The 57,671-nt window shown below is 43.6% G+C and carries 51 protein-coding genes and 1 pseudogene (2 of these 52 cut by a window edge); 24 read left to right on the forward strand and 28 right to left on the reverse strand.

Going from position 1 to position 57,671, the window contains the following annotated elements:
• From EGC80_RS03160 to EGC80_RS03170, 3 genes are all read right to left on the reverse strand, one after another.
• Nucleotides 1-103, reverse strand: the 5' end (the start) of a protein-coding gene (locus tag EGC80_RS03160) for a NapC/NirT family cytochrome c (RefSeq protein ID WP_101033150.1). The gene continues 461 nt to the left of window position 1, outside the view; the window shows 103 of its 564 coding nt (coding positions 1-103); it begins with the start codon at nt 101-103; its stop codon lies off the left edge, out of view.
• A 397-nt stretch (nt 104-500) separates the two neighbouring features.
• Complete coding sequence (locus EGC80_RS03165; RefSeq protein ID WP_124012714.1) at nt 501-1,097, reverse strand: CueP family metal-binding protein; 597 nt, start codon at nt 1,095-1,097, stop codon at nt 501-503.
• A 115-nt stretch (nt 1,098-1,212) separates the two neighbouring features.
• Nucleotides 1,213-1,659 carry a hypothetical protein gene (locus EGC80_RS03170; RefSeq protein WP_124012715.1) on the reverse strand — a complete coding sequence of 149 codons (447 nt, stop codon included), beginning with the start codon at nt 1,657-1,659 and terminating at the stop codon, nt 1,213-1,215.
• Between the two features lie 184 nt (nt 1,660-1,843).
• Here EGC80_RS03170 and EGC80_RS03175 point away from each other — a divergent pair, with 184 nt between their 5' ends.
• The 6 genes from EGC80_RS03175 (at nt 1,844) to EGC80_RS03200 (ending at nt 9,836) form a co-directional block, all read left to right on the forward strand.
• The gene (locus EGC80_RS03175) at nt 1,844-2,608 is read left to right on the forward strand and encodes a PepSY domain-containing protein (protein ID WP_206191840.1); all 765 of its coding nucleotides are present in this window, start codon (nt 1,844-1,846) and stop codon (nt 2,606-2,608) included.
• Nucleotides 2,608-3,366 (forward strand): PepSY domain-containing protein, encoded by a 759-nt coding sequence (locus tag EGC80_RS03180; RefSeq protein WP_124012717.1) that lies wholly within the window; start codon nt 2,608-2,610, stop codon nt 3,364-3,366. The genes EGC80_RS03175 and EGC80_RS03180 overlap by 1 nt, the downstream gene beginning before the upstream one ends.
• A gap of 177 nt (nt 3,367-3,543) precedes the next feature.
• Nucleotides 3,544-3,993, forward strand: coding sequence for a hypothetical protein (locus EGC80_RS03185; RefSeq protein ID WP_124012718.1), 450 nt, complete (start codon nt 3,544-3,546; stop codon nt 3,991-3,993).
• 93 nt (nt 3,994-4,086) lie between these two features.
• Nucleotides 4,087-4,782: a heavy metal-binding domain-containing protein gene (locus tag EGC80_RS22520; protein WP_206191841.1), complete on the forward strand. Its 696-nt coding sequence runs from the start codon at nt 4,087-4,089 to the stop codon at nt 4,780-4,782.
• A gap of 126 nt (nt 4,783-4,908) precedes the next feature.
• Complete coding sequence (locus tag EGC80_RS03195; protein WP_233768587.1) at nt 4,909-6,690, forward strand: efflux RND transporter periplasmic adaptor subunit; 1,782 nt, start codon at nt 4,909-4,911, stop codon at nt 6,688-6,690.
• Nucleotides 6,691-6,701: 11 nt separating this feature from the next.
• Entirely contained in the window at nt 6,702-9,836 is a 3,135-nt protein-coding gene (locus tag EGC80_RS03200) for an efflux RND transporter permease subunit (RefSeq protein WP_124012719.1), read from the forward strand.
• 159 nt (nt 9,837-9,995) lie between these two features.
• Here the strand turns inward: EGC80_RS03200 and EGC80_RS03205 are convergent, their stop codons facing one another.
• From EGC80_RS03205 to plsB, 5 genes are all read right to left on the reverse strand, one after another.
• Complete coding sequence (locus tag EGC80_RS03205) at nt 9,996-10,259, reverse strand: hypothetical protein (protein ID WP_124012720.1); 264 nt, start codon at nt 10,257-10,259, stop codon at nt 9,996-9,998.
• Nucleotides 10,256-10,519, reverse strand: coding sequence for a hypothetical protein (locus tag EGC80_RS03210; RefSeq protein WP_124012721.1), 264 nt, complete (start codon nt 10,517-10,519; stop codon nt 10,256-10,258). The genes EGC80_RS03205 and EGC80_RS03210 overlap by 4 nt, the downstream gene beginning before the upstream one ends.
• Nucleotides 10,520-10,613: 94 nt before the next feature.
• Nucleotides 10,614-11,393: a VOC family protein gene (locus EGC80_RS03215; RefSeq protein ID WP_124012722.1), complete on the reverse strand. Its 780-nt coding sequence runs from the start codon at nt 11,391-11,393 to the stop codon at nt 10,614-10,616.
• 146 nt (nt 11,394-11,539) lie between these two features.
• Nucleotides 11,540-12,796, reverse strand: coding sequence for a tryptophan permease (gene mtr / locus EGC80_RS03220; protein WP_124012723.1), 1,257 nt, complete (start codon nt 12,794-12,796; stop codon nt 11,540-11,542).
• Nucleotides 12,796-15,219, reverse strand: coding sequence for a glycerol-3-phosphate 1-O-acyltransferase PlsB (gene plsB / locus EGC80_RS03225; RefSeq protein ID WP_124012724.1), 2,424 nt, complete (start codon nt 15,217-15,219; stop codon nt 12,796-12,798). The genes mtr and plsB overlap by 1 nt, the downstream gene beginning before the upstream one ends.
• 264 nt (nt 15,220-15,483) lie before the next feature.
• Here plsB and lexA point away from each other — a divergent pair, with 264 nt between their 5' ends.
• The 6 genes from lexA (at nt 15,484) to EGC80_RS03255 (ending at nt 21,640) form a co-directional block, all read left to right on the forward strand.
• The gene (gene lexA, locus EGC80_RS03230; RefSeq protein WP_101033162.1) at nt 15,484-16,098 is read left to right on the forward strand and encodes a transcriptional repressor LexA; all 615 of its coding nucleotides are present in this window, start codon (nt 15,484-15,486) and stop codon (nt 16,096-16,098) included.
• A complete protein-coding gene (locus EGC80_RS03235; protein ID WP_124012725.1) occupies nt 16,095-16,601 on the forward strand; it encodes a cell division inhibitor SulA in 507 nt (168 codons plus the stop codon). The genes lexA and EGC80_RS03235 overlap by 4 nt, the downstream gene beginning before the upstream one ends.
• Before the next feature lie 395 nt (nt 16,602-16,996).
• On the forward strand, nt 16,997-18,598 hold the full coding sequence (coxB, locus tag EGC80_RS03240; protein WP_124012726.1) for a cytochrome c oxidase subunit II: 1,602 nt from the start codon (nt 16,997-16,999) through the stop codon (nt 18,596-18,598).
• A 9-nt stretch (nt 18,599-18,607) separates the two neighbouring features.
• Entirely contained in the window at nt 18,608-20,203 is a 1,596-nt protein-coding gene (gene ctaD / locus EGC80_RS03245) for a cytochrome c oxidase subunit I (RefSeq protein ID WP_101033165.1), read from the forward strand.
• Nucleotide 20,204: 1 nt separating this feature from the next.
• Complete coding sequence (locus EGC80_RS03250; RefSeq protein WP_124012727.1) at nt 20,205-20,768, forward strand: cytochrome c oxidase assembly protein; 564 nt, start codon at nt 20,205-20,207, stop codon at nt 20,766-20,768.
• Nucleotides 20,765-21,640 carry a cytochrome c oxidase subunit 3 gene (locus EGC80_RS03255; protein ID WP_101033167.1) on the forward strand — a complete coding sequence of 292 codons (876 nt, stop codon included), beginning with the start codon at nt 20,765-20,767 and terminating at the stop codon, nt 21,638-21,640. Before EGC80_RS03250 ends, EGC80_RS03255 begins: the two co-directional genes overlap by 4 nt.
• Nucleotides 21,641-21,647: 7 nt before the next feature.
• Here EGC80_RS03255 and EGC80_RS03260 read toward each other — a convergent pair whose 3' ends face one another.
• Nucleotides 21,648-21,866: a DUF2909 domain-containing protein gene (locus tag EGC80_RS03260; protein ID WP_124012728.1), complete on the reverse strand. Its 219-nt coding sequence runs from the start codon at nt 21,864-21,866 to the stop codon at nt 21,648-21,650.
• On the opposite strand from EGC80_RS03260, the gene EGC80_RS03265 reads away from it, so the two are divergent.
• From EGC80_RS03265 to EGC80_RS03285, 5 genes are read left to right on the forward strand one after another with little or no spacing between them, the layout of a single operon-like run.
• Nucleotides 21,814-22,641, forward strand: coding sequence for an SURF1 family protein (locus EGC80_RS03265; protein WP_124012729.1), 828 nt, complete (start codon nt 21,814-21,816; stop codon nt 22,639-22,641). The genes EGC80_RS03260 and EGC80_RS03265 overlap by 53 nt on opposite strands.
• Nucleotides 22,642-22,698: 57 nt before the next feature.
• Nucleotides 22,699-23,250 carry a hypothetical protein gene (locus EGC80_RS03270; protein WP_101033170.1) on the forward strand — a complete coding sequence of 184 codons (552 nt, stop codon included), beginning with the start codon at nt 22,699-22,701 and terminating at the stop codon, nt 23,248-23,250.
• Nucleotides 23,250-24,230, forward strand: a complete 981-nt coding sequence (locus tag EGC80_RS03275; RefSeq protein ID WP_124012730.1) for a COX15/CtaA family protein — start codon at nt 23,250-23,252, stop codon at nt 24,228-24,230. Before EGC80_RS03270 ends, EGC80_RS03275 begins: the two co-directional genes overlap by 1 nt.
• Before the next feature lie 13 nt (nt 24,231-24,243).
• On the forward strand, nt 24,244-25,155 hold the full coding sequence (gene cyoE, locus EGC80_RS03280) for a heme o synthase (RefSeq protein ID WP_124012731.1): 912 nt from the start codon (nt 24,244-24,246) through the stop codon (nt 25,153-25,155).
• An 18-nt stretch (nt 25,156-25,173) separates the two neighbouring features.
• Nucleotides 25,174-25,797 carry an SCO family protein gene (locus EGC80_RS03285; protein WP_101033173.1) on the forward strand — a complete coding sequence of 208 codons (624 nt, stop codon included), beginning with the start codon at nt 25,174-25,176 and terminating at the stop codon, nt 25,795-25,797.
• A gap of 42 nt (nt 25,798-25,839) precedes the next feature.
• Here EGC80_RS03285 and EGC80_RS03290 read toward each other — a convergent pair whose 3' ends face one another.
• Nucleotides 25,840-26,898, reverse strand: a complete 1,059-nt coding sequence (locus tag EGC80_RS03290) for a polysaccharide deacetylase family protein (protein WP_124012732.1) — start codon at nt 26,896-26,898, stop codon at nt 25,840-25,842.
• Nucleotides 26,899-26,912: 14 nt separating this feature from the next.
• Between EGC80_RS03290 and dinF the strand changes: the two genes are divergently transcribed.
• From dinF to EGC80_RS03300, 3 genes are all read left to right on the forward strand, one after another.
• The gene (gene dinF, locus EGC80_RS03295; RefSeq protein WP_101033175.1) at nt 26,913-28,259 is read left to right on the forward strand and encodes an MATE family efflux transporter DinF; all 1,347 of its coding nucleotides are present in this window, start codon (nt 26,913-26,915) and stop codon (nt 28,257-28,259) included.
• An 89-nt stretch (nt 28,260-28,348) separates the two neighbouring features.
• Nucleotides 28,349-28,516: a hypothetical protein gene (locus EGC80_RS22350; RefSeq protein ID WP_164839412.1), complete on the forward strand. Its 168-nt coding sequence runs from the start codon at nt 28,349-28,351 to the stop codon at nt 28,514-28,516.
• 36 nt (nt 28,517-28,552) lie between these two features.
• On the forward strand, nt 28,553-28,882 hold the full coding sequence (locus EGC80_RS03300) for an FKBP-type peptidyl-prolyl cis-trans isomerase (protein ID WP_101033176.1): 330 nt from the start codon (nt 28,553-28,555) through the stop codon (nt 28,880-28,882).
• 77 nt (nt 28,883-28,959) lie between these two features.
• Here EGC80_RS03300 and nfuA read toward each other — a convergent pair whose 3' ends face one another.
• Entirely contained in the window at nt 28,960-29,538 is a 579-nt protein-coding gene (gene nfuA / locus EGC80_RS03305; RefSeq protein ID WP_101033177.1) for a Fe-S biogenesis protein NfuA, read from the reverse strand.
• Nucleotides 29,539-29,768: 230 nt separating this feature from the next.
• A complete protein-coding gene (locus EGC80_RS03310) occupies nt 29,769-30,575 on the reverse strand; it encodes a ComF family protein (RefSeq protein ID WP_101033178.1) in 807 nt (268 codons plus the stop codon).
• A 43-nt stretch (nt 30,576-30,618) separates the two neighbouring features.
• On the opposite strand from EGC80_RS03310, the gene bioH reads away from it, so the two are divergent.
• Together bioH and EGC80_RS03320 are read left to right on the forward strand one after the other, a co-directional pair.
• Entirely contained in the window at nt 30,619-31,407 is a 789-nt protein-coding gene (gene bioH / locus EGC80_RS03315) for a pimeloyl-ACP methyl ester esterase BioH (RefSeq protein ID WP_124012733.1), read from the forward strand.
• Between the two features lie 77 nt (nt 31,408-31,484).
• A complete protein-coding gene (locus EGC80_RS03320; RefSeq protein WP_124012734.1) occupies nt 31,485-31,994 on the forward strand; it encodes a hypothetical protein in 510 nt (169 codons plus the stop codon).
• Here the strand turns inward: EGC80_RS03320 and EGC80_RS03325 are convergent.
• The 6 genes from EGC80_RS03325 to EGC80_RS03350 all read right to left on the reverse strand — a co-directional run bounded on the left by EGC80_RS03325 (nt 31,986) and on the right by EGC80_RS03350 (nt 41,342).
• Nucleotides 31,986-33,935, reverse strand: coding sequence for an LTA synthase family protein (locus EGC80_RS03325; protein WP_233768640.1), 1,950 nt, complete (start codon nt 33,933-33,935; stop codon nt 31,986-31,988). The genes EGC80_RS03320 and EGC80_RS03325 overlap by 9 nt on opposite strands.
• 462 nt (nt 33,936-34,397) lie before the next feature.
• Nucleotides 34,398-35,828, reverse strand: coding sequence for a sensor histidine kinase (locus EGC80_RS03330; RefSeq protein ID WP_124012736.1), 1,431 nt, complete (start codon nt 35,826-35,828; stop codon nt 34,398-34,400).
• On the reverse strand, nt 35,828-36,502 hold the full coding sequence (locus EGC80_RS03335) for a response regulator transcription factor (RefSeq protein ID WP_124012737.1): 675 nt from the start codon (nt 36,500-36,502) through the stop codon (nt 35,828-35,830). Before EGC80_RS03335 ends, EGC80_RS03330 begins: the two co-directional genes overlap by 1 nt.
• Before the next feature lie 106 nt (nt 36,503-36,608).
• Nucleotides 36,609-37,088: a diacylglycerol kinase gene (locus EGC80_RS03340; protein WP_124012738.1), complete on the reverse strand. Its 480-nt coding sequence runs from the start codon at nt 37,086-37,088 to the stop codon at nt 36,609-36,611.
• Nucleotides 37,089-37,097: 9 nt separating this feature from the next.
• Nucleotides 37,098-38,765: a phosphoethanolamine transferase gene (locus tag EGC80_RS03345; RefSeq protein ID WP_124012739.1), complete on the reverse strand. Its 1,668-nt coding sequence runs from the start codon at nt 38,763-38,765 to the stop codon at nt 37,098-37,100.
• 204 nt (nt 38,766-38,969) lie between these two features.
• A complete protein-coding gene (locus tag EGC80_RS03350; RefSeq protein WP_124012740.1) occupies nt 38,970-41,342 on the reverse strand; it encodes a Tex family protein in 2,373 nt (790 codons plus the stop codon).
• 215 nt (nt 41,343-41,557) lie between these two features.
• Here EGC80_RS03350 and greB point away from each other — a divergent pair, with 215 nt between their 5' ends.
• Complete coding sequence (gene greB, locus EGC80_RS03355) at nt 41,558-42,037, forward strand: transcription elongation factor GreB (RefSeq protein WP_124012741.1); 480 nt, start codon at nt 41,558-41,560, stop codon at nt 42,035-42,037.
• A 315-nt stretch (nt 42,038-42,352) separates the two neighbouring features.
• On the opposite strand, the gene EGC80_RS22355 is transcribed toward greB, so the two are convergent.
• The 10 genes and pseudogenes from EGC80_RS22355 to acnA all read right to left on the reverse strand — a co-directional run bounded on the left by EGC80_RS22355 (nt 42,353) and on the right by acnA (nt 56,395).
• Entirely contained in the window at nt 42,353-42,490 is a 138-nt protein-coding gene (locus EGC80_RS22355; protein WP_164839413.1) for a hypothetical protein, read from the reverse strand.
• A 34-nt stretch (nt 42,491-42,524) separates the two neighbouring features.
• Complete coding sequence (locus EGC80_RS03360; RefSeq protein ID WP_233768588.1) at nt 42,525-44,336, reverse strand: alkaline phosphatase family protein; 1,812 nt, start codon at nt 44,334-44,336, stop codon at nt 42,525-42,527.
• A gap of 127 nt (nt 44,337-44,463) precedes the next feature.
• The gene (locus EGC80_RS03365) at nt 44,464-44,832 is read right to left on the reverse strand and encodes a universal stress protein (RefSeq protein WP_233768589.1); all 369 of its coding nucleotides are present in this window, start codon (nt 44,830-44,832) and stop codon (nt 44,464-44,466) included.
• 1,476 nt (nt 44,833-46,308) lie between these two features.
• Entirely contained in the window at nt 46,309-47,343 is a 1,035-nt protein-coding gene (gene proX, locus EGC80_RS03375) for a glycine betaine/L-proline ABC transporter substrate-binding protein ProX (protein WP_124012742.1), read from the reverse strand.
• A 338-nt stretch (nt 47,344-47,681) separates the two neighbouring features.
• On the reverse strand, nt 47,682-48,713 hold the full coding sequence (gene proX / locus EGC80_RS03380) for a glycine betaine/L-proline ABC transporter substrate-binding protein ProX (RefSeq protein ID WP_124012743.1): 1,032 nt from the start codon (nt 48,711-48,713) through the stop codon (nt 47,682-47,684).
• 9 nt (nt 48,714-48,722) lie between these two features.
• The gene (locus EGC80_RS03385) at nt 48,723-49,562 is read right to left on the reverse strand and encodes an ABC transporter permease (protein WP_101033190.1); all 840 of its coding nucleotides are present in this window, start codon (nt 49,560-49,562) and stop codon (nt 48,723-48,725) included.
• Between the two features lie 26 nt (nt 49,563-49,588).
• Nucleotides 49,589-50,815, reverse strand: a complete 1,227-nt coding sequence (gene proV / locus EGC80_RS03390; protein ID WP_101034765.1) for a glycine betaine/L-proline ABC transporter ATP-binding protein ProV — start codon at nt 50,813-50,815, stop codon at nt 49,589-49,591.
• Nucleotides 50,816-51,519: 704 nt separating this feature from the next.
• Nucleotides 51,520-52,235, reverse strand: a pseudogene (locus tag EGC80_RS03395) (hypothetical protein).
• A gap of 183 nt (nt 52,236-52,418) precedes the next feature.
• Nucleotides 52,419-53,084 carry a DUF2238 domain-containing protein gene (locus tag EGC80_RS03400; RefSeq protein WP_232772098.1) on the reverse strand — a complete coding sequence of 222 codons (666 nt, stop codon included), beginning with the start codon at nt 53,082-53,084 and terminating at the stop codon, nt 52,419-52,421.
• Between the two features lie 590 nt (nt 53,085-53,674).
• Nucleotides 53,675-56,395 (reverse strand): aconitate hydratase AcnA, encoded by a 2,721-nt coding sequence (gene acnA / locus EGC80_RS03405; protein WP_101033192.1) that lies wholly within the window; start codon nt 56,393-56,395, stop codon nt 53,675-53,677.
• A gap of 92 nt (nt 56,396-56,487) precedes the next feature.
• Between acnA and EGC80_RS03410 the strand changes: the two genes are divergently transcribed.
• Nucleotides 56,488-57,671 carry the 5' portion of a lyase family protein gene (locus tag EGC80_RS03410; RefSeq protein WP_101033193.1) on the forward strand. 193 nt of this gene lie beyond the right edge of the window, so 1,184 of the gene's 1,377 nt are visible here — the first part of the coding sequence; it begins with the start codon at nt 56,488-56,490; its stop codon lies off the right edge, out of view.

The following is a 57,671-nucleotide window of genomic DNA, read 5'->3' on the forward strand; positions in this document are numbered from 1 at the left end:
GTTGTGTTGCAAAATAGCCGACTACCCCAACAATTACACCCACCACAATAAGGGCAATAATTGAGTACTTCGCGCTTGGTTTAAATAGTGCACGCCAGTTCATTGTTCAATCTCCGTAATAGCAAAAAATGGAATTCTAATATTTATTTGTCTAGTTTAGGATTTTTAGAAATTAGAAAATTGATTTTAGTCGCTATTTTGATGATTGCTTATCGAAAATATATCGAAAATGCGAGCTAGATCGCTACTTTAGTTTGTGCTGCATCAAAAAAGGAGCCGATTGACCCCTGTAGGAACTTACTTGCTAGAAAGTAGATCAAATGCAATGGCTGTAACTTGATAGCTAAACGTGCATCAAATGTAATGGTAAAAATTATCTTGTCAGTAACATCAGCCTATATCCTAAGCTGACCATGACAAAAAATGCTGGTTTTAGGTTTATGCGCCAAAGGCTGCAATTACATACAGCCTTTAGCTCCATTAACCTTTAGCGCTAATGCTTAATGATGACTGTGTTTTGACTCCGTTGCAGGCTGATCATTTTTATCCAATAACTTCATACTGGTAATGCAAGTGCGGCTGTTTTCATCCGTTGATATGACTTCTTTAGCTTCTCGGTATACGCCATTTTTGTCACCATGATGAAAAGTGAACGCTAACTTGCGATCCCTAGGGACCCAAAAATCAATAAACCCGTCGGGTTGAGTGGTGACCATTTGATTGAGAATTTCCTCTCCGGTGGCGACATCAATAGCCGACATATGCATTTTTTCGCCGACCAATTCACCAGTACATCCCGTTGGAACATGGTTGGTGCACGGGTGAGTTTGACTTAAGAAAGGGGCAATAGATAAGAAGAATTGATCTTGTGGAATAGCAACCGATGCAGAGCTGCCATTAGCAAATGAAGCCGTGATCTTATTGGGTAGCACTTTAACAACAATACCTTGATCATTTCTATATAATGAATTTGCGGTTAATACTGCTTCTTTATAATTTAATTGTTCAAAATGTTGTGCGTCCATAGGCTCTTGTGCTTGAACAAGGGTGCTAGCACCAAGCATGATGAAGCTGCTGATCAATAATTTTTTAAACATAATAGTACCTTTATACGTCATAGTTCGGGACATTGAGTGTTGAAATACACTCAGCATCCTCCCAAAAAAAGAGCTGTGTTGATTGTGAAATACGGTGTTTTTTTGGAATAAACGATTAAGGCGGTGGGGACTGATCAATTAACATAACGGAGGTGAAATTAAGCAGCGGAGTTGGGGTAAACTCCATCGCGACTTTATCGAAAGTAAATCCTATCGGCATCAATGCACAGGGCGCGCTATGCCAAATATCACAATGGCTGCATTTGTCGCAATTGTGTTTATCTGACGGTTCACATGGAGAAATAGCTTGAACCGTGGATTGCTGAGATAACGGCATTGAATCTGCTATAAATGCTTCGTTATCATGGCAATTGCAGGTACCGGCGCCGGTTTCATCAGATGTTGAAGCATGGCCCATGTGAGTCGATAACTGTTTTGCCGTCGACATGGAGACTTGGCTGTTTTCATGACAAGCAAGTGTACTATTCATCGCCATACTTGAGGACGTTAATCCTTGTAAGATGAGGGCAAACACTACCAGCAATGTTGTGGTTAGTTTCATGAATTCAACCGAGTGGATAATGACCTTTAGCCTATCATTGACCTCACTCGTGACTAAGATAAATTGCTTAAAACTATGAGTCACTTAACAGTTAATAACATTTTGATGGCCATTTATCGCCATTGGTTCCCTCGTAAACAAGGTTACAAACAAACTAATAATAACAATAATAAGGCTCATTTTAATGCATAAAACCGCAAGAACAGTTCATAAATGGCTGATGCTATTACTCGGACTGCAGTTTGTTATTTGGCCAGTGACGGGGGCATACATGGTGTTTATGCATATTGACTATATCCATGGGGATCCGCTAATAACTAACCCTCAGATAAAAATCAATCCCGATAAACTGCAGTACTCGTTGGCACAACTGTTACAGACTTACCCTCATGCTGAGCAAATCAGTGTGGGTAAGCTGATGGAGCAAGACGTATACCGTTTTTCAATCCCAAGCCAAACAGCGACTCAGCAGGTATTATTAAGCGCACAAACCGGTGAGCGTTTATCGCCACTAAATCAAACGACGGCCATTGCATTAGCCCAATATTATTACGCAGGTAATGAGCCTATCGATGAGGTGAGCTTACTGACCGACAATCCACCTTTTGAGCTGAGTGATCGACATTTACCCGCTTGGCGGATTAATTTCGAGCATTTCTCCGCACCATCAATTTATATCTCTGCCGACAGTGGACTTATCGTCGGTAAACGTCATGCCTTTTGGCGGATATTTGACTGGATGTTTCGCTTTCATGTGATGGACTATGGCGATGCTGAAGAGGTCGATAACCTGTTGTTATTTTGGATAGCATTGTTATCGACATTCGCCACTATTAGCGGGCTAGTATTAACTTACTTCAGGGTGTTTGGTCGCAAAAATAAACGTAAGCCAATGTATAGTAAGCGTAAAAATATATTTAAAAAACGCAATCACAGTGGAGCAGCCTAATGTTTTGGATCAGAAAAGTGCATAAATGGGCATCGGTCATTGTGGGCATTCAATTACTGCTTTGGTTGATCAGCGGGCTGTATTTTAATCTTATGGATCACAATAAAGCCCAAGGCCTTAGTTACCGAAGCGATGCTCACGCCGTGGTGGCGGTAGAGACTCATCGTTTGGTTGAACCTAAAATGGTTTTAGGCGCCTTTAAACCAAGCGTGTCACTCAGCTTGATTACTTTATTAGATAAACCTTACTACTTATTAACCCATGAAAAAGGCTTATATAAACATCTTCGCCATGACTACACCTTGGTTAATGCTTATCAGGGTAAACCGGTATTGATTGACGTCGAATTTGCGCAACGACTGGCCAGAGAGTCCTATTCTGGCGAGGCTCAAATCAGTTCGACAAATCTACTGATCCCGCCATTGGACGACTTTCCTAAACAGCAAAATGACACTTGGCAGATAAACTTTGCCGATGACATTGCCACCAGCGTTTATATTGAAGCCCAATCGGGCCGACTTGTCGGTCACAGTGATGAGCACAAACGTTTAGCCGAAGTGTTTTTTATGCTCCACTTTATGGATTACTTCAATGAAGGCGGTTTTAATACTATTCCTATTAAGATCTTTGCGTTTATCACCTTATGGTTAACCTTTAGCGGATTTATTTGGGTAATCGACATGTTGAAGCGCCACAAATACCGACCTAAGTGGAAACCAAAATCAGCATTGTCTACACGTGAAACCACGCTAAATTAATGAAATGGAATGTGTATCACACGATACAGACTATAAAGCGCTACCATTATGTTAAATAAAATGAGTATGATTGCTTGAAATATTTTTACTGATATAAAGGTCTGTTAAATTAGACCCTACAAACGACTTGGTTAAGGTTAAATGAGAGCAACGCTGTCAAACTATTGGATCATCGCAATGACTTTGCTGGCACTTGTCGGACAGGGGTTGCTGACTAATGACAGTTTTATGGTGCCAATGGCCCATGCAAAAATGGCTCAACAGACTGCGCCTTCAGATAGGCATGCTCACGATGATCTTGCTCAGCAGAGCATGTCGGTAAAAACCGACCTGGCAACTAACACCACAGCCGCAATGCCTCAACAGGCAACGAAAAACTGTCATGATAATATGGTCAATGATGTGAATGACCCCATTAGCGCATCGGCACCGCAAACCAGCTGTTGTGATGGTTCGGGCTTTTGCAGTCTTGATTGCCATCATTGTTTGACCATTTCACTGGTAGCTAACCTTATTGACATTCAATTGCCGATGGCCAGCACCTCAATTCATTCGACATCAATTACCATGGTTGTTAACCGTGTTTCAATCGCTTTCCCTCCCGCGTTTCGCCCACCTATCGCTTAATTCAATTGATGATTTTTGTGCATTGAGCACATCCAATATAATTATTTTTTAGTATTTATTATCATGATTATTATCATGAATATCGAGGTTGTTATGAAAAAATTCTCCTTTGCTAGTGTGCTGTTAGGCGCGTTGATTGCCGTTATGCTCCCCGTCGCTCTGACATCACCAGTGGTTTATGGCGCAGAGCACGATCATGCCCAACATCAGTCAGCGGCCAGTAAAACCTATACTTGCCCGATGCACCCTCAAGAGACCAGCGATAAAGAGGGACGTTGTTCCATCTGCAATATGTTTTTGGTCGTCAAAGATGAGCAACAAGAGTCCATCACTGACGACAGCCAACATCATTCAGCGGTCAGTAAAACCTATACTTGCCCGATGCACCCTCAAGAAACCAGCGATAAAGAGGGACGTTGTTCCATCTGCAATATGTTTTTAGTCGTCAAAGATGAGCAACAAGAGTCCATCACTAACGACAGCCAACATCATTCAGCGGTCAGTAAAACCTATACTTGCCCGATGCACCCTCAAGAAACCAGCGATAAAGAGGGACGTTGTCCCATCTGTAATATGTTTTTAGTCGTCAAAGATGAGCAAGACGAATTTACCGCTGACGACAGCCAACATCATTCAGCGGTCAGTAAAACCTATACTTGCCCGATGCACCCAGAAGAAACCAGCGATAAAGAGGGACGTTGTTCCATCTGTAATATGTTTTTAGTCGTCAAAGATGAGCAACAAGAGTCCAGCGCTGACGACATTCAACATTCAATGGCTAACATGTAAAGTGCTATTGCAATAGAACAAAGCCTAGCAGGCAAGATCAATTGATCCTTCTGTGCATCGAGCACATTCAATATTATTGTTTTTAGCGTTTTCATCATGGCTATCATGGTGAATATCGAGGTTGTTATGAAGAAATTCCCATTTTCTAGTGTGCTATTAGGCGCGATTGTTTGGGTAATGATCCCCGCAGCGCTCACATCACCAGTCGCTTATGGCGCAGAGCACGATCATGCCCAGCATCAGTCGCAAGCCAGCAAAACCTATACTTGCCCGATGCACCCTGAAGTGATCAGTGATAAAGAGGGAAGTTGTCCCATCTGTAATATGTTTCTCGTCGTCAAAGAGGATCAAGATGAGTCCAGCGTTGACGACACTCAACATCCAATAGCTAACATCAAAAGTGTCAGTCAGACAAACAAAAGCCAAGCAGACAAGGTGTTTGAGCAACCTAAGTCCGCATTACTGCCCACGGCAAATAACAAGGACAACGCTAAGGTAAAGTATGTCTGCCCAATGCATTCGCATGTGGTGTCCGATGCGCCTAGCACCTGCCCTATTTGCGGCATGAACCTTGAGAAAGTGACGGTGGCCGATGCCACCCAGAAAATCGGCAGTGCTGAGCCTAGCGGGGTGCAACCATCAATGGCTAACATGAAAAGTGTCAGTCAGACAAACAAAAGCCAAGCAGACAAGGTATTTGAACAACCTAAGCCCGCATTACTGCCCACGGCAAATAACAAGGACAGCACTAATGTAAAATATGTCTGCCCAATGCATTCGCATGTGGTGTCCGATGCGCCTGGCACCTGCCCTATTTGCGGCATGAACCTTGAGAAAGTGACGGTGACCGATGCCAGCAAAGAAATTGTGGTTGGCGTGTCTGGCGGTATGCAACAGGCACTGGGGATGCGAAGTCAGGTGGTTGAAAGAACCAGTTTATCTAGCCAAGTAAATACCATAGGCACAGTGCAATATAACGAAAATGCTATTGGCCATGTGCATACTCGTGCAACCGGATGGATAGAAACGCTTAAGGTGAATGACGTGGGACAAGAGATAAAAAAGGGCCAACTATTATATGAGCTTTACTCGCCCGAGCTAGTCAATGCCCAAGACGATTATTCCCAAGCACAAGACTACCTTAAACAAGATAACGAGCGTGGCAGTAGTTTATTGCTTAAAGCTCGTAAACGCTTAGCACTATTAGGTGTCGATAGCACGGTGATTAATCGCTTAGAAAAAACCGGTGAAACCATTTTTAAAGTGCCTTTTTATGCCCAGCAAGATGGCTTTATCAGTAAGTTAACGATCCGTCCCGGTATGTATATCCAGCCAGGCGATACCTTGTTTGAAATCGTTAACTTAGACAGTGTATGGGTCATTGCAGATGTATTTGAAAACGAGCAAAGTTGGCTACAAAAAGGCCGCAAAGTCACTGTCAGCGCCGCGGCGCTGGGACTGTTTGATATTGACTCGACGATTGACTATATCTACCCCGAATTAGATCCCGTCACCCGGGCTATGCAGGTACGGATCAAACTCAATAATCTTAACGACAAGCTCAGACCTGGCAGCTTAGTGGATGTCACCTTATTTGGCCTTCCTAAGGATAATGTGCTCACCGTCCCAACAGAGGCGCTCATTCTTACTGGCCGCGAGAACCGTATTGTGGTGCAACGCAGTGATACTAGCTTTGCTTCAGTGCCGGTAAAAATTGGCATGATAGCAGACGGTAAGGCCGAAATTTTAGACGGGCTGAATGAGCATGACAAAGTGGTCATATCTGGACAGTTTTTACTAGACTCAGAAGCCAGTATTCAAGGCAGTTTACAGCGTTTAACGAGTAATGATTCAACCACCCAAGATTCAACCCAAGATTCAACCACCACCGATGCTCACCAGCACTAAGGAGCACGCCAATGTTAGCAAAAATTATCAGTGCTTCAATAAAGCAACGCGTCATGGTGTTGATACTCACGGCCGTTATCGCGTTAGTGGGTTATCAAGCCATGCGCATGACACCTCTGGATGCGCTACCTGACTTATCAGATGTACAAGTCATTGTTAAAACCTCATACCCAGGCCAAGCCCCACAATTAGTTGAAGATCAAATTACCTACCCATTGTCATCGGCTATGCTTGCCGTGCCGGGTGCCAAAACGGTTCGCGGGTTCTCCATGTTTGGCGATTCATTCGTCTATGTCATTTTTGAAGATGGCACCGATATTTATTGGGCACGTTCACGAGTATTAGAATACTTATCACAAACCCAAGATCAACTGCCTGCTGGCGTCACGCCAAGCATTGGGCCAGATGCATCTGGTGTAGGTTGGATTTTCCAATACGCCTTAGTCGATCGCAACGGACAGTATGATTTAGCCCAATTACGTTCATTACAAGATTGGTTTTTAAAGCTTGAATTACAAAGTGTTGCAGGAGTATCAGAAGTTGCCACCGTTGGTGGCATGGAACAAACTTATCAAGTGGTTGTCGACCCGCATAAGTTGGCCCTGTATCAAATCGATTTAATGACCATTAAAAACGCCTTAGATGTCTCCAATAGCTCAACTGGTGGCTCGGTCATTGAAATGGCCGAAGCAGAATATATGATCACCTCAAGTGGTTATCGCCAAACCATTGCCGACTTTGCTGAAATCCCCTTAGGCATTTTGTCTGAAAACGGCACGCCGGTATTAATGAAAGATGTGGCCCAATTAAGAACCGGCCCGGCAGCGCGCCGTGGCATTGCAGAGCTAGATGGTAAAGGCGAAGTCGTCGGCGGCATTGTGGTGATGCGCTATGGTGAAAATGCGCTTGAAACCATTAATAATGTGAAGAAAAAACTCGAGCAAATCAGTAATGGACTCCCTGATGGTGTTGAGTTAATCACCACTTATGACCGCTCAGAGTTAATCTTGCGCTCAGTCGATAACCTTACCCATAAAGTGCTTGAAGAAATGTTGGTAGTCGGACTCATATGCCTACTGTTTTTACTGCATGCCCGCTCAACCTTAGTGGCGATTATCACCTTACCTATTTCAATTTTAGTCAGTTTTATCGCCATGAATATCATTGGGGTCAATGCCAATATTATGAGTTTAGGCGGGATTGCCATTGCCATTGGTGCCGTGGTTGACGCCTCGATTGTGATGGTCGAAAACACCCATAAACATTTAGAACATTATCGTCAAAAACACGGTAAGGCTCCTGAGGGAGAAGATCACTGGCAACTGGTGAAAGAAGCCTCAATTGAGGTTGGCCCGGCGTTATTCTTCAGTTTGCTTATCATCACCTTAAGCTTTACGCCGGTATTTGCCCTCGAAGCGCAAGAAGGACGGTTATTTCATCCACTAGCCTTTACTAAAACCTTCGCCATGGCCGCATCGGCAATCTTGGCGATCACCTTAATTCCAGTATTAATGGGTTATTTTGTCCGCGGAAAAATCCCTGATGAACGTAAGAATCCTATCAGTCGAGTATTAATTGCCATATATCAGCCATTACTTATATGGGTACTGCATTTCCCTAAAATCACCATTGGATTGGCGATTATGGTCCTATTCAGTGCTTACTACCCATTAAGCCAAATGGGCTCAGAGTTTATGCCCACCTTAGAAGAAGGTGATCTACTCTATATGCCGACCACCCTGCCTGGTGTCAGCGCAGGCAAAGCTGCAGAAATATTGCAGCAAACAGACCGTCTGATAAAAACCGTTCCCGAAGTCAAAAGGGTATTTGGCAAAGTAGGCCGCGCAATGACCGCGACCGATCCCGCGCCGCTAACCATGCTCGAAACCACCATTATGCTCAAACCCACAACTGAATGGCGTGATGGCGTAACCTTAGAAAGCATTATTGAAGAACTGCAACAAACCGTGCGTATTCCAGGGATGACCAATGCTTGGGTGCAACCGATTAAAACTCGCATCGATATGCTGTCTACCGGTGTTAGAACGCCTGTTGGCATAAAAATATCGGGATCGAATGTTGAGGAACTGCAACGGATTGGCGCTGAAATAGAAGCGGTAGTAAGCAAATTACCTGGAACAGTATCTGCATTCTCACAACGCAGTAGCGGCGGCCGTTATATTGATATTACCCCAGATCTTAAAAATGCCGCACGTTATGGCATGACCTTAAAAGACATCCAGGATGTAGTGCAAATAGCCATTGGCGGTATGACTATTGGTGAGTCGATTCAAGGTCAAGAGCGCTATCCCATCAATATTCGTTACCCACGAGAGTTACGTGACAATATTGAGAAGCTCAGAAATTTACCTGTGCTGACTAAAACGGGTAAGTACTTACCGTTAAGTTATTTAGCCGAACTCAAAATCATTGATGGCCCCCCTATGTTAGCCAGTGAAAATGGTCGCCTTATCTCATGGGTGTTTGTCGATCTAAAAGACATTTCTATCGGCGAATATATTATTGAAGCTGAAAAGGCACTCAAGCAACAAATTACTCTACCTGCGCGCTACAACTATAGCTTTGCTGGGCAGTACGAGTACATGCAACGGGTTGACGCTAAAATGAAAATGGTGATCCCATTAATGATTGCGGTGATTTTTATGCTACTGATGATGACGTTCAACTCAGTAATACAAGCATCTGTGATCATGCTAAGTTTGCCTTTTTCATTGGTGGGTAGTGCATGGCTGCTCTATGGGCTGGACTATAATTTTTCAGTCGCGGTATCGGTCGGTATGATTGCACTAGCCGGGGTCGCCGCCGAATTTGGCGTGGTAATGCAGGTCTATCTCAATAATAGTATTAAGGCCTATAAGCAAGCCGACAACTACCACAGTAAAGCGGATTTAACCGCCGCATTACTCGACGGTGCAGTAATGCGAATTCGGCCTAAAGCCATGACAGTCGCCACCATCTTTTTTGGTTTACTGCCGATAATGTGGGGTAGTGGTACGGGTAATGAAGTCATGCAAAAAATTGCCGCACCTATGGTGGGCGGCATGGTAACAGCGCCGCTATTGTCGCTATTTGTTATCCCGGCGATTTACTTGCTTATTTACGGCCGCACATTACCTAAGCAATAACGACAAACGTTAACGCTAAATACATTCACCCTAGAAACAACAATCCTCAAGTCACTCGGTGACTTGAGGATTATTTTTATGAGCGTTTATACTCATCTTATTGGTACTTACTAAATGGTTTTGATTTAGTTAACCTCTACTCAGGTTAAAAGATGGGGGTTATTGACGTTTAAGTGACTCATTTAACTGATCGACTTGATCTTGCTGCTTTTTACGGCAGGTGGCAATATCGTCTGGGTGACCATACTTGCAAGGATCGCTTGCCAGAATGGCTCTAGGAAGATTAATCACCATATAGTCAGTGTCATTTTTATTGTCATCCCCATTGCCAGCCTTACCAATACGGATTGGATTTGTTCCACTACAAGCCGTTAGCAGCACTAAACTCGATAACAATGTTAATTGAATTATCAGCTGCTTCATTGTTGTAATATCCCTTGTTTTTCACGTGCGAGAATTACCATCCGAAACATACCCCATGCCATAATGACAGCACCAGTAACCAACATAATATTGATGAGTACAGGGTTGGCTAACATAGGTAAAAAGTCTTGGTTAAATCCGGCAAATATTCCGTAAAGTCCTAGGCCAAATAGTAATGTACCGGGAACATCGGTAATGGCCACTATCAGCATACTGCGGTTAATTCGTGCTAATGCGGCTTGAGTTGTTTCTTGGGTCATAGACTCATCCTTGGGTTTTATTCATCCTTTAAAGCCACTCGCAATGACATAGTTTTTTGCTTCAAGTTCCAATTCTGACCTTTATTATCCGTGATTATGTTGTGGGATCCAATAAAGTTATAATTGAGAAAAATCCACCTTGTGGATCAGTAAGAACAGAGAAACGACCTACATCAGGAATATCGGTCGCAGGCACACAGATGGTAGCTCCTAGACTTTTGGCTTTTGCAACTGAAGCATCGCAATCGTCGACAGCAAAATAATTCATCCAATGCGCAGGAGCATCGCCCCATTCTTCAGTCATTTCCAACATGCCACCAATGGCTTGCTCGCCGACATACAATTGCGTGTATTCAAACTCAGCCATGTCAGCTAGCTTGGTTTGGTAGCCTAATACATGGCTATAAAACTGTTTCGCGCCAGCGGTATCACGACAAGCAAGCTCAACCCAACATAGGGTATTTGATTCTTGCGATCGCTTGATGCCAATATGGTCTTGGCCTTGCCACAATGCAAAACGACAGCCTTCTGGATCTGTGCATAGCGCCATTCGACCAGCATCTGCGACAGAATGAGGCCCCGCAATAATCTCACCTCCAGCTTGAATCACAGCCATAGAGGTAGCATCGACATCATCGACCGCAAAATAAATTGTCCAATGAGTAGGTAATGCCTCCATTTCTGCCGGCATTGGGTACATTGCCGCAATATCATCACCGTCTATTTGCAGCATAGTATAATGCCCTTCTGGCATGGGCATATCATCGGCTTCCCAGCCAAATAATGCCTGATAAAATGCTTTACCTGCCGCCCAATCATGAGTCGCTAGTTCAATCCAGCAAGGTTGTCCTTGTTGATACTCTTGTACCTGCATTATCATCATCCTCTATAAAAAATAGTTGCTTTTATATGGCCAACATGAAACGTGTCTCATAAGTTAAATCGATATCAGCAGAAAAGCAAAAAGCCTTCAAACGAAGGCTTTTTTGAACAATTATAATTCTATGTAACAAGTTAAGATTATTTAAATACCGGTAAGATATCCGCCATTGCCAGTAAGTGACATGTTGCTGTGATCATCCCAAACAACACCACCAGTACAATCAGCGGAGTCCCACCTGGCACCTTAAAACCGTCGGCATTGGGATATTGTTGCCTCACTTTATAAGCCAACAAAGCGGGTACAATAACGGCCCATATGGTGGCCGCAAGCGCAGCAAATCCAATCGCTAAAATAAATCCATTCGGAAATAATAAACCCAGTATTGTCGGCGGTATAAACGTAACCGCGGCCGTTTTAATCCGTCCGGTGCGTGAATCATCAAAATTAAAGAGATCGGCAAGGTAGTCAAACAGCCCGAGTGTCACCCCTAAAAATGATGATGCAACGGCAAGATTGGCAAACAGGGTTAACATGTTATCAAGCCATTGGCTGGCAATCACCCCCGACAAGGCCGCGACTAACACCCCGATATTGCCCCCTTGCGCAATAATATCGGCAAACTGGCTGCGTTGAATATTGCCCATTGTCGCCACTAACCAACACACATAAATAACCAATGCGATACTGGTTCCAGTAACGATGGCTTTCACAATCGTATTGGCATCTTTACCGTAATACTTTACTAAGCTCGGCACGTTACCGTGATAACCAAAACTGGCCAACCCAAAAGGAATAGCAGCGAGTAAATAAGGCAGATAACGCGACTCACCATCGGGTGACGCCAATTTCACCGTGTCAATGTCGATTAATAAATTACCGATAGCCAAGAAGAAAGTGATCATCATACCACCGAGCATGATGGTGGTGATCCGATCGACCGCTTTAGTACTGATAAACACCACAAGTGCCAAGACAATAGCAAAAACCAAACCCGCCACGCTCTGAGGCAAACTAACACCCAGAGCCGATAAGCTGTGATTAACAATCGACCCGCCACCACTGATATAAGCATAGGTTAAAATATACAACACAAAGGCAATAGATACGCCGTTAATCACCCGCCAAAACTGCCCTAGAGTTACGCGGGTTAAGGTGTCAAAACTATCGCCAGGTTCAAAATGCAAATTGGCTTCTAATAACAGCAAACCCGACATTAACATGCAAAACCATACACCTAACAACATGGCTAATGAATAACCAAACCACATTCCTGCACTAACGACCGGCAAGGAAAACATGCCCGCACCGACTGTGGTCCCAGCAATAATCATCGCCCCACCCAATACTGACTTACCGCTAGCTCGATGCTTTGCTGCATTCATGTGGTTGGCCATTATTGTCCGTGCTCCGCTGCCACACTATCAACAATGGTTTGTCTTACTGAAGAACTGAGTAATTTATTGGCATTATCTCGAATTCTTATCACTTCAGAACGATTCTCGACACTGCATAAATATCCCAATTCTTTTAGTTTCACGCTCAAGGTGTTATACAACTTTTTATCATAAAATTCTGGTGCGGTAATGCCATGTAGAGCCCCTAAACGTTGGGCTAACATATGACTATCGGTTTCCAATCCTGAACGCTCAAGCTCCGGATTTATCGCCAGTAAATTAAAGATAATGGCATAGCGTTGCAACGTCTCATTGATGGTTTCAGCAAGCAGTAACACTTGAGTAATATGGTGAGGCGTGATCACCAACTGATCGCTACCGCTCAACAGACCTTGTTCAACCATAAAGTCTAAAATGCAATCTACATGTTTAGGAACATCATCAATACCCATAAAAAGTTCAGCTTTAAGTAATGGGTAAAAATCCATCACTATGGCATGGATTCGGGTGCGATCGCACACATCATAGTGCACTAAACAACTGGCGATGAGTGAAGGTAATGCCATTAAATGAATAATATTATTACGGTAATAACTCATGGTAATAGCAACTTTTTCATCAACCGAAATTATCTCGCCAATAAGGTCCTTAGTACTGACAAACTTATTTAACGACAGACAATGATCAACAATTGACTTGCCATTACCCTCTGCAACGGATGCGTAATGGGTATAAGGCACTGTGTTAAGTAATGCTAAATACAAATCAAGCTGACGTTCTAACTGGCTTCTTTCTAATGCATTTTGCTCTGATGCCAATAACACTAAACTGGTCAATGTCACCGAGCTGGCCGCAGCAGCGCCGTTGATATTGGTCATTACACGATTGGCTAGTAAGTTGACCGATGGGGTAAACCATGATGGTTTCTGATCAGGATCGTTCGCAATCTCTTTACGCCATTCTGGCGCCTGCTCGTTTAAGAAATGTTGTAAATTAATCGGCTCACCAAAGTTCACATAACCTTGGCCAAAATTGCCTAATTTACGCAGAGCCCCAAATAACTGCCAAACAGATTCTTTTTTCTTTTTCTTACCGCTTAATTCTTTATGGTAAGTGGCCACTTCCATCACATGGTCATAACCTAAATACACAGGCACTAAGGTCACAGGGCGTTCAATGCCACGTAACACACTATTAATAGTCATCGCTAACATACCGGTTTTAGGCGCTAGCAAACGCCCGGTACGAGAACGACCACCTTCAGTGAAATACTCGACCGAATAGCCCTTAGCAAATAACTGATCTAAGTATTCACGAAATACTGCGGTATAGAGTTTTTTTCCATTAAAACTACGACGGATAAAGAATGCTCCGCCACGACGGAACATAGGCCCAGCAGGCCAAAAGTTAAGATTAATACCGGCAGCAATGTGCGGTGGAACCATACCCTGATAATACAAAATATATGACAACAGTAAGTAATCCATATGACTACGATGACAAGGCACATAGACAATTTCATGGCCGTCATGATGTAACTGCCTTATCTGTTCTGCACCTTTGATATTGATACCACTGTATAATTTGTTCCATAACCAAGTGAGGAAGCGCTCGGCAATGCGCACAAAACTATCAGAATAGTCAGCGGCAATTTCATCAAGGTATTCAATGGCGGTTTCACGGGCTTTCTCGACAGATACTTTTTTGTTTACCGACTCTTCTTCAATGGCTTTCTTGATTGCATCAGATTTAAGTAACGACGCAAAAAGCACTTGCCGATTCGGTAATTGCTGCCCTGTCATCACTTTGCGTTGACGGCGGAAATGCACTCGCGCAACACGGATTAATTTGTGAGCAATTCTTTTATCGGTACCGTGTTCATCAGCCATAAGACGAAGCGATAATGCATTAGAAAACTGTACAAAATTGTGGCGACCTAGAAACAAAATCATTAGCCATTTTCGCAGCCAGGTCGGGTTTTCCCTTTCAAAAAAAGCCGCTTTCATGCTGTCATCTTCTTTACCCGGTGTGCGACCCCAATAAAGGCTCACAGGCACCAACTGAATATCTAACTCAGGACATTGACGATGAAGCGCTAACAGACTGGTAAAACTATTAATAAATTTTTCACCGCTTTCGCGTTTACCAAAAAGCGGTTTGCGGCCTTCAAGACAAACGATGCGTGATACTTTGAGGCCATCCAATTGCAGTGGCTCATATGGACTGGGCATACCAAAGCTCTCAGTGATTTCGCTTAATGCAGCGGCATCACTGATTGATTCTGTTTTCATAACATAAATCAGAGGTTTAGATGGATCTAAATTAAGATCGTCAAAAGGATCATGTGGCACAACAACCGTGAGTACCATCGATTTTTGAATCCATTTTAACGCTCGTAAAAATATTGAATCTGGTTTTGACATGGTTATTTTCGCAACATAAGCCACTGTAATATTGTCGTATAGGATACCAGAAACCAGCCTGCTTACACTATCAGACCGATTTATCTTTACGCTTGAGTTCTCACTATCAGAAATAACATCAGACAATCAATACACAATAACTAATAGAAACAGGTTGTTGAATGATACTTGACCAACAATATTCAAAAAAGAGTTGGTTAATACTTGCACGAACAAAAACACTGTATATAATGACAGTCACTGTATAAAAAGACAGGAACCATCATGAGACCGTTAACGCCGCGCCAAGCAGAAATTTTAGACTTAATTAAAAACAATATCACCGAAACAGGTATGCCACCCACTCGTGCTGAAATTGCGAGTCGTCTTGGCTTTAAAAGTGCTAATGCCGCCGAAGAGCATTTAAAAGCATTAGCCAAAAAAGGTTTTATCGAGATCATACCTGGTACCTCGAGAGGTATTCGTTTACCTCATGAAGAACAGCTTGAAATCGGTCTGCCACTCATTGGACAAGTTGCTGCTGGAGAGCCTATTTTGGCGCAAGAGCATGTAGAACAATATTATCAAGTCGACCCAAATATGTTTAAACCCGCCGCAGATTTTTTATTACGGGTTCGTGGTGATAGCATGAAAAACATTGGTATTTTAGAAGGCGACTTGCTCGCTGTACATAAAATGCAACAAGCGCGTAATGGTCAGGTTGTGGTGGCGCGTGTTGATGATGACGTCACCGTAAAACGATTCGAACAAAAAGGTAATATGATTTATCTGCATGCAGAAAATGAAGATTATAACCCGATAAAAGTAGATTTAAGTTGCCAAAGCCTAACCATCGAAGGGCTTGCAGTTGGCGTTATCCGTAATGGAGATTGGTCATGAACAAACTAATGGGCGTAGCGCCACGTCACCCAGGCTTATGGGTAGATTTAACTGAAACAGATCTGCATGGCAACCAAACCATTCAAACATTACAAACTGTCACCCAAGGTGAAGCAGAACTGAGTCAATTGTGTAGCCAACTGGCGACGTTGAGCCAACAAGGCAGATGGATTGTATTAATTAGTCCACCTCACATAGGCTATAAGCATATGCTGGCCAGTGCTGGAGTGAGAATGGATCGTATTTTACTGGTGCACACCAAAGATGAAGTCGAAACATTATGGGCCATGGAAAAAGCTCTCACGAGCGGAACTTCTAGTGCAGTGGTTACTTGGACAAGTTCACTCGATGCTCGCGATAGTCGTCGATTGGAAATTGTCGCTAAGAGCGCGCGAGCATTAGGCGTGGTAATTGAAGATGTGAATGCTCACTTACCTCACAAACATCAACTTGTTAACTCTACATTAACAAGTGGAGCAGGTAATTTTTGCTCATTTCACTAAGCATAAATCCTTAATTACCAAGCCCTGCATTGAATTCAGGGCTTTTTTTCATCTTTTTTTAGCCTATTTACCAACAAAGTGATCTTGATCAATGTTTAATCTACAAGTAATGTGGTTAACAAGGATGAAACATTCTTCATCTTTAATTGGATAAAATGACAGTAATCAAGATTACTGTCAGACAAATAATCCAAATAGAAATTGATAAGTTCAGTCGTAGGTACAAGCGTGGTGCACAGCTAACAATAAAAGCGTAGACAGTCTGTATACAACCACCAGAGTACTTTGAGTTCATCAAGCTTTTTTCGGGAACCGAAGAGTTTGCATAGAGCTGAGATTTACTGTGTGACTTTTCTTTGTAGTTGCTATTTTGCAATTAGCAGGGGAGTAGTCTTGTGAAGCAATGGTTGTATTTTTTATTGGTTGTGTGGGTAGCACTTCCGCTTGGGGCAACAGAAATGCCCCTCAACATGACCCAAGGCGTGACGGATATCAGTGGTAAGGTTTATGACCTCCATATGACGATTCTTTACATCTGTTGTGCTATTGGGTTAGTGGTGTTTGGGATCATGATTTATTCGATGATTTATCACCGCAAATCAAAAGGTGCCGTTGCGGCCAATTTTCACGAAAGTACCAAAGTGGAAATTGCTTGGACCGTCATCCCTTTCATTATCTTAATCGGAATGGCTATTCCAGCCACTAAAACCTTAATTGCCATGGAAGATCCCAGCGATGCCGATCTGACCATCAAAATTACTGGGTCACAGTGGAAATGGCACTACAGCTATTTTGATAAAGACATCGAATTTTACAGCTCATTATCCACCCCCAGAGAGCAAATTGATGGCCGTGAGGCCAAAGGCGAAAATTACCTCCTTGAAGTCGATAAGCCGCTAGTACTGCCCATCAATCAAAAGGTGCGTTTCTTGATGACATCTGATGATGTTATCCACTCATGGTGGGTACCCGCTTTCGCGGTTAAAAAAGATGCCAACCCAGGCTTTATCAACGAAGCCTGGACTCGTATTGATAAGCCTGGAACTTATCGCGGTCAATGTGCTGAGTTATGCGGTAAAGACCATGGATTTATGCCTATTGTGGTACAAGCCTTATCGGAGACTGATTTTGATAATTGGTTAGTTGAACAAAAACAACTGGCCAATAATGCTACAGTCGCTGCAGCCGCATCAATGTCACAAACCTTGTCCCTTGAAGAGCTAAACACGCAGGGCGAGCAAGTGTACATAGCGCGGTGCGCCGCTTGTCACCAACCTAATGGGGCGGGTCTTCCCGGTGTATTCCCATCATTGATTGGCAGTCCTATCATAAAAGGCCCTGTTGACGATCACCTCAATATTGTATTAAACGGTAAACCAGGCACCGCAATGCAAGCCTTTGCCAAGCAACTTAGCGCCATAGAAATTGCCGCAGTGATTACCTTTGAGCGAAATGCTTGGGGCAACAACAGTGGCGATGTTGTTCAAGCAGCTGATGTGGGTAACTTCTCAAGTAGTAACGCGTCAAGCACTGAGCCGATCGAGGTCGTAGCCGATGCAGCAAGTACCATTGCCGCAACAACGACAGACATTACCGATGCGGCCACAGAAAAAACCACTCAAGCTATAGAAGCCGTTGCCAAGGTTGTGACACCTGAAGTTGTTGCAGCGGCAGATCTGCCCACCTTAACCTTGGAGCAATTAATCGCTGAAGGTGAGCAGGTTTATGCCACTGTTTGTGCTGCATGTCACCAGGCCTCTGGCGCTGGTTTACCCGGCGCTTTCCCTTCACTTATTGGCAGCCCTGTCGTTAGCGGACCGGTTAGCGGACATATCGATATCGTTATGCACGGCAAACCAGGCACCGCAATGCAAGCATTTAGTAGTCAACTCAGCCCTCAAAAAATGGCGGCAGTGATTACTTATGAGCGCAATGCGTGGGGCAATAATTCTGACGAGGCGGTGCAAGCTGCCGATGTCGCTAGCCATGGACAGTAGGGGAAAACAATGAGCACAACAACGCACGATACAATTGCTACCGCTCATGATGATCATCATCACGGAGCGCCGAAAGGGCTAATGCGCTGGCTACTCACCACTAACCATAAAGATATCGGCTCGCTGTATTTATGGTTTAGTTTCATTATGTTTCTAACTGGCGGTGCGATGGCTATGGTCATTCGAGCTGAGTTATTTCAGCCGGGATTACAGCTAGTCGAACCTAACTTTTTTAATCAGATGACCACAGTTCATGGTCTTATTATGGTCTTTGGCGCGGTAATGCCAGCTTTTACTGGATTAGCTAACTGGTTAATTCCAATGATGATCGGTGCGCCAGACATGGCACTACCGCGGATGAACAACTGGAGTTTTTGGATTTTACCGTTCGCCTTTTCCATGTTACTAGGTTCGCTATTCATGGAAGGTGGTGGTCCTAATTTTGGTTGGACATTCTACGCCCCACTCTCAACCACTTATAGTCCTGACAGCACCGCTTTGTTTGTATTTGCCATTCATATGATGGGGATCAGTTCGATAATGGGCGCCATTAACGTTATCGTGACCATAGTCAATATGCGCGCCCCTGGTATGACATGGATGAAATTACCGCTGTTTGTGTGGACTTGGCTTATTACCGCATTTTTACTGATTGCGGTGATGCCAGTGCTTGCGGGCGCGGTCACCATGGTGTTAACCGATAAGTTTTTCGGTACTAGCTTTTTTGATGCCGCAGGTGGCGGCGATCCGGTGATGTTCCAGCATATTTTCTGGTTCTTCGGTCATCCTGAAGTTTACATCATGATTTTACCGTCATTCGGCATTATCTCGGCGATTGTTCCGACCTTTAGTCGTAAAAAATTGTTTGGTTATTCCTCTATGGTTTATGCCACTGCCAGCATTGCCGTGCTGTCATTCTTGGTGTGGGCACATCATATGTTTACCACGGGTATGCCTGTGTTTGCAGAGCTATTTTTCATGTATTGCACCATGTTAATTGCTGTCCCTACTGGGGTGAAAGTGTTTAATTGGGTGGCAACCATGTGGCGCGGTTCGATGACATTTGAAACACCGATGCTCTTTGCGGTCGCGTTTATCATCCTGTTCACCATTGGCGGGTTTTCGGGTCTGATGCTGGCAATTACCCCTGCTGATTTCCAATATCACGACACTTACTTTGTGGTGGCTCATTTTCATTATGTGTTGGTCACAGGGGCGATATTTTCCATTATGGCAGCGGCATATTATTGGCTGCCCAAATGGACCGGTCATATGTACAACGAAACCTTAGGGAAATGGCATTTTTGGTGTTCGGTTATCTCCGTCAATGTACTATTTTTCCCGATGCATTTCTTAGGCTTAGCAGGCATGCCGAGAAGGATCCCAGATTACGCTGTACAGTTTGCCGATGTAAATCAAATTGTATCAATTGGTGGGTTCGCATTTGGTTTATCTCAGTTTATTTTCCTCGCGGTGGTACTCAAATGCATTAAGGGTGGCAAACCCGCTGGAGATAATCCTTGGCAAGCAGCAGAAGGCTTAGAATGGTCGATTGCCAGTCCAGCGCCATATCACTCGTTTACCACTCCGCCGGAGATTAAATGAGATGACGCAACCAACAAGATCAAATCGTAAGTTATTAATCATGCTGATTGCTGGATCAATTGGTATGTTTGGATTTGGTTTTGCGCTGGTACCGCTTTATGACGTGCTCTGCGATACATTGGGTATAAATGGCAAAACCCAAAATAGTGCCAGCAGCTATGAAGCGGTGGTGGTTGATAAAAGCCGAACCGTAACCATTGAATTTGTCACCCAAGTTCAATCAAATATGCCGTGGGAATTTAGCCCTAAAGTTAACCAAATAAGCGTGCATCCTGGTGAGCTTACTCACGCACAATTTTTGGTTAAAAACCTGTCTTCACGCGACACCGTAGGCCAAGCGATCCCTTCGGTATCGCCTGGCCAAGGGGCGGCGTACTTCAATAAAACGGAATGTTTTTGCTTTAATCAACAACCCTTAGCAGCGTCTGCCACAGCAGAATTACCACTGATTTTTTACGTGGACCCTGATTTACCAGCGTCCATTAATACATTGACTCTCTCTTATACCCTTTATGACATCACCGATAAACAAGCGATCGACATAGAGCAAGGAGCAGCAAAATGACAACAAAGTATCAACCTTATTATGTACCATCCCAAAGTGCGTGGCCGATAATAGGTGCTATTGGTTTATTTTTAATTGCGTTTGGTGCTGGCAATTATATACAACAATTAACCACAGAAAAAACCTCTGGGGGTTACATTTTACTCGCGGGTTTGGCCGTCATTATTTTTATGATTTTTGGCTGGTTTAAAACCGTTATTGATGAGTCCATGGCTGGATTGTATTCAGCGCAAATGGATCGTTCGTTTAGACAAGGAATGAGCTGGTTTATTTTTTCTGAAATTATGTTTTTTGGGGCATTTTTCGGCGCACTCTTTTATGCACGCATGATTTCAGTGCCTTGGCTTGGGGGCGCATCAAATAATGCCATGACTCATGAAGTGTTGTGGCCTGCCTTTGAGGCTATTTGGCCACTGGTAAAAACGCCTGATGGTACCGCAACCGAAGCCATGCCGTGGACGGGTTTGCCATTAATCAACACCATGATACTGCTAACCTCATCGGTTACATTACACTTTGCCCATACCAACCTCGAAAAAGCCAATCGTAAACCCTTGATCATCTGGTTAGCGCTGACGGTTATTTTGGGTATTGCATTTCTCGGTTTACAGGTTGAAGAGTATAGCCATGCTTACCAAGAAATGGGGCTAACACTCTCTTCTGGTGTATACGGTAACACCTTCTTTCTGTTAACCGGTTTTCACGGTATGCACGTGACGATTGGCACCCTGTTCTTAATTATTTTGTTACTCAGAATTGTCAAAGGGCATTTTACGCCCGACAAGCATTTCGCTTTTCAAGCGGGAAGTTGGTATTGGCACTTTGTTGATGTGGTGTGGTTATGCTTATTCATCTTTGTCTACGTGTTGTAAATCAACATTAATAAGGTCTGGGGTTAGGCTGAATGTAGCCAAGCCCTAAGGCCACCAGCAACACCACAATCACAGCAATAGAAAACAACACTCGGCGACCTAGAAAATGACTCATAGGTTGCTGATGTTGCCCTTTAACCATAATAACTAAGGCTCTACCTAAGTTAAATAATATGAATAAAAGCAACGAGACTAAAACTAACTTAACAATGAAAGGGGTTGTCACAGGCAATCCTTTTAGCAGTGTGGGTGTGTCTCAAATATTATTGGTAATCATTACTTTGGTCGTGTTTGGCTTATTGGTCAAGCTAGGATTATGGCAATTATCACGGGCAGCGTTTAAACAAGAGTGGCAAAGCACATTACTTCAGCGCCAACAGCAGCAAGCTCTCACTTATGAAGACATGTTGGCATTGGTTGAATCATCAAAGCGACAAACCGCCTCTCAGCCAGAGGCGTCTTTACTGACGGGTTATCGCTTATCGATTTATGCTAAACCAGCCAATAACACCGTACTGCTGTTAGACAATCAAGTGTATCAAGGCCAAGTGGGCTATTTAGCTTACCAAGTATTTGAGATAACGCCTGATCAACCTTGGATATTAGTTGAACTCGGCTTTGTTCCAGCAAATAAAGATCGTCGAATATTACCGGAGCTCACAGCGTTAAAAGTCGATTACTACACACTATTGGGTCGGGTATACCAAAAGCAAACCAACCCATTAAGTGATCAATTATATCCGGAGAAGTTAGCAGATATAGATGCCCCGCTACGTTTTCAAAACATCAACATCGCGGCATTGGCTGACATGTTGGCTCATCCGCTGATCTCTGTGGTACTGCAACCAGAGAATGTCCCGAGTTATAACTTACCTCAACCCTGGGTGCCGATCCCACTATCGGCGCACAAGCATCAAGGTTATGCCTTGCAATGGTTCACGATGGCAGGAGTCTTTTTAGGATTAATGAGCTGGATAGCATTTCGACAATTTCGACGTTAAGCCTCGTCGTGAAAAATTAACTTAACAATAATATCAAAATGATAAAGAGGAGATGGAATGAACTCCCTACCTAAAAAAAGCAATAAAGCATTAATAGTATTACTGCTGGTATTTATTTTACCGGTAGCTTTGGCCAAATTAGTGTTAAGCCTAGAACTGTATAATGGTGCGGCGACTAACAAGGGGGCGTTAATCACTCCCGAAGTAAATTATGCCAATTTAGCCATGGACAACCCCAAACCACACGTATGGCAAGTGCTGTTTTTTCTACCTGAAACGTGCAATGAACAGTGCCAAGAACGCCTGTATATTTTACATCAAAGCTATATCGCACTGGGTAAAGATCGGGATCGTGTTACCCCTATCATTGTGGTTAATAACAGCAGCGACACCAAGATACTTAAGCAATTAAATATCGGCTTCGATCAAGTAAACGCCAATCAAGCACTGGCAACCATGCTGACAGAGCAACGTCTAGTTATTGTCGATCCTCTCGGAAACTTGGTGATGCAATATGACAATGTGATAGGTCACGACGCCAATATCGCCCAAGGCAAAGCCATGATTGCTGATTTACGCAAAATGCTTAAGTTGTCGAGGGTAGGCTAATGGCAATTGAGCGATTAATCAAATTCACTTTGGTGTTTACCTTGGCGGTTATTCTAATGGGCGCCTATACACGCCTGTCAGATGCCGGATTAGGTTGCCCAGACTGGCCGGGATGTTATGGTCACTTGGCCTTTCCAAGTGCAAGTCATGATTTAGCCAACATTGAGAGTCGTTTTCCTGATGCTCAAATTGAGCCTGAAAAGGCATGGCTGGAAATGATCCATCGTTATATCGCCGGAACATTAGGCTTAATGGTTTTAGCCATTTTAATTTTATGTCTTAAACAGCCTCAAGCCCCCAAAAAACTTCCCATCTTTATTGCTGGGCTCATTGTGTTTCAAGCCGCGCTTGGCATGTGGACTGTCACGATGAAATTAATGCCTATTGTGGTTATGGCACACCTTATTGGTGGTTTTAGCCTATTTGCCTTGTTACTACTCTTGTATCTACGGCTAAAGCCATTACGGATCCCCGGAGGTGATACCTATGCTCGTAAGCTGATCCCGTTAGCATTAGTCAGTTTAGGGGTGTTAGTCATTCAAATTATACTCGGCGGCTGGACCTCATCCAATTACGCTGCGCTTGCCTGCACCACGTTGCCCATTTGTGAAGGGAATTGGGTCGATAACTTACGTTTTGCCGATGCTTTTTCACCATTTCAAGGCGATCATCCTAGTTTTGAATTTGGCGTATTAGACTACGCAACTCGAATGACTATTCATATTAGCCACCGAATTTGGGCGGTTGTTACCGCCATAACCCTGATCGTACTGGCACTAAAATTACGTTATGCCCAATCACACATTATGCGTAACAGTGGTTACTTATTAGTGTTGTTAATCATAGTTCAAGTCGGACTGGGTATTAGTAATGTAGTGATGAATTTACCCTTGGGTATCGCGGTATCACACAATGGAGGCGCAGCCTTATTGCTGCTTACCTTAGTCTTTATTAATTATGCCTTATGGCGCAAAGCATAGGCGAGGAACGACCATGACAAAACTTGTTACGATTAGTCACCATCAACCTAAATTAACCCTGCAATGGCGCGCTTATTTTGAAATGACCAAACCCAAGGTTGTTGCGCTAATGTTGCTGACGGTATTAGTCGGTATGTGTTTATCTGTGCCCGGTATAGTGCCGCTTCAACCTTTGGTCGCGGGAATGGCAGGGATTGCTATGATGGCGGGGGCTGCGGCGGCATTTAATCACTTAATTGACCGTAAAATCGATGCTTTAATGGCTCGCACCTATAACCGCCCATTACCGAAAGGAAAAATATCAGCAACCAAGGCGTCGGCATTTGCGGTGTCACTTGGCGCGCTCGGTTTTGTGGTGTTATATACCTTAGTTAATCCCCTAACAGCTTGGCTAACCTTTGCCAGCTTGATTGGTTATGCCTTGGTTTATACGGCTTATCTTAAACGTGCCACCTCACAAAACATTGTCATCGGGGGACTCGCTGGCGCGATGCCGCCATTACTCGGTTGGACCGCGATAACCAATGAACTACACGGTTACGCCTTATTATTAGTCATCATTATCTTCACTTGGACACCGCCACATTTTTGGGCATTAGCTATCCATCGCCGTAAAGAATATGCCAAGGTTAATATTCCAATGTTACCGGTGACCCATGGAGTCGAATTTACCAAAACCTGTATTTTGCTTTACACCATTTTATTAGCCATTGCCTGTCTACTCCCGGTTTTAGTCGGCATGTGTGGTCCGATATATTTGGTCGGTTCAACCTTACTCAGTTGCGGTTTTATCTATAAAGCCTGGCAGTTAAAATTTCATGACTATCCAGAACTCGCCATGCAGGTGTTTAAATTTTCAATTTATCATTTAATGATATTGTTCATTGTATTATTAGTGGACCATTATTTTTGGGTAAACGCTTAAATTAGAAAGGGAAATACATTGAAGATAACGATTATTGTAGGGCTATTTCTTTTGGTCGTGGCCGGTGGGGTCGCTTATCAAAAAATGCAAACCGAACCTATGGAACTGGCGACCAGTTATGTATTTGAACAGCCACGCACATTAGCCCCATTTACATTGGCAGACCAGTTTGGTAATTCGTTTACGAACCAAACATTGCAAGGTAAATGGAGTTTATTTTTTATTGGTTACACCGCTTGCCCTGATGTATGTCCAACCACCTTAAATAAACTTGCGGCGGCTTACCCAAAGCTACAAAAAATAGCCAGTAATGTACAAGTGGTGTTTGTGTCTGCTGACCCTAAACGTGACACTCAAGCGAAACGTTTAGATTACATCAACTTTTTTAATAAAGACTTTAAAGCCGTCAGTGCAGAACACACAGATTTATTTCCATTCAGCCGTGATCTAGGCTTTGTGTATGCCATGGTCGGAGATGACAGTGATTATCAAGTAGACCATAGCGCATCTTATGTGTTGGTTTCACCGAGGGTTGAAAAAATTGCGGTATTTAAAACCAAGCCACAACCAGGCCAGTTACCACAAATTGTTAATGCTGAACTCATTGCTGACTTTGCTCAAATAGTTGCATCTTGGCACTAGCCATTATTGAATAACCGCTTATTAACCCGAGCTGAGGTTAAATTACTCTTCAAGCCAGTGACCATTATCTTGCGGGCGGATCCACGCTTGTGAAAACCAATAATAACCCGTTTTTGTTTTACTCGGTGCGGTGCAATTGTAGCGCGAACGTCCTGGGGCTAAATCTGATGATGCCTGAATGGATAAGCGATTTTCACTTAACCAAATGGTTTTTTTAGCGCCTTGTCCTTGAATAAAACACATCACTTGATGTGGATATATATCCTGAGTGTCGAGAGTCAGCACCAATTTAGGCCGCCATTGACCTGAAACTAATAGTGGATCGCTTATGTTTTGCTTAATAACCGGCATAGGTAAGCTGGAAAATTTAACCGTTAAACTCGCCAAATCAGCAAAAGCATTGGCCACCGGAAAACGGGGTAATGCGGTTAATGATGCATACTCTCCCGCCGCACCAGATTGTTGACCAAAACCAACAAAACCATGCTTAGCCAAAATAGCTTCCAGCTTGTTGGTGTATTCACCATAAGGGTAAGCAAACATTTTTACACTTTGACCCGTTCGTTTTAAGATCTCCGCTTCCGTCGATAGAATATTATCTTCAACGCGTACTTGCCATTGGTCTTGGGTTTCTTTGCCTTGGCGGCGAATTAAATGTTCGTGTCCCCAGCTATGGTTAGCAATGGTTACCCCTTGCTCTGACAGAGTGTTAATATCTTGCCAACTCATCATCCCTTTGAAGCCCGCATCAATCGGCGCAACAGAAATAAATACCGTATAAGGAAACTGATGCGCCACCAATATAGGCGCGGCATTATTAATAATACTTTCATAGCCGTCATCAAAGGTGATCACAATACTGTTATTGTCTAATGCCGTGTTATGCTTTAGAGACTCAACCGCATGAGTTAATGAAATCACCGTAAAGTCATTATCAGCCAAGTACTGCATCTGCTCGGCAAACTGACTAGGTGTCACACTAGTACTTTTAGGCGTGTTTTCCGATACATGATGATATTGTAAAATAACCACGGCATTGGCATCACAATGCAATACACTCAAACTGAACACCGCCAACAATAACGCTATTTTCTTAACCATGATTATCCATACCTATGTCTGTTAGCACACTACTGTTCAACCGCCAAAAAAATCGCCAATTATTAGCATTAGCGACCCCAATGATATTGTCTAATATCACTATCCCTCTATTAGGATTAGTTGATACCGCGGTAATTGGGCATCTTGAACAAGCTTACTATCTTGGCGGCGTAGCCTTAGGAAGTACCATCATCACCTTGATGATTTGGTTGCTTGGTTTTTTACGTATGTCCACCACCGGACTCGTTGCACAAGCCTACGGTGCTAATGATACCTCAACTCAGCAACAATTACTGATACAAGGTTGCAGCCTAGCATTAACCTTAGGCTTAGTTGGCGTAATACTGCAATCTCCCCTGCTCAATTTAGCACTCAGTCTGAGTGATGCCAGCGAACAAGTGATGCTCTATTGTCGTCAATATGTCGAAATTCGAATTTGGTCATTGCCTTTTGCCCTTACCAATTTGGTGCTACTGGGTTGGTTGCTTGGTCGCCAAGCGCCCAAAGCAGCCATGTGGCAACTCATTATCGCTAACAGCGTCAATATTATTCTCGATCTTGTGTTTGTTATGGTCTTTAAATGGAATGTGCAAGGCGTGGCTTTGGCATCGGTTATTGCTGACATCTGTGCTTTTTCAGTGGCATTAGTCATGGTTAAACGCCAGCTGGTTGATATGGGCGGACTAAAATTAAGCCAAGTTATCGCGCATTTATCATGGCGTGGATATGCTCGTTTACTCACCTTAAATCGTGATATTTTTATCCGCAGCTTGTGTTTGCAAGCCGCCTTTAGCTTTATGACTTTTTATGGTGCCGGATTAGGCGACAACATTATTGCCGCTAATGCGGTACTGCTCAATTTACTGATGCTGATATCTTATGCGTTAGATGGCATAGCCTATTATGCCGAAGCTGAAGTGGGCCGCGCATTTGGCCAAAAAAACCCAATCTTACTTCATGACAGCGTAGTACTCGCATTTTGCTGGTCGGCAATGGTTGCGGTGTTATTTAGCCTGCTATTTTGGTTGGCAGGGCCATGGATAATTCAGCTATTAACCAACATAGAAGCAGTACAAGATACCGCAAATAATTATTTAATCTGGCTTGTTTTCATGCCTATATTGGCGTTTGGCTGCTACTTATTCGATGGTGTATATATTGGTGCCGCCCATGGGCAGATAATGCGAAATAGCATGATAGTCGCCACCTTTGGAATTTATTTTCCATGTTGGTACGTGTTGCAAGATTGGGGTAACCACAGTCTGTGGGCTGCGATGTCAATATTCATGCTATGCCGAAGCTTGACTCTTGGCTGGCACTATTACTACAAACTCAGGTATCAACTGCTGACCACATCATAGTGCTTATGAGTCATCAAACTTATCCCGTAATAGCACTAGAACGAAGCCTATTGATACCACAATTCAGAGAATAGCGGCGACACTCCTAATTGAGATTAATTCCAGTAAAAATGTATGCCGCAATGAAGCATTTACATAAACCCGTTAACGACATCGAACGTGAAAATGGCGATCACAATGTCAGCAATAATCAACATCGCCTAAGAAAAACTAGTGAAATAGAACACTTCTTAACGACCAATCTTGGGGTAAAATAACCTCAAATAGCCCAAGTCGTCACACACGAGAACACTATGACTCAAGAATTGATTATTACCGACATTGAAGTTGGCAGCGGTAAAACTGCAGTTAAAGGTGCGTTAATTACTACCCGCTACAGTGGACGTTTAACCGATGGCACCCAGTTTGATGCTTCTGATGCGTTTCAATGTGTCATCGGCACAGGTAGAGTCATTAAAGGCTGGGATCAGGGTATTATCGGCATGAATGTGGGCGGTAAACGACAATTATCAGTACCGGCCCATCTAGCCTATGGCGAACGTCAAATGGGCGATCGTATTCCAGCAAATTCAGCTTTGTTTTTTGATATCGAATTACTTGAAGTGCTCACACGAGACGACTGAAGTCCAAGCTATACCAACAAAAAACGCGACCCATAATAAGGTCGCGTTTCTCAATTCAAGCGTCAATCTTGGCATTATTATGCGTAAGAATGGTCACCATGCTGGTGTTCGGTCACATCTCGAACGCCGGTTAATTCCGTTGGGAACATATCTAACAGCTGCTTCTCGATACCATTTTTTAAGGTGATATCAACTTGAGAACAACCGTTACATCCACCACCAAACTGCAATACTGCAACACCATCATCAGTAATTTCTATCAAGGTGATGTTACCGCCGTGGCTGGCAAGTTGTGGATTAATTTCTGACTGAATAACATACTCGATACGTTCAACTAACGGCGCATCACCAGACACTTTACGCATTTTTGCGTTAGGCGCTTTTAATGTCAGTTGCGAACCAAGCTGGTCGGTTACAAAATCAATGCTGGCATCATCTAAGAAAGGGGCGCTCTTTTCATCGACCATAGCGCTGAAGCCATTAAATGGAAGTTCTACATCATCAGCTTCAGCGGCATCAGGTGGACAATAAGACACACCACATTCAGCTTGAGCGGTACCTGGACTTATCACGAAAACACGAATATGAGTGCCTTCTGGCTGATCGGCCAACAACTTTACGAAATGTGCCTGAGCTGTATCGGAAATGGTGATCATAAAAACCTGCTCCGTCAGGGTATACCTGAGTAAATTAGTAAGAATTAGATCTATGATACCCTGTGTTGCATTGGCTTTGTAGTGTCAGTGAGACAAGATCTTAAAAAAATGATCTAGTGCAAAGTTTTTTAAGCCAAATAAACTTCAGCAAACAAGATCCTCAGCCTTATAAGTAATGAGTAAGTTACTGGTTATATTAGATAATAAAACTGGTTATTATTAAAATCGAATTAATCTAACAACCCGGGCGCTTCAGCACGCGCAAGGCACCAAGTTTGTACATGGACAAATTGTGTACTAAATAATCGCGCAATTTCATCCACTGTAGTGCCTGTAGTGACAACATCATCAATTAAAGCGACACGCTGGTACGTCATCCCATCCAATAATCTGAATGCACCATGACAGTTTTTACGCCTCTGTTTACCCGCTAATCCCGTTTGTGGTGAAGTATCAACAACCCGGATTAAACAACTGTCATCGACAGGAATATTGGTTAATAGACTTAATTCTTTCGCTATTAACCAGGCTTGATTAAAGCCTCGCTGCCGCAAACGATTTGGATGTAAAGGTACCGGGATCAACACCTGTGGCCGCCTAATGATGCCATGTTTAATGAGTAATTCGATTCGACAAGCTAATTGCTGAGTTATCGCGTTAAGCGGCGCACATTGTTGTTGGTATTTAATCGCGGCGATAAGAGGCCCTAACCCTTGATGATAACTGCAAGGTGCAACAACCCAATTGGGTGTGTGTTGAAGGCATTTACCACAATATGCCTGCAGCACTGCTATTTCACGACCACAACCTAAACACACTTCATGCTGATACAAACTCGCCGCTAAGCACTCTTGGCAAACACCCGTGAGTACTTGATTAGGAAACAATTGCTGATAACCCGTTTGCTCTATCCTTTGCTGGCACAGCAAGCAACGGTTGGGTAAACTGGACAGTAAAATGACTCTTGCACGCTGAACACTGTTGGTGCATAAGCGTAATACGTGGGCGATGTTGATTGAATTATTGATTGGCGGCATTGGCTATTCATTCCATTAAATAGGCTCAAAAGAGGTATTAACCGTGAGTTTTCCTGCATTGCATATTGATACCGAAGGCTCTCAAGGCCAAGACATCGTGTTATTACACGGTTGGGGGGTGAATAATCAAGTCTTCAGTCCATTAAAAAACGCATTGCAACAGTATAGAGTGCATTATGTTGATTTGCCGGGTTTTGGTTTGAGCCCCAATATCGATGGTGACATTACCCAGTGGGCACAAGCGTTGGCTGAACAACTTCCACAGCAGGCCATTTGGATAGGTTGGTCATTAGGTGGATTGATTGCTAGCCAAGTTGCCATTAACAACCCAGAGTCAGTGGCAGCATTAGTCACTATTGCCTCATCACCCTGTTTTATGGCTCGCGAAACCAACAACTTAACCCCAGCTTGGTTTGGGATCCAGCCACAGGTGTTAGCACAGTTTTCAAGCCAATTAAGCCACGATTTAGCCCGCACAGTAGAACGCTTTTTGGCGATCCAAGCCATGGGAAGTGATAATCCAAAATCCGATATTCTACACATCAAAAACTTAGTGTTAAATAAACCATTACCGACACAACAAGCATTGTCGCAAGGATTGGATATGTTAGCGCAAGTGGATTTACGGGCAACGATCGCTCAAATAGAGCAACCGTGGTTACGTATATGGGGCAAGTTAGATAGTTTGGTGCCGAGAAAGATTATCACTGCATTACCTAACAGTGACAACATTGAAGATGTGGTGATCCATAAGGCATCCCATGCGCCGTTTATTTCCCATCCAGATGCTTTTTTAGGCCATTTATTACCTTGGATCACAAAATACAGCTAAAAATAACCTAATAGCGCTTTAGCCTTAGCGAAATATTGACTATAATTTAGTCAGGACATCGTATTGGCAAGGTCAAGATGATTATCACCACTCATTATCCGCAAGTGCCGCTAGCAACGTCAAATGTTGCAACGGATCTTGCGCGAGTGGACAACCAACAAAAACCGCCGATCCTTCCACCGCAAGAACCGGCTAAAGGCCACCGAGAGCGATCATTAAATCCACAAAATGAACGCGCTACGGCTTATATCGTCGCAGAAAAAAAACAACAGCAAGAACAGGCCAAGCGCCAGCAACAAAACCTCACCCAACAACAATCTGTTGCCCCTAAATCCGCCGCAGCACAAGCTGTTAGTGTTAAGACAATCAGAGTTATGGCAAGCCATACACCGGCATTGCAACGTAAAGATATTCAGCTAAAAACCCAAACGGTGGCCGCAAAAAAAACAGCGGAACCTTGGCAGCGCCAACTCATCGACGCTGGCGTATCAAAAGCGACCTATCAGCAATTTGGCCAACGGATTGGTCAATTCTATCAACAACAATCCGCGCCAAACAATGAGTCTCAGTTACAAATATTAGCGTGATACTTCGGTGGCTTTTTCGGTGGTCGTTATATCAGAGAGTGTTGGCTTAGCCTCTGTATTCGCCGTACGATACAACATTTTGTTATAGGCCAAACTGCCCCATAACGCCCACCCTAATGCCGCTTCCGCTTGTGTCTCATCCAATGTCGTCGGTGTCATTTTTTCTGTAGCAAAATCGTACATCACACTTTCTGGAGGTAATTCAGGTTGTAAAATTGTCATTTTATCCCCCTCTAATAAACCAAAGTTTTGATTGTACTGCATCATCGCTCGGCCAGGCCAAGAATCTGGTTCTTTGGTTAAATCACGGCCTAACATCGGATAATTATCAGAAATGCCAAGCAAAGAAACTAACGTCGGCGCCATGTCAATCTGGCTGACAATACGAGGGTCTCGCTTCATATCAATACCGTCGCCTAAAATAAGCCCAGGAATACGAAAACGAGACACAGGCACTAATGCTGCGCCGCCAACACGACTATCGTGATCGGCTATAATCAAAAATAAAGTATCTTTCCAATACGTTGATTTTTTGGCTTTCTTGAAAAACTCACCCAAGGCATAATCGGCATATTTTACCGCGTTGTGCATGGTGTACTGCGGTTGTTCATACAGCTCAATTCGATCATCAGGGAACTCATACGGATCATGGTTGCTTGAGCTAAACACTAAACTAAAGAATGGCTTACCTTCTTTGTGCATTCGCGAAAACTCTTCATCGGCGCGGAACAATAGATCCTCATCAGAGACTCCCCAAGACGCTATAAACGCTGGGTCCTTATAGTCACCTTGATCAACAATATCGGAAAAACCATTGCCTAAAAAGAAACTGCGCATATTATCAAAATGACTTTCGCCGCCATAAATAAACTGCGTGGTATAGCCATGTTGTTTTAATAAATCCGCAATGGTAAAAAAGCCGGTTTGGCTTTTACCTAGCTTAACGACCGCCCTTGCTGGCGTTGGCGTAAAACCGGTTGTCACCGCCTCAATACCTCTTACCGAGCGCGTACCTGTCGCGTATAAGTTTTCAAAAAACCACCCTTGTTGAGATAACTCATCAATATTGGGGGTTAACGGTAAGCCACCTAAACTACCCACAAAACGCGCACCTAAGCTTTCTTGTAAAATGATCACAAGGTTCTTCGGTTTACCGCTATAACTAGCTTGATTAAATGACAACGACGGTATATCTGCTGAGGTAAATGCACTCAGTGGCCGACCACTTTCACGGCGCACAATATCAATCACTTTATCATAGGGTAGTTTGCCATACACTTTCGATGCATCTTGTTCATTACCCATCTGCTTAATCGCAAAAATTAATGAAAAAGATGAGTTAAGAACTAAGGAATTAATTAACGGATCGTCAGAAAATGCCACCAGTGAAGGATTAAGCGGACGGTGCCCCAATGATGAACGCGCACCTAGTATCGTAATCGCAATGACCATCACCGCCACCACTGGGCGCCAATACCATTTAGGGTAACAAATACGCTGAGTGAGTTTACCGCTAAACCACCACCCCCCCCACAAACTGCCGATAGTGATCAATCCAGAAAGGATAAGCTCAGCTTTACGCCCAGCCCATAGCATAGATAATACTTCTTTTGGATAAACTAAATATTCTACGTATAAACGGTTAGGTCTAAAGCCATATTCGGCAATAAATGACGGCGAGGAGGCTTCAAGAAAAATAATCACCCATAAACCTAGTGTTAACCACACTCGTAATATCATCACCCAAGCTCGGCCAACTAAATGCTCCCCAGAAAACACTACGGTTCCTAAAGCTGCTATGCCCCATAACCAACACACTGAAGCAAAATCAACGCGCAGCCCCTGAATAAAAATATAACCCCAACCTTGCGCATCACTGACGCGGTCGGCCTGCCACAAAGACAAACCTAGGCGGCTTAGGCTCAAGATAATAAGTGACATAACACTGAATATAATAATGACTTGGAGTAAACTTCGCGAAGTGTGTGGTGTGGATAGCGACGAAGAACGTTCGCTAAGCCCAAAGAAATTTACAGCCATTTATTGCTCCAATATTATTGTTTTTTTATTACTACATACGTCATTTATATTCAACAAGTCGTGCCAAACGTAGCATGTTTGTTATTTACAACAGATTAATGCTCGTTCTCAAGGTCGATTTACCTTGATAAGTGTCGTCTTTACGGTTTGATTAACCCAATCAAATTAAAAATATATTGCTATCTTTATCAATATATTAACTAACACTCATAAGAGGTGAGATCTCTGACACTAAAACGTTCTGAACCTAGGACTCTAATTGACTATCAAAGTTCAGTGACAATCGACCTATATTAACCTTTTACTAACGATTCGGCTCAATCATTTATCACTTCAATGTGATCTGCATTAGAACAATCTTGTTTAGCCGTCAGCGATTGCTGGGATGTGCAGACTAAACCTAATTTTGTCAGAGGAAACCAACGTAAAGTAAAATTCAAACCCATTCAATTTAGCGATATTTTCCACTATCGCCAATCCTAATCCATGACGTTCACTATTTGAGCGCGACCGTTCGGTTTGAAATAATGGTAATGTGAGTCGTTGTAAATCATTAGCCTTGATGGCGGTCACCAATTGATTCTCAACGCTTATCGTTAAGCCTTGGTCATCGGATACTAAGCATATTTGAATCGCCGAGTCTGATGGGCTGTAGTAGAGCGCATTATCAAATAAGTTGCTTAGAATGAGGTGTAAAGAAAACTCATCAGCAAAACAGTGATCATTGGAAGCTCGATTGTCAATATTCAAGCGAGAATGGATAGTCGCGAACTTAAATGCTAACTCATCAACAATTTGATCCATCAAGGCGTTAATATAGATATGTTGTCGATGGAGATTAATATTTTCAGATGAGGCTTGTTGCAATAGTAATAGATTATTGACTATCGTTTTCATCCGTAAACTAATATTGAGTACATCTTGTTTATAACTCACACCAATACGTTGATCATCTGGATAACGAATGTAGATCTCGCTTAAGCTGATCAATTCACTGATAGGGGTTTTCAATTCATGAGCAATATCGGCGGTAATGCGCTTTTCTGTTTGTAAGTATTGCTGGCTTAACTGAATAAACTTATTCAGTTCGTTGCGTATTGGCTCAATCTCAGTATAACGCTCAAAATGCGACGATAATGGGATGTGTTTTTGGGTTACATCGACGTTTTTTAACGCCAGATTTAATTCGTTAAGTGGCATTAATCCCCGATAAATGACCTTAACCACAGCCCAACGGATCAACACAATCACCAGCAATAAACCAATCGCTAAACTAGAATCAATGATCACCGAAATCTGGGTTAAATCTGTGGTAGCAATCGCAATAGTGAGCCACATAGGCTCAATTTTACTCGGTAGTATTGAGCTATTGCTAGGAACTTGCGGCTCAAAATAAGACACCATAGCGCGACCATCTCTGCCATCTGGTAACACCACATCAGCAAAGATTTCACTGTTTAATGGCAGGTCTTGTTTTAATAAATCCATATCTGGAAACTGGCTTAACGACTCCGAACGCTCAAAAACTGCATCGCCTTGCCATAACTGGAAAAAACTCGCTTTCGTTGAGATGCCAAATTCGGGCATAAACTCACCTGCAAAATCAAACTCTGTGCCATTTTTAGTCACTTTTACTAATGTTTTTAGGTAATTAGACTTATCGGTGAGAGCACTGTCAAATTCAACATCAACCCAGTTATCTATGCTGATATCAATGGCAAGAAACACTAAAATTAAAATCGCTGAGACCACATATGTCATGGTGTTCACTAAATGCGTGCTTAACGATCTCATTAATGTTCACCCACAAAATAGCCAAAACCACGTTTATTTTTAATTGGTAGGGTTGATCCAACTGCTTTGGCTTTTTTTCGCACTGACGATAAATGAGCCTCGATGGTATTTTTCGACAAATGGTTAAATGAGCCCACAACCGCTTCACTAATTTGTTCAGGATTGAGTAATTGTTTAGGATTACTAAATAAATACTCAACAATTTTAAATTCGTTTTTAGTCAGATCGATATAGTGGCCATTGGCATAAAGAGATTTGTTACTGGTATCAAGCACAAAATCAGCAATACAAATCGTTTTGGCTTGTTGATTCAGCCCACCACGACGGCCAAGGGTCATTAATCTCGCTTGTAATTCATCGAAAGAAAAAGGTTTGCACAGATAGTCATCTGCACCCGCCAATAGCCCCGTCACCCGATCTTCGGCTTGAGATTTAGCCGATAAAATAATCACCTTCGTTTGATTACCTAGTTTACGGATGCTTTTCAACAAACTCAGCCCATCTACATTAGGCAACATTAAATCTAAAATAATAAAGTCATACTGGTTAGTGAGCGCCATACTTAAGCCCTCAGAACCATCACCGGTTTCATCAACGGTGTAACCTAAATGATCTAACCCAACTCTAATGCCGCGACGCAGCGCTTCAGAGTCTTCAATCAACAACACTTTCATTGAGTGTCCTTTATAATAACTAGGCTAATACCGTTTTTTGCTAACACTATTTATTGATCATTTCGGTCAGTCATCACTGATATTAACCACTATAGCTTGCTCATAATTATGCCCACAAAATAACCCACCACACAATTGCTGCCATTAGCATGCTCAGAAAAACAAATGCCGACGCGATGTCTTTTGCTAACCCTGACAAGGTATCAAACTCCAAGCCAATGCGGTCTACCACCACTTCGATAGCCGTATTGACCAACTCAGCGAACAATACAAATAGTAATGCCAGTACCAATATGGCAGATTGCGGCGCGCTAATATTTGCCATACAGGCAAACACAGTCAATGGGATAAACAGTAATATTTCTTGCTGAAATGCCGCTTCATTTCGGCACATCCACTTTAAACCATTAAAAGTATGTTTACAGGTATACAGTAAACGCATAATGCCATGGCGTTTTACCACAACTCTTGTCTGCTTAGCCGTAACACTTTTTGTTGCGTTCTTTGTTACATTCTTTGTTACATTCTTGATTACATTCTTGATTACATTACCATCAGATGTAGATGATGAAACTGATGTTGTCATGGGTATACCCTAGGTTATTTTACAATCGGTGGTGATGTCTAATTTTGGATCTCGCACCGAACTGCTTACACCGTAAAGCCCTAATAAAGTATGGAACAAGTTGTCATGGGAATAAGAGCCACTTAAGGCGTGCTCGGCAATACATTTACGATCAACCCCTTTTGCTTGTGTGTAGTCTTGCGGTAACCACATAAACCAAGGCACATGGGTCTGCTGGCTTGGCGCAATGCTATAAGGCGTGCCGTGTAAATACATACCACTTTCACCCAAAGACTCACCGTGATCAGACAAATACACCAGTGCGACATTATATTTGTCTTGGTACTGCTTAAGTAAGTTAATTGTTTTTGCCAACACAAAGTCGGTATAGGCAAGGGTGTTGTCGTATACGTTTACAATCTCTTGGTCACTGCAGTTTTCAATGTCGCTGCGGCTACAAGCTGGAGTGAATAAAGCTTTATCGGCTGGGTAACGCTGCCAATAAGTCGGCCCATGGCTACCGATAGTATGTAAGGCGATAAATTGATTATCTAACTTTTTACCCGATGCCGCGCTTGCCTCACTTTGTTGTTGTAATTTTTGACTGAGCTTTTCAACTAAAATCTCATCATAGCAACTTGAACCATCACATAATGGGTTTGCCTCACTCGGCGAAATATCTATCTTCTTAATATGTGATCCGACGTCTTTATCACCACCGTCATTGTCAAACCACGTCACATTGACACCGGCCGCTTTAATCACATCAAGCACATTATTTCGTGCATCGGCAACTTCACGATTGTAATTGTCATGGATTAGATTTGAAAACATGCAAGGTAATGAATGTGCTGTTGCCGTGCCGCACGACGACACGTTTTGTAAGGCAATAATGTCGAGGTTTTCAGTGTAAGGGTTGGTATTACGCTGATAACCATTATAAGCCATATTTTGTGCTCGAGCGGTTTCGCCTACAACAAGTACCATAAGTGTAGGTTTACCATTCGCACTAGGGGTTAACTGTGCATCTTGACCAATAGGGTTAAAGGTTAACTTTTCAGTAAAGTAACGTTGGTTTAGGTATTTAACCGTATTGAAAATATGCGCAGGAATAATCATCTTATTAAGATAGCTATTGTTGCGCCCTACCGATGCATAATCTTTATAGAAAAACACCACCATCATCCCCAGAACCACTAAACTGATAACCGTAAAACCAACGCGGCGAATCACCGCTTTAATAAACGAAGGGCCGCTGGTGACTTTAGTACTGACAAGCAATATAGAAGGTAATACCCCTAACACCAACACATAACCAACTGAAGATAAGCTGATATATGAGAATGCTTCGCTTGAATTAGTTTCAAAAATATTTTCAATCATGCCGTAATCAAACATGACATTATATTTTAACATGGCATACATAGCGGCTGACGACGAAAGCAACAACACAATCATCACCGGTTTAAACACAAATTTAAACGCAAATAAGCTAAATATCAGCACAAAACAACTTGTGAGCAAAATTGCTGGTGACAGCGAAAACAACACGTGCCCATCTGCTGATAATCGATAGATTTTACGGATTAACGGAAAATTTAATACCAAACCAAAATACACAGCGATAATGCAGGTCATCGCCTCATAACTGACACTTTTGGGGGTGATACGGGATAGTGTTTGCGTTAGTAATTTCAATGTTGCCACTCGCAATAAACTTGACTGGCGCTGATATTCCGCTTTGAAACTTAAGATTTGCTTAATAAAAACTGAATTGTTACTGTCTGGTTAATTCAGTTTTAAACACCTCGCTAAAAAACAAAAAAGCCCTAACATCTAAGATGAAAGAGCTTTAATAATCAATGCTTTATTAAAATACGGTTTACTCTAAGCAATAATTTACTATTTCTTGAGTTTAGCAAAGGCATTTGCAAAAGCATCACCCATCGCCGCATTTTGCGGCGCTTTAACTGGCTTGCTGGCCGATTTATTATGACCAGCACTTTTGCCATTGGCTGCAGGCTGACCCGTAGCAGGCTTTTTCTGGTAACTATTTTGGGGTTTGCCTGCCGACTGTCGGGTCGCTTTTTCGGCATCGATTTTTTCATCAAGACGCATGCTTAACGCAATGCGACGACGTTCAATATCCACTTCCATCACTTTGACGTTAACCACATCACCGGCTTTAACCACAGTATGTGGGTCACTAACAAACTTGTCTGTTAACGATGAAATATGCACTAGTCCATCTTGATGCACGCCCACATCCACAAAGGCACCAAAGTTAGTCACATTGGTCACCACACCTTCTAATATCATTTCGACTTTAAGATGCTTTAACTCTTCTATACCGTCTTTAAAAGTAGCCGTTTTAAACTCACCACGCGGGTCGCGCCCAGGCTTGTCTAGCTCAGCTAGAATATCGTTAATGGTCGGCACGCCAAATGCGTCGGTAACAAACTCGGCAGCGTTAATCTGTTTTAATAAATCGCTATTGCCAATCAGTTGAGTTAAAGACAATAACTTAGCACCAGCAATCGACTCGACCAAACTGTACGCTTCAGGGTGAACTGATGATGAATCCAGTGGATTATCACCATTGCGAATACGTAAAAAGCCTGCCGCTTGTTCATAAGCCTTAGGCCCTAAACGTGCCACACTCAATAATTGCTTCCGGTTGGTAAATTGGCCGTTGGTATCACGAAAATCAACCACGTTTCTCGCTAAGGTTTTAGTTAACCCAGCCACTTGGGCCAATAACGCGGCCGATGCCATGTTTAAGTCAACACCCACAGCATTAACACAATCTTCGACGACGGCATCGAGCGACTGCGATAACTGGCTTTGGCTAACATCATGTTGATATTGCCCCACGCCAATGGCTTTGGGTTCAATTTTTACCAGTTCGGCCAGCGGATCTTGTAAGCGACGCGCAATTGATACCGCACCGCGAATAGACACATCAAGATTAGGAAACTCATTAGCGGCAAACTCTGAGGCTGAATACACAGATGCACCCGCCTCACTCACCATCACTTTGGTCAACGTCGGATGCGTTTCTTTCACGGCAGCGATTAACTCGCCGGTTAGCTTGTCAGTTTCACGCGAGCCGGTGCCATTTCCAATCGCAATAATCTCCACTTTGTGCATCGTCACTAAGTTACTTAAGGTGCGAATTGATTTGTCCCACAAGTTTTGCGGTGCATGGGGGAAAATAGTCGTGTGCGCCACCAGCTTACCGGTGTTATCCACAATCGCGACTTTCACCCCGGTACGAATGCCAGGATCCAGTCCCATGGTCGCTTTAGCACCCGCAGGTGCTGCCATCAGTAAATCGCCTAAGTTACGGGCAAACACTCTAATGGCTTCTTCTTCTGCGCTTTCACGCATCTTAGCAATAAACTCGGTTTCCATTTGCAAGGCAACTTTAATCCGCCATGTCGAAGTCACCACGGTTTTCAACCATTCATCAACACTAGAGTGGCTCAGTACTAACCCAAAGTGATCGCTAATAATCACCTCACAATAACTGCCTTCAGTCGCTTGCGTATCGGGGTCGGCGTTCATCGACAGCTTTAACATGCCTTCATTACGACCACGCAACATGGCTAGGGCGCGATGCGATGGGATTTTACTCATCACTTCATTGTGTTCAAAATAATCGCGGAATTTAATGCCTTCTTTTTCTTTACCTTTGACCATGCGGCTTTCAAGCACGGCTTGCGGTACTAAATGCTGACGAACTTTACGCAGTAATTCTGCATCTTCGGCAAAGCGCTCCATTAAAATATAACGCGCACCATCAAGTACCGCTTTGGTGTCGGCAAATCCAGCTTGTGGATTAATAAATTCAGTGGCTTTGGTATCAATATCTAATTGGCGATCGGCTAATACGGCATCAACAAGCGGTTCAATACCGGCTTCGATGGCAATTTGGCCCTTGGTGCGACGCTTAGGTTTGTATGGCAGATATAAATCTTCAAGACGGGTTTTGCTGTCGGCGTCATTAATCGCTTGAGTTAACGCTGGGGTTAATTTCCCTTGAGCGCCAATACTCGACAAAATCACCTGGCGGCGATCATGTAACTCACGTAAATAACCTAAGCGTGAAAACAAGTTACGCAATTGAGTGTCATCTAAGCCACCGGTAGCTTCTTTACGATAACGCGCCACAAACGGCACTGTGGCACCATCATCTAATAGCGCAATGGTCGCAGTGACCTGTTGTTCACGGACATTAAGTTCTTGAGCGATAATCTGGGCAATATTATGCATAATCAATCGAATTCGACATGGTTTAAAATAAAATTATGCCAAAGATACCATAAAGACCACCCTTTCGCTGCTAGTACGAAAGGCTTTATTATGTGTTTATAGATAATCGATAAAAAGAATGCATCATCGGACATGAAGTGCTAAAACACAGAGATGAATATTGCGGCGCAACATAAAATCCTACCGTTAATCGAGAATATTAAAGAGTATCCAGCGTGAAAACTAAGTTAATCACTTTAGAAGGCTACAATAAACTCAGAATTGAGCATGACTATTTGTGGAAAGAACAACGTCCTGAAGTCACTAAAATTGTCACTTGGGCGGCAGGTCTTGGGGATCGCTCTGAAAACGCTGATTACACCTTTAACAAGCGCTTGTTACGCCAAATCGATCGCCGGGTACGCTATTTACGCAAGCTGTTGCCCGAACTGAAGATTGTCTATTACGATCCCGAGCAAAAAGGCAAAGTGTTTTTTGGCGCCACGGTTGAGATTGAAAACGATGCCGGTGATATTAAAACCTTTAAAATTGTCGGCCCTGACGAAATTTACGACCAACACAAAGGTTACATCTCAATTGACTCACCCATGGCCCGCGCCCTGCTCAAAAAACAGGTCGACGATGATGCGGTTGTCAGCACGCCTCAAGGCGATAAAACCTGGTACATCAATAAAATCACTTATCAGCAAGAGTAGCCGTCAATGGGTGTCAAGACAGCTGAGATGAGTTGGATATCGTCTAGCATAAACCCATTGGTGGTTAACTCGCACTGGATGCTCAGATGAGCAAAGCTATCACTAATGCCGCGTTAAGGTGGGAGTCGCACAGGCTAATCCGTATCATGATGCGTTAAATATAGTGCGTTAAACATGGTGCGTTAAACATGGTGCGTTAAACATGGCGCCCAAAGCAGGCTAACGTTAACTTAATGAGCCAGCATAATCTAAACAGAGTCTTTAACGTTTCAAAACCACTGCAACTAAGCCATATCGAACTGGGTTTATCCACGCTTACGGTAACAGGCCATCGGTTTGTGATCTTGTCAACTTGTCATCTTGTTCGGCATATGACTTTTCGTCTTCAAGAACTGCTCCAAGACTTGCGCCAGTAATCACCACCCTGCTCGCATCATTTAGCCATAAAGTCATTTCTCCATAAAGTCATTCATTATTCCAGCTTGCGCTACTTGGCCAACACTTCCTTAAGCGGCGTTCCCGTCGAACCCGATGGTGGTTTTATGTTGAGATACGTCGTGATTGTCGCCGCGATATCATAAGGCGTAATGGCACGACTCACCGTCGCAGCAGACAAACCCGCACCGGCAAAGATCACTGGCACGAAGGTATCGTAACGCCAGGGCGAACCATGGGTTGAAGACACGGTTAGGCCATCGAAATCATTAATGAACACATCGGGCTGGAAAACCACATAGATATCGCCGGAGCGTTTCGGGTGATAGTTGCTTTTGATTGAACGTATCATCGCATTATCTGGCACGCTATTGGTGCGCAATGCTGCGCTCGATACCGCATAAGCGATGCCATCAAATTTGAGCAGTTCATCAACCAGCGTTTGCTCTATTGCCGCTTGATCCAAGCCTTTTTTATCGATCAGTTTATGATTGAGATAAAGGTAAGGATGAAAATACGCTTCGATTAGCTTTGCTTGCTTTGGCTTATTATTAGCGTGAGCTGAAGCCGTATCCGATGGCTCACCGGACTTATCGCCTAACTTCTCTGCTGGCGTCACGAGCAAACCGAACTGTTGTTTTATCGCCGCGATTGCCGAGCTGTTATCCAGTGCCTCGACATCAAAGTAGCTCGCCTTGGCGATGCCGTTGCCATGCAGATAACCGGGAACCTCTGGTTGACCATGATCAGCAGATAACACAATCAGAGTATTTTCCAGGCCGACTTTTTTATCAACATAGGCAAACAGATCCGCCAGTGTACGATCAAGTTGGGCAATATTGTCTTCGCTCTCCAGACTCGATGCACCGAAGATATGACCGACATAATCGGTTGATGAAAAACTGATGGCGAGATAATCCGGCACGTCATCTTGGCCGAGTTTTTCTTTATCGAGTAATGTCTTGGAAAAATCCAGCGTCAGTGCATCACCGGCGGGGCTAAGTGTCAGTTTGGTGGTGAAATACTTATCATCGGCCTGACCAAAGGCATGGGGAAAGACGCGGCCAAAACCCGCGAGATCGGTCTCGTACTCGCGATCATCGGCATCAGCAAACAGATAGTCGGAAGGTTTACGCAGCAGTTGCCATGATTTATCGGCGAAGGCGTTGGCCGGTTTGCGGGTATGCCATTCAACGACCCAGTCGGGATAACGATCGTAATAATAATTACTGGTCACAAATTCACCGCTGGCCTTGGAAAACCAGAACGCTTTGCCGGCATGTCCGGCGAGTGCCACCGCACCACGGTCTTTGACCGACACCGCAAATATTTTAGAACGGCCGGCAAAACTGATTGCGATCTCATCACTGAGCGTTGAAGTCATAATATTGTTGGGTGAGCGACCATCGACCTTGGCGGTTTTTTGCGTCGGGTCGATCTCGGTTTGCTTATCGACATCAGCGCCAGCTGTGAGCAGATGATAGTTCGCATCTTCGATGTTATAGACTAGGCGGTCTTTATCACGATCAAACCAGACATTAGCCACCATGCCATGAGCAGCTGGCGCAGCACCGGTTGCTAGGGAAGTATGTCCAACAATAGTTTCGGTGTTGGCGTGCTGATAGTGGGCATTGTTATAGTTGATCCCGTTATCCAGCAGATAACGGAACCCGCCCTCACCCAGTACCTTGTCATATCGATTTAACAGATCGCCACGCAGCGCATCGACGGTGATCTGTAATATCAGCCGCGGTTGAGCAGGTGCCTCTTTTGCTACCACAGGCGATGTGATAATCATCAATACGCACATCATCATTATCGCAATGAATGTACCTGTGTTGTGCCTATCTGGCTTAACTTGCATTAGCGGCTCCTTTTTGAGATCACTTTTGAGTATAGGAAGCATAAAGCCGTAGTCAAGGTTGATTTGAACAAGCTATTTCATCTCATTGCGCGTTGAACGCCGCGATGATCACCACGTTGACCTTGCCTCATATGAAGGCATTTACTGTAAAATTGACAAGGGTATTTGTTAGCCATCGAGTCAGCTGCAGTGGGTCGATCGCTACTGTGGGGTGTCTTTCAAACACCCGGGGGGTTGCATCTTGCAGCATATACTTAGCCGGCTCGAGTGCTAGTTTGCCGCGGCGTTCTTCAAGTTCAACCATTTCGGCGAGCAAGTGCTCACGCGTACCTAAACCTATGTTCCCCGATAAATTCAGCTCGGTAGGATAAGCGGGTTTATCCAATACATGTAATAGGGTCACAGGGACATTTAATTGCTCAGCAGCCCAGCCACTGGCATCACATACGGCCAAGGTTGCTTTTGAACCGTCAATACAGGCAATCACATTTGTCATCTACACCTTAGTGCTATTGCAGCAATGCAGATTATTGGCGCCATCGTTTTGAGTGTAGCGCCTTATAACGCGCTAACTATTGTTATGCGCGCTGGAGATGTATCGGTAATTGCTCCATTTCGCTATACTCGCTTGCTTTTTCACTTTAGCGCTGGGAATTTTTATATTTGGAGAATCCCCAAGTTTGCTGACGTTACTTAGCAACCTGCGCATTGTATTAAGTGGTGGTGTACCCTAACCCAAACCCGTAAAACCGTTGCCGCATGCATCATCAAGAATGGGGCATGATTTTAGTTTAATTAGGGGTTAATCGAACTCAGAATTGGGCAAAAGTGGGGTTGAGATATTGATTAACTCAGCTTACTTGGTATTGGTTTAGCTTGATTTATAACGTAGCTTCATTTGAACTTATTGCCTGCAGCATGTGAGCTACAGGACGTAGTAAATGTCGCGATCACAGGGATGTGAAAGAGTGACCTTAGTGCAGATGATTAAGCGAGACGCCAGCTCTTGATGTTAAAATCAGCATCCCTGTGGGCTTAACCAAAACATCCCTGTTTGGATACTCGCTGACTCATCTACACCGGTAATTTAACTCTCTTCGATTTAGCCGCATAGTTGTCTATAGATGAAAGCTAAATAGGAAAAGCTCAAATCTAATTAGCTGACTTATTTTGGGGCATAAATGAGTTTGTCTGCTTAATTGAAAATGTACAAATTCAACTCTGAACTTGAGGACGTTGAAGAAAATAGCGTGAAGCTCACATGGATGTGAGCTTAGCTTTCGCGGTACAGGATGTACCATCGGAAGTGTTAGCATTTTCGAATAAGTCCGAAGAACACTAAATGAAGTTAAAAGCTGGATCAATCCCCATGGCGACCTTTTCTCATCTGTTGTTTAAGTAAATAAGGAAAATGTTGCGGGGCGGCTGGGCCAATTATTTTATAAAGAATAAAGAGGGAATAGCCGTTGATTTCCTCTTAGTCTGGTGTGGGTGAAGCGCCACGACGTTAGTGGCCGCAGGCCATAGCCTAAACACATAATGGGGCAGAAATAAGTTCGATCACAAGGTCTAACTCAAGGGATATTGATTTGCAAAAGTATCACAATAGAATATACGGTAACACCCAAATCAGTTGCCCAGTTGGCGTTACTTGGCTTATATCTTTCTAAATACTGTGATCAAATAGAACAACCTTTGGTGGCATAATTAAGCACTGGTAGACCTGTACCTTTGGACTTAAATAAATACCTTTATATTTAAAATAATATGTTGAGTTCAAAAAAATGAAAACAACTTAGGCTTGTTTCTTTGCTCGATCATTGCCTTTTAAAGGGCTACATACTTATTAGCTTTGTACCTTTTAAAAAGCGGTTGCATACGTTTCACCAAACACCTGCTTTTTTGTGAAAAAAATAACCCGCGAGCACGGTACGTGTGCTGCGGGTTACACATAAGCTATTGCAGGTTGAGACTATTTAGCCGCGTTGCGTGCTTCAGTAAGCCAACCGTTCCATTTATCTTGGTTTTTGGCAATCCACTCATCCACGTGGCCTTGAATATCCTGCGTACTCTTTTCGCCTTCGTTCATCCGAGTGTTTTGTTCGTTGATATCGCCAAGTGGCAGAGTGAATACCTCAAAAAATTTCCTTGCTGCCGGATTCTGCTTAGTGAATTTTTTGTTGGCGACTATCTGGATGTCAGAAACAACAAAACCAAGTTTTACCGGGTCAGAAACCGCACCTTCAATTCCACTTACTGTCATCCGTTCAACACCAGAACGTTGAGCTTCGGATGGCTTAATTTCAGGCACGTTTATCCAGACAACGTCCTTGCCTGGCTTCAGTTTGAAAATGGTCCAGTTTGGTGCCCAAGTATAGAAGAATATTGGTTCACCATTGTTATAACCCGCCATCGCTGATGCCATTCCTGCTGCATATGAAGCGGTCACCGGATTGATAGCATCTTTGAGATCGTATACATCCATATGGTGGCTGATAACTTTTTCACATCCCCAGCCTGGAGGGCAAGCGGTCAAATCGGCTTTGCCATCACCATTGGTATCAAATGCTTTTTTCACCTCAGGACGTTTAAAATCCTCCAGAGAGGTAATATTATATTTATCTGCCTCTTTCTTAGACACCAAATAGCCCTGCAGACCACCGGCCTTAACAACATAACCAACTTTCTCACCTTTGTCGTAAAACCCTTTCGGCATCTGGCCGTCATGATTTGGAAACCAGCCATTGGTCCAGTAATCTACATCACCGAGAGTCAGTGTTTTGTAAAAGATCGGATTCGACAGATCTTTAGGTTTTTCCACATCATACCCAAGAGTTTCAAGACCTCGTCGCACCAGAGCTTCCTGAAAAAAGCCGGTGTCCCACGTGGCCCGTGCAGGTTTGACGGTTATGCCTTCTCCTGGCTGGTGATTATCGGCAAGAGCTGCTGACCCGGTCATGGTCATTGCAGCTAAAGCTACACCCATTATTACTTGCTTAATTCTCATTTTCGTTCCTTATTTTTTTGTTGCCATAGATTGGGTCATTCTCTTTAAATGATTGCCAATAATAGACCTGTGCCTTTGAACTTAATTAAGCACATTCATTTTTCTTATGGGTTATATTTTAAATAATGTGTTGAATTTGAAAAATATGTTCAGAACTTAGGCTTGTTTCGTTGAAAAAACATCATTCCCTCTTAAAGGGCTACATCATTATCAGCGTTGTACTCTTGCTTGAAAGCAGGTCCAAACATTTGACGAAACAATTGGTTTTTGTGAAAAAAAATAACCCGCAAGCACTGTACGTGTGCTCCGGGTTATAAATAAGCTATTGTAGGTTGAGGCTACTTCGCAGCGTTGCGTGCTTCAGTAAGCCAACCGTTCCATGTATCTTGGTTTTTGGCAATCCACTCATCTACGTGGCCTTGAATGTCCTGCGCACTCTTTTCACCATCGTTCATCCGAGTGTTCTGTTCGTTGACGTCGGCAAGCTGCAGGGTAAAGACCTCAAAAAATTTCCTTGCTGCAGGATTCTGCTTGGTGAATTTTTTGTTGGCGACTATTTGGATGTCAGAAGCAACAAAACCAAGTTTTACCGGGTCAGAAACCGCGCCTTCAAGCCCACTTATCGTCATCCGTTCAACGGCAACACTTTGGGCTTTTGTTGGATTAATTTCAGGCACGTTTATCCAGACTACGTCCTTGCCTGGCTTCAGTTTGAAAATGGTCCAGTTTGGTGCCCAAGTATAGAAAAATATTGGTCCACCATTTTTATAACCCGCCATCGCTGATGCCATTCCTGCTGCATATGAAGCTTGCACCGGATTGATAGAATCTTTGAGACCGTATACATCCATATGGTGGGTGATTATTTTTTCACATCCCCAACCTGGAGGACAGGCAGTCAGATCGGCTTTACCATCACCATTGGTATCAAATGCTTTCTTCACCTCTGGGCGTTTAAAATCTTCAAGGGAGGTAATATTATATTTGTCTGCGTCTTTTTTAGACACTAAATAACCCCCTAGACCACCGGCTTTCATTACATAACCAATCTTTTCAGCCTTTTCATCGAAATTGTTCGGTAGTTGATCGTTATGCATTGGAAACCAACCATTGGTCCAATAATCAATATCACCGAGAGTCACTGTTTTGTAAAAGATCGGATTCACCAGCGTTTTGGGTTTTTCCACATCATAGCCAAGAGTCTCAAGACCTCGTGCCACAAGTGCTTCCTGAAAAAATCCGGTATCCCACGTGGCTCGCGCAGGTTTAACGGTAACGCCTTCTCCTGGCTGGTGATTATCGGCAAGAACTGCCCCTGTCATTGTCATTGCAGCTAAAGCTGCACCAATTACTACTTTTTTAAGTATCATTTTCCGTCCTTATTTTTTTTTGGTTGCCATTGATTGGGTTATTCTATCTAGAATGATTGCTAATAAAACAATCGCTAGACCGCCAACGGTGGCTAGACCAATATCGAGTGTATTCAAGCCGAGAACGACAGGTGCCCCGAGGCCTCCTGCGCCAATCATAGCGGCAATCACCACCATGGAAAGCGACATCATGATGGTCTGATTAAGGCCCGCCATGATGGTCGGCAGAGCGAGTGGTATCTGAACTTTAAGCAAAACCTGCGAACTTGTTGCCCCAAAGGCGAGCGCAGCCTCGACCAACTCTGGATGCACCTGCCTGATACCAAGACTCGTCAATCTGACGAGCGGTGGCAAGGCAAAAATTATGGTTGCCAGAACACCGGCTGTATTGCCAATGGAAAAAAGCATCACTATGGGTACCAGATAAACAAAGGCTGGCGTTGTCTGCATCGCGTCCAAAACTGGCCGTAGAATGTTATTCACACGATCACTGCGACCAGCCCATATGCCAAATGGCACCCCAACAACGGTGCAGAACACAACTGATGAAAAGACCATGGCAAGGGTTATCATGGTTTCTGGCCAAAATCCAAGTAGACCGATGAGAACTAATGATGCGACCGTAAACCCCGCAAGTTTAAAACCTGAAACCCGCCAAGCAATAATGGCAAACACCACAACAACAAGGAGAGGCGGAGTTGCCAATAGACCGTCCGATACGCCGGACAGAATAAAATCTACTGGCCACTTGATCATTTGGAAGAACCATCGATATCCTTCAACCAACCAGTCAACAAAACTGGTGATCCAAACATCCAAGGGAATCACTCTTTCATCAAAACTGAACATTATATAAAACTCCTGAAGAAAGTATTCTAGGGTGCTGACTGCTCAAAATAGGTCCCCTTCTCTGCACGATTCAAGGTGCGAAGGAAGAGGTTTTTAGAAACAACGCCGCGATATCTACGTTCTGAATTTACTACCGGAATAGGCCAAGCATGTGATGCTACCAGTGGCAAGATATCCTGGAGACTATCGGTTTCCTGAACTGATTCTGCATCGCCCAGAAAAGCATGTTCAAGTTTGCTGGTACCATTACCTTTATCAATAACGTCGCGCAGTGAATCTGAAGAGACAACACCCAAAAACCGATGTTCTGAGTCAAGAACATAGGCAAATTCTCGATCTTTCATGCTCAACATTTCCAAGGTGGCTCGCGGGCTGCCTGCTTTAGTATGCCAGACGACCGTTGGCTGGCTATCGCGAACAATGTCCCCGGCGGAAATAACACCGGTTGGATCCACGCCCCGGAAAAATGCCCGGACATAATCGTCAGCAGGGTTCTGCAGAATCTCTTCTGGCGTCCCCACTTGAATGACTCGCCCGCCCTGCATAATGGCAATTCGGTCACCGATCCGTAATGCTTCGTCTAGATCATGGGAGATAAAAATGATAGTGCGCTCATGCCGATCTTGGAGTTTCAGCAGTTCATCCTGCATCTCTGTTTTGATAAGAGGATCAAGCGCCGAAAAGGCCTCATCCATGAGCAGGATTTCCGGATCTACAGCGAGGCCACGCGCCAATCCGACCCGCTGCTGCATACCACCACTTAATTCATTTGGATATGCATTCTCCAAGCCTTCAAGTCCGACTTGTTTCAAAGCATCTAAGGCTCGCTCCTCACGCTCTTTCTTATCCATACCATCAAGTTCGAGGCCAAATGCAGCATTCTCCAACACGGTCTGATGAGGCATAAGAGCGAAGGACTGAAAAACCATGCTGGTTTTACTTCTGCGGAACCTTACTAGCTCATCCTTGCTCATTTTGAGAATATCTTCACCATCAACTAACACCTCTCCAGATGTTGGTTCAATAAGCCTGTTCAGCATTCGTACGAGCGTTGATTTTCCTGAACCGGACAGACCCATAACGACAAAAATTTCACCTTTATTCACTTCAAAGCTTGCACCTTGCACAGCAACAGTAAGTCCTGTCTGTTCGTAAATTTCTTCTTTGCTTTTCCCTTGTTCCAGTAACTTTACCCCTTTGCGAGGCTCGGAACCAAAAACCTTATAGAGGTTTTTTATAACTATTTTTTCCATATCATTTTCTTCCATTACGCTCATTTACGTCGCTCTGCTTTATTGCACAAACTCTACATAAAAAGCACATGAATAGATCCTGCGAGGTTAAATATTTACGGTACATTTGCTAAATATTTTTGTATACAATAATCCCTAACTGACCTATTTGTCAATGTATACTTACCCTTGAAAAATTATAACCACTTGAAAGCAAAGGTTTTAACTAGGTAATACAAGGCTGTTCTTTGCTTGATATAAGGCTATTCCTTGGTTAATCTAAGGATATTTCTTGGTTAATATAAGGGTGTAATTTGGTTAATATAAGGGTCTTACTTGGTTAACTTAGCTGCTTATATATTATGTTAATTCCTGCATATTATTTTAGTTCATATTCTTTAATAATGCCCCTTATTGGGAGAAAGTAATTATTGAAAAGTGGATCAATTTTTCTAACAAAAACTATTGAAAAGTAGAGAATAGTCAAAGCAAGAGGAAGACAGAGTATGCGAACAAAAACTTACCATATATTAACCGATAGCTTGTGTTAGTTACCCAATCAAAGTGTACTGCGGATCATGGATCCGCAACCGAGTTATCCAGAGTCTAAACAAGATAGCAGCTTGGCAGCGTATTCATCCGCTAGGGTAAATCGTTTTCTAAGGTGATTATATTGGCCCATTAAGCGCAATTTCATCCACAATGTGATTATGATGAGTACTGCTTTAATTGAGCTTTTTTGTTCTTTGAAGAGAGCTCAACAGCCACATCATTAAGCCGCCGGTAAATAACCCATCTCGTTAGGCAGTGCACCTTGTGCGATAACCATGCCGTCCACCCAAGGGCCGGAACATTGCACTCAAGCACCGATCATGACCTGATCATTTGGCGATATATCCAGCAGTAATGTTTGAATTAATGCGGCTAATCCTACACTGCAGCCAATAAATAAAATCAGCCTATACAATAACCAAATATTATCGTAGGCACGGACATAAGCGAGGGGAAATATAATGGAACTCACTATTGCGATTCCGGTGATGTTTAAGGCAGCAATATCGGCCGCAAGTACTATAGCGGCACCACAATAAACTCCGAGAGGTAGACCACTTAAAAAACGAAATACAATTGGCTGTTCAAGTGATGTCGCCATGGCACTTAAGCCATTAGAGATAAACATTAATATCAGAAAACAGCTAAAAATGGCGTTTTTTATGGTAGCCGTGATCAGCATTAAAATGGGCATACCCAACGGCCCTATCCCGTAAACACTAATAGCACAACCGCTCTGTGATGATGAGGAGGAAAATGTTTCGTTGATTTATGGCAGCATTGGCATCATCGAAGACGCCGATAATCCCAAAAGAAAGGTGCTTAACGCTAATGCCAGCAAAATGGCGCTAGGCCCCTGTGTCAGGATTGTTGGGGACGTCCATCTCATCACCCATTCTTCTAATCAATAACACAGTCTTTTTCAGCATTGATTGCGATAGCCTTGCGAGGCTTTCAAACACTAAACTTAAATGACATTTATCAATAGATTGAGTCTAGCTAAAGAAATGTGTGGTATGGCTAATTAAAACTAGGACGCTCTCTTTCCACTTAACATCCCTTACTTTTTATTTTAAAACTTTAGTTTCAAACTTAATTGCCATTCTTCACCAAAGTCTTTCTGAATACGTGAATTGATATAAAGGGTAATCGCCATAGCTATCAATGCGCCAAGACTTGCCAACGCCATATCTTTATGTGCATCCCAAATATCGCCCTGCGTCCCCAAATACGCCATCCCTAGGTCTCCACCAAATGTCTCTGCGGCGCCCCACTCAACCAGTTCATATAGCATCGAGGTTGCCATAATGAGATTTAAAGGAGCAAGATAGCTCCAAAATCCTTTCATACCAGCAATTCGGCAATACAACTCTCTGATAGGGGATGCCAATAAAAGGCCGTATAAAAGATGAATCAATCTATCAAAATTATTCCTGGTCCATCCCATATATTCATTAAGGCTAAAATTAAAATACGACGTTAAAAATGCATCATAAGGAACATTAGAATAAGTATAATATGAACCTATTTCATGTAGGCTCATAAATACAAATATAAAACCATAAGAGACTCTCGATAATGGACATTTCTTATAGGATATAGCAATAAGGATGACAGATACGACGACCAGTACATTCTCAAGCGCCCAATCGGCTCGATCATAAGGCGATATAGAAAGTACTAAGCATTCAATAGCAAAGATGATTGAAAGGATTAAAAAATATTTTTTATGTTTCATATTATGTTTAGTCATTGTGAATTAAAGTCTTTTTATAGGGCTGCTAAAGGTCAGCTGTAGACTCCTTCCGACCCAATACCATCTTAAATCTGGGGTTCAATACCGAGTCTTAACACCACAAGCAGGAGGACAAGAAACACCTAAGGTTAATATCAGATTAGCTGGTTTTTTATGCTATCACGATATATTGACAAGACTAATGTTTACTTGCATCAATGGATTGCTCAATCCATTTATACGCAAATAATGAAAATATTATGCTTTTTCATTTAACAATAACTCCTTTGAACGGTATTCGCCGTGTATATTTCACAATCTCAAGCAAAATTGATGGTTTAACGCTAAGAATTAAACCTTAGGCATGCTAACACGTTCAAAATATTCGAATAAAAAAGTAAAGCATTAATGTTTGTGGTTACTTTCATGCCGATTGAACCTTTGATCGAGACGCACAGTGTCACCAAACAGCTAAACAACAAACCGTCGCTGCCCATCTCCATTTCGACAGAATACAAATAGGCCCAAGTTGTTAAACTTGGGCCTATTTACAGGTTATTTTAAACGGGTGATTACCTTATGTAGAACCCTGATTACTTAGCTAGATTGCGCAATACATAATGCAAAATACCGCCATGTTGGTAGTAATTGAACTCATTGGGGGTATCAATACGGATTTTCGCTTCAAACGAATCTTGCTTACCCGCTTTGTCGGTCGCAGTTACCTTGACTGTTTTCTGACCAGCACTCACGGCAGGAATACTGAATTGCTCTTCACCAGTGAGGTTCAGCGACTCTGCACTGTCATCTGGCATAAACTGCAAAGGTAAAATACCCATTCCAACCAGGTTCGAGCGATGAATACGTTCATAACTTTGGGCAATGACCGCTTTAACGCCCAACAGTGCGGGCCCTTTGGCTGCCCAGTCTCGTGAGCTACCCGTGCCGTATTCCTTACCGGCAAGCACGATGCAAGGAGTGCCCTGTTGTTGATAGTGCATGGCAGCATCAAAAACTGTCATCGACTCACCATTAGGCATCAAGCGTGTCCAGCAGCCCTCAGTACCCGGAGCCAGCAGATTTTTCAGTCTGACATTGGCAAAGGTTCCGCGCATCATCACTTCATGGTTTCCGCGGCGCGAACCGTAAGAGTTAAAGTCCTTAATGGCCACACCAGCCTGTTGTAAATAGTCTCCAGCAGGACTGTTTGGGGCAATAGATCCCGCAGGTGAAATATGATCGGTCGTGACCGAGTCACCCAATTTGAGTAAACAACGGGCATTGTCGATAGCCATTATTGCTGGTATCTCAGCGCTGATCCCGTCAAAGAATGGCGGTTGTTTAACATAGGTGGAATCCGGCCAATTATATTTCTGACTCTGCACCACTTCTAACCCTTGCCAGTCGGCATCGCCACTGTAAATATCGGCATAACGGGACACAAACATATCGCTTTGCACCGCGCTGGCCATGACCTGTTGGATTTCCTGATTATCCGGCCAGATATCTTTTAAATAGACGGCCTTACCATCAACATCATCGCCAAGTGATTCGCTGACCATATCGGCCTTCATATTACCGGCCAGTGCATACGCCACCACAAGGGGCGGCGATGCCAGATAATTAGCTTGTACTTCAGGATGAATACGGCCATCAAAGTTACGATTACCCGATAACACAGAACACACCTTCAACCTGCCCTGCTGTATCGCTGCGCTGACGGGCTGAGGTAAGGGTCCGGAATTGCCAATACAGGTAGTACAACCGTAGCCAACTAACTGAAACCCTAAGGCATCCAAATCGACATTGAGACCCGATTTGATTAAATAGTCTGTCACCACCTGCGAGCCAGGTGCAAAACTGGTTTTCACCCAAGGCTTGACCTGCAAGCCTTTTTGGCGGGCATTTCTGGCCAATAATCCGGCGGCGATTAACACTGATGGATTGGAGGTATTAGTACAACTGGTAATCGCGGCAATCACCACCGCCCCAGCTTCGAGGACAAAGTCCTTATCTCGATACTGGCAGGCAACGCCTGTGTTGCCATCAGCGACCGGCGCAGAGGGACCACCTTCGCTTGACAGTTCATCTTTACCTACAGTTTCGATTTGATTAACAGGGATCTGGCTGTCCAGCCACTGACGGAAACTGACGCCCGCTTTATCAAGTGCAATCCTATCCTGCGGCCTTCTTGGACCGGCGATAGAGGGCACAATACTGCCCAAATCTAATTGTAAACTGTCGTGATAACAGGCTTTGTTCTCAGATGCGCTGCCCCACATGTCCATCTCTTTAAGATAAGCCTTTATGAGCTCGATCCGCTCAGGATCACGACCAGTAAGGGCTAAGTAATCTACAGTTTGCTGATCGATCGGGAAAATACCACAGGTGGCACCGTATTCAGGGGCCATATTGGCAATGGTCGCCCGATCGGCTAAGGTCAATTGATCGACACCGGCACCAAAAAATTCAACAAATTTTCCTACTACCCCAAATTCACGTAATTGCTCGGTGACCGTTAAGACCAGATCGGTGGCCGTAACCCCTGCAGGTAACTTGCCGATAAATTCAAAGCCGACAATCTCAGGTAGCAGCATGGTAACGGGTTGACCTAACATGGCGGCCTCAGCCTCAATGCCCCCCACGCCCCAACCCAGTACGCCCAAGCCGTTGATCATGGTGGTATGAGAATCTGTACCTACCAAAGTGTCGGGGTACAATAAGTTATCTTCATCTTCTTTGACAAAGACCACCCGAGCCAAATATTCTAGATTGATCTGATGCACGATACCGCGCCCTGGCGGCACCACTTTAAAGTTGTCAAAGGCCTGCTGACCCCAACGCAGAAACTGGTATCGTTCACGGTTACGCTCGATTTCGATGGCGGTATTTTTTTGCATCGCACCGGTTTCGGCAAATACATCGACCATGACGGAATGGTCAATAACCAGCTCCACCGGATTGAGTGGATTAATAGCATCAGCATTACCCCCTAATGTTTCGATAGCATCACGCATCGCGGCCAAATCGACCACAGAAGGTACACCGGTAAAATCCTGTAAAATGACCCTAGAGGGCACAAAAGCGATTTCAGTTTCTGACCAGTTATCCAGATCCCAGCGTGCCAAGGTATCGATATCCTCTGGCTGGACAAATTCCGAATTCTCATAACGCAGAAGATTTTCTAACAATATTTTTGCCGCAAAGGGTAAGCGGGATAAGTCATAGTGTTCGGCTAATCGGTCAAAGCTATAATAGCGGAAATTTTTTCCATTACTTTCAAGCTGTTTCAATAATTGCATCGAATTTTTCATCACTGATCTCCCAGTAAACGTTTAGTGGCACTTCATGCTAAGCTTAATTAACACCCTAACATATCCACATCAAAATCGACGCGGAAAATCCTATGAGCAAGATGCGTATAGAACATGACAGTATGGGTAATATCCAGGTACCAGAGGATGTTTATTATCAGGCGCAAACTCAACGCGCGCGGGATAACTTCCAGTTTTCTGAACGGCGTTTTCCGGTAGCGGCGTTACTCGCCTTACTCGATATAAAATTAGCAGCAGCACAAGCCAATAGCCAGCTCGGCTTGCTTGATAGCACCATGGCAACAGCCATTCAGCAAGCCATTACTGCCAGTAAACAGCTTGATTTTTCGCAGCATTTCCCGATTGACCTGTTCCAAACGGGCTCCGGCACCAGTTCTAATATGAATGTTAATGAAGTGATTGCCAGCCTCGCCAGCGACATTTTGCAGGCAGAAGTTCACCCCAATGATCATGTCAATATGGGTCAAAGCAGCAATGATGTCATACCTGCCTGTATTCACATCAGCACAGTTCGGCGTTTAAAGTGGCAACTGCATCCGGCCATTATGGCTCTGAGTGACAGATTGCAGCATTTGGCTGTGCAGCATTCAAATCTGGTCAAAACGGGTCGCACCCATTTAATGGACGCCATGCCCATCACCCTAGGTCAGGAGCTGCAATGTTGGCAACAACAACTCAACAGTGCTCAAGATAGGATCCAGCAGGTGGAACTGACCTTGAATTATTTACCTTTGGGCGGCACAGCCGTCGGCACGGGGGTTAATTGCGATCCACGTTTTGCCGAACTGGCTTGTTACTACCTGCAAATGCAAGATCCGCATCCCTGGCAAGCGGCGGCAAACCCGGCCTTGTATATGAGTAGTCAAGATCACACTCTAGCCATGGCTTCGGCGCTCAAAGGATTAGCGGTCACCTTAATGAAAATCGCCAATGATTTGCGCTGGATGAATTCCGGCCCTATCGCCGGATTACACGAAATTAGCTTAACGGCGCTGCAACCGGGCTCATCGATAATGCCCGGCAAGGTCAACCCTGTGATCCCCGAAGCCATAGCCATGATTGCCGCTGAAGTGATGGGTAATGAAGCTACCATAACCATCGCGGCTCAATCGGGTAATTTTCAGTTAAATGTCATGCTGCCACTGATTGCCGATAAGTTGCTATCCAGCATCGATTTATTGACCCATGCCTGCCAAGCCATGACAGACAAAGTGTTTGCCGAGTTTCAACCTAATGTCGATAATTTAACCCAAGC

It is taken from the genome of Shewanella psychromarinicola (assembly GCF_003855155.1).
GTDB lineage: Bacteria > Pseudomonadota > Gammaproteobacteria > Enterobacterales > Shewanellaceae > Shewanella > Shewanella psychromarinicola.

Coding starts and splice junctions, on each gene's coding strand:
- EGC80_RS03180 (WP_124012717.1), top strand. CDS start 2,608: ATGTTTTGGATCAGAAAAGTGCATAAATGGGCATCGGTCATTGTGGGC.
- EGC80_RS03350 (WP_124012740.1), bottom strand. CDS start 41,342: ATGCATAATATTGCCCAGATTATCGCTCAAGAACTTAATGTCCGTGAA.
- EGC80_RS03320 (WP_124012734.1), top strand. CDS start 31,485: ATGATTATCACCACTCATTATCCGCAAGTGCCGCTAGCAACGTCAAAT.
- EGC80_RS03170 (WP_124012715.1), bottom strand. CDS start 1,659: ATGAAACTAACCACAACATTGCTGGTAGTGTTTGCCCTCATCTTACAA.
- EGC80_RS03250 (WP_124012727.1), top strand. CDS start 20,205: ATGACGCAACCAACAAGATCAAATCGTAAGTTATTAATCATGCTGATT.
- EGC80_RS03165 (WP_124012714.1), bottom strand. CDS start 1,097: ATGTTTAAAAAATTATTGATCAGCAGCTTCATCATGCTTGGTGCTAGC.
- EGC80_RS03325 (WP_233768640.1), bottom strand. CDS start 33,935: ATGTCACTTATTATCTTGAGCCTAAGCCGCCTAGGTTTGTCTTTGTGG.
- EGC80_RS03185 (WP_124012718.1), top strand. CDS start 3,544: ATGACTTTGCTGGCACTTGTCGGACAGGGGTTGCTGACTAATGACAGT.
- ctaD (WP_101033165.1), top strand. CDS start 18,608: ATGAGCACAACAACGCACGATACAATTGCTACCGCTCATGATGATCAT.
- lexA (WP_101033162.1), top strand. CDS start 15,484: ATGAGACCGTTAACGCCGCGCCAAGCAGAAATTTTAGACTTAATTAAA.
- EGC80_RS03335 (WP_124012737.1), bottom strand. CDS start 36,502: ATGAAAGTGTTGTTGATTGAAGACTCTGAAGCGCTGCGTCGCGGCATT.
- EGC80_RS22355 (WP_164839413.1), bottom strand. CDS start 42,490: ATGACTTTATGGCTAAATGATGCGAGCAGGGTGGTGATTACTGGCGCA.
- EGC80_RS03340 (WP_124012738.1), bottom strand. CDS start 37,088: ATGACAACATCAGTTTCATCATCTACATCTGATGGTAATGTAATCAAG.
- EGC80_RS03255 (WP_101033167.1), top strand. CDS start 20,765: ATGACAACAAAGTATCAACCTTATTATGTACCATCCCAAAGTGCGTGG.
- EGC80_RS03270 (WP_101033170.1), top strand. CDS start 22,699: ATGAACTCCCTACCTAAAAAAAGCAATAAAGCATTAATAGTATTACTG.
- EGC80_RS03400 (WP_232772098.1), bottom strand. CDS start 53,084: ATGAAACATAAAAAATATTTTTTAATCCTTTCAATCATCTTTGCTATT.
- EGC80_RS03235 (WP_124012725.1), top strand. CDS start 16,095: ATGAACAAACTAATGGGCGTAGCGCCACGTCACCCAGGCTTATGGGTA.
- acnA (WP_101033192.1), bottom strand. CDS start 56,395: ATGAAAAATTCGATGCAATTATTGAAACAGCTTGAAAGTAATGGAAAA.
- EGC80_RS03330 (WP_124012736.1), bottom strand. CDS start 35,828: ATGAGATCGTTAAGCACGCATTTAGTGAACACCATGACATATGTGGTC.
- EGC80_RS03275 (WP_124012730.1), top strand. CDS start 23,250: ATGGCAATTGAGCGATTAATCAAATTCACTTTGGTGTTTACCTTGGCG.
- EGC80_RS03365 (WP_233768589.1), bottom strand. CDS start 44,832: ATGACAAATGTGATTGCCTGTATTGACGGTTCAAAAGCAACCTTGGCC.
- EGC80_RS03175 (WP_206191840.1), top strand. CDS start 1,844: ATGCATAAAACCGCAAGAACAGTTCATAAATGGCTGATGCTATTACTC.
- EGC80_RS03290 (WP_124012732.1), bottom strand. CDS start 26,898: ATGGTTAAGAAAATAGCGTTATTGTTGGCGGTGTTCAGTTTGAGTGTA.
- EGC80_RS03360 (WP_233768588.1), bottom strand. CDS start 44,336: ATGCAAGTTAAGCCAGATAGGCACAACACAGGTACATTCATTGCGATA.
- EGC80_RS03310 (WP_101033178.1), bottom strand. CDS start 30,575: ATGCCGCCAATCAATAATTCAATCAACATCGCCCACGTATTACGCTTA.
- EGC80_RS03200 (WP_124012719.1), top strand. CDS start 6,702: ATGTTAGCAAAAATTATCAGTGCTTCAATAAAGCAACGCGTCATGGTG.
- mtr (WP_124012723.1), bottom strand. CDS start 12,796: ATGGCCAACCACATGAATGCAGCAAAGCATCGAGCTAGCGGTAAGTCA.
- proV (WP_101034765.1), bottom strand. CDS start 50,815: ATGGAAAAAATAGTTATAAAAAACCTCTATAAGGTTTTTGGTTCCGAG.
- EGC80_RS03210 (WP_124012721.1), bottom strand. CDS start 10,519: ATGACCCAAGAAACAACTCAAGCCGCATTAGCACGAATTAACCGCAGT.
- proX (WP_124012742.1), bottom strand. CDS start 47,343: ATGAGAATTAAGCAAGTAATAATGGGTGTAGCTTTAGCTGCAATGACC.
- proX (WP_124012743.1), bottom strand. CDS start 48,713: ATGATACTTAAAAAAGTAGTAATTGGTGCAGCTTTAGCTGCAATGACA.
- dinF (WP_101033175.1), top strand. CDS start 26,913: ATGTCTGTTAGCACACTACTGTTCAACCGCCAAAAAAATCGCCAATTA.
- EGC80_RS03300 (WP_101033176.1), top strand. CDS start 28,553: ATGACTCAAGAATTGATTATTACCGACATTGAAGTTGGCAGCGGTAAA.
- EGC80_RS03265 (WP_124012729.1), top strand. CDS start 21,814: ATGAATAAAAGCAACGAGACTAAAACTAACTTAACAATGAAAGGGGTT.
- plsB (WP_124012724.1), bottom strand. CDS start 15,219: ATGTCAAAACCAGATTCAATATTTTTACGAGCGTTAAAATGGATTCAA.
- cyoE (WP_124012731.1), top strand. CDS start 24,244: ATGACAAAACTTGTTACGATTAGTCACCATCAACCTAAATTAACCCTG.
- EGC80_RS03385 (WP_101033190.1), bottom strand. CDS start 49,562: ATGTTCAGTTTTGATGAAAGAGTGATTCCCTTGGATGTTTGGATCACC.
- EGC80_RS22520 (WP_206191841.1), top strand. CDS start 4,087: ATGAAAAAATTCTCCTTTGCTAGTGTGCTGTTAGGCGCGTTGATTGCC.
- EGC80_RS03205 (WP_124012720.1), bottom strand. CDS start 10,259: ATGAAGCAGCTGATAATTCAATTAACATTGTTATCGAGTTTAGTGCTG.
- EGC80_RS03195 (WP_233768587.1), top strand. CDS start 4,909: ATGAAGAAATTCCCATTTTCTAGTGTGCTATTAGGCGCGATTGTTTGG.
- nfuA (WP_101033177.1), bottom strand. CDS start 29,538: ATGATCACCATTTCCGATACAGCTCAGGCACATTTCGTAAAGTTGTTG.
- EGC80_RS03215 (WP_124012722.1), bottom strand. CDS start 11,393: ATGCAGGTACAAGAGTATCAACAAGGACAACCTTGCTGGATTGAACTA.